The sequence below is a fragment of the Exiguobacterium sp. s26 genome (assembly GCF_018618235.1).
Lineage (GTDB): Bacteria > Bacillota > Bacilli > Exiguobacteriales > Exiguobacteriaceae > Exiguobacterium > Exiguobacterium chiriqhucha.
Window position 1 is genome coordinate 114,633 of record NZ_JACSLS010000003.1, and the last position, 57,055, is coordinate 171,687.

The 57,055-nt window shown below is 54.4% G+C and carries 62 protein-coding genes (2 of these 62 only partly in view); 50 read left to right on the top strand and 12 right to left on the bottom strand.

The window, feature by feature from the left end; translation table 11 throughout:
* Positions 1–422, top strand: the 3' portion of a protein-coding gene (gene hpt / locus KNP82_RS05335) for a hypoxanthine phosphoribosyltransferase (RefSeq protein ID WP_029595267.1). It extends 106 nt beyond the left edge of the window; the window shows 422 of its 528 coding nt (coding positions 107–528); its start codon lies beyond the left edge, outside the window; its stop codon occupies positions 420–422.
* 35 nt (positions 423–457) lie between these two features.
* On the opposite strand, the gene KNP82_RS05340 is transcribed toward hpt, so the two are convergent.
* Together KNP82_RS05340 and KNP82_RS05345 are read right to left on the bottom strand one after the other, a co-directional pair.
* Positions 458–871 carry an SA1362 family protein gene (locus KNP82_RS05340; RefSeq protein WP_021067710.1) on the bottom strand — a complete coding sequence of 138 codons (414 nt, stop codon included), beginning with the start codon at positions 869–871 and terminating at the stop codon, positions 458–460.
* Positions 872–887: 16 nt separating this feature from the next.
* Complete coding sequence (locus KNP82_RS05345; protein WP_029595268.1) at positions 888–1,832, bottom strand: DUF1385 domain-containing protein; 945 nt, start codon at positions 1,830–1,832, stop codon at positions 888–890.
* Between the two features lie 142 nt (positions 1,833–1,974).
* Here KNP82_RS05345 and aroQ point away from each other — a divergent pair, with 142 nt between their 5' ends.
* The 15 genes from aroQ (at position 1,975) to spo0A (ending at position 15,705) form a co-directional block, all read left to right on the top strand.
* Complete coding sequence (gene aroQ / locus KNP82_RS05350) at positions 1,975–2,412, top strand: type II 3-dehydroquinate dehydratase (protein WP_021067708.1); 438 nt, start codon at positions 1,975–1,977, stop codon at positions 2,410–2,412.
* Entirely contained in the window at positions 2,408–3,475 is a 1,068-nt protein-coding gene (locus tag KNP82_RS05355; RefSeq protein WP_031200299.1) for a M24 family metallopeptidase, read from the top strand. The genes aroQ and KNP82_RS05355 overlap by 5 nt, the downstream gene beginning before the upstream one ends.
* Positions 3,476–3,504: 29 nt before the next feature.
* Positions 3,505–4,071: an elongation factor P gene (gene efp / locus KNP82_RS05360; protein ID WP_021067706.1), complete on the top strand. Its 567-nt coding sequence runs from the start codon at positions 3,505–3,507 to the stop codon at positions 4,069–4,071.
* A 112-nt stretch (positions 4,072–4,183) separates the two neighbouring features.
* Complete coding sequence (accB, locus tag KNP82_RS05365) at positions 4,184–4,639, top strand: acetyl-CoA carboxylase biotin carboxyl carrier protein (RefSeq protein WP_214714649.1); 456 nt, start codon at positions 4,184–4,186, stop codon at positions 4,637–4,639.
* Positions 4,640–4,646: 7 nt separating this feature from the next.
* Positions 4,647–5,990 (top strand): acetyl-CoA carboxylase biotin carboxylase subunit, encoded by a 1,344-nt coding sequence (accC, locus tag KNP82_RS05370; RefSeq protein ID WP_021067704.1) that lies wholly within the window; start codon positions 4,647–4,649, stop codon positions 5,988–5,990.
* 112 nt (positions 5,991–6,102) lie between these two features.
* Positions 6,103–6,486, top strand: a complete 384-nt coding sequence (nusB, locus tag KNP82_RS05375; RefSeq protein ID WP_021067703.1) for a transcription antitermination factor NusB — start codon at positions 6,103–6,105, stop codon at positions 6,484–6,486.
* A gap of 88 nt (positions 6,487–6,574) precedes the next feature.
* Positions 6,575–7,411: a bifunctional methylenetetrahydrofolate dehydrogenase/methenyltetrahydrofolate cyclohydrolase FolD gene (gene folD / locus KNP82_RS05380; RefSeq protein ID WP_021067702.1), complete on the top strand. Its 837-nt coding sequence runs from the start codon at positions 6,575–6,577 to the stop codon at positions 7,409–7,411.
* Positions 7,404–8,753 carry an exodeoxyribonuclease VII large subunit gene (gene xseA / locus KNP82_RS05385; protein ID WP_058763891.1) on the top strand — a complete coding sequence of 450 codons (1,350 nt, stop codon included), beginning with the start codon at positions 7,404–7,406 and terminating at the stop codon, positions 8,751–8,753. The genes folD and xseA overlap by 8 nt, the downstream gene beginning before the upstream one ends.
* Positions 8,722–8,952, top strand: a complete 231-nt coding sequence (gene xseB, locus KNP82_RS05390; protein WP_029595272.1) for an exodeoxyribonuclease VII small subunit — start codon at positions 8,722–8,724, stop codon at positions 8,950–8,952. The genes xseA and xseB overlap by 32 nt, the downstream gene beginning before the upstream one ends.
* Complete coding sequence (locus KNP82_RS05395) at positions 8,949–9,827, top strand: polyprenyl synthetase family protein (protein ID WP_214714651.1); 879 nt, start codon at positions 8,949–8,951, stop codon at positions 9,825–9,827. Before xseB ends, KNP82_RS05395 begins: the two co-directional genes overlap by 4 nt.
* A gap of 123 nt (positions 9,828–9,950) precedes the next feature.
* Entirely contained in the window at positions 9,951–11,843 is a 1,893-nt protein-coding gene (gene dxs / locus KNP82_RS05400) for a 1-deoxy-D-xylulose-5-phosphate synthase (RefSeq protein WP_214827268.1), read from the top strand.
* A 6-nt stretch (positions 11,844–11,849) separates the two neighbouring features.
* Positions 11,850–12,671 carry a TlyA family RNA methyltransferase gene (locus tag KNP82_RS05405; protein WP_029595275.1) on the top strand — a complete coding sequence of 274 codons (822 nt, stop codon included), beginning with the start codon at positions 11,850–11,852 and terminating at the stop codon, positions 12,669–12,671.
* Between the two features lie 141 nt (positions 12,672–12,812).
* Positions 12,813–13,262: a transcriptional regulator AhrC/ArgR gene (gene ahrC / locus KNP82_RS05410; protein ID WP_131471252.1), complete on the top strand. Its 450-nt coding sequence runs from the start codon at positions 12,813–12,815 to the stop codon at positions 13,260–13,262.
* 13 nt (positions 13,263–13,275) lie between these two features.
* On the top strand, positions 13,276–14,973 hold the full coding sequence (gene recN / locus KNP82_RS05415) for a DNA repair protein RecN (protein ID WP_214714655.1): 1,698 nt from the start codon (positions 13,276–13,278) through the stop codon (positions 14,971–14,973).
* On the top strand, positions 14,974–15,705 hold the full coding sequence (spo0A, locus tag KNP82_RS05420) for a sporulation transcription factor Spo0A (protein ID WP_214714657.1): 732 nt from the start codon (positions 14,974–14,976) through the stop codon (positions 15,703–15,705). It begins immediately after the preceding gene.
* A 615-nt stretch (positions 15,706–16,320) separates the two neighbouring features.
* Here spo0A and KNP82_RS05425 read toward each other — a convergent pair.
* Positions 16,321–16,569, bottom strand: a complete 249-nt coding sequence (locus KNP82_RS05425; RefSeq protein ID WP_021067693.1) for a DUF2627 family protein — start codon at positions 16,567–16,569, stop codon at positions 16,321–16,323.
* 131 nt (positions 16,570–16,700) lie between these two features.
* Between KNP82_RS05425 and KNP82_RS05430 the strand changes: the two genes are divergently transcribed.
* The 8 genes from KNP82_RS05430 to KNP82_RS05465 all read left to right on the top strand — a co-directional run bounded on the left by KNP82_RS05430 (position 16,701) and on the right by KNP82_RS05465 (position 26,313).
* Positions 16,701–18,338 (top strand): sigma 54-interacting transcriptional regulator, encoded by a 1,638-nt coding sequence (locus tag KNP82_RS05430; protein WP_214827271.1) that lies wholly within the window; start codon positions 16,701–16,703, stop codon positions 18,336–18,338.
* A gap of 122 nt (positions 18,339–18,460) precedes the next feature.
* Positions 18,461–19,357 carry a phosphate butyryltransferase gene (yqiS, locus tag KNP82_RS05435; RefSeq protein WP_029595277.1) on the top strand — a complete coding sequence of 299 codons (897 nt, stop codon included), beginning with the start codon at positions 18,461–18,463 and terminating at the stop codon, positions 19,355–19,357.
* A 20-nt stretch (positions 19,358–19,377) separates the two neighbouring features.
* The gene (locus KNP82_RS05440; RefSeq protein WP_021067690.1) at positions 19,378–20,499 is read left to right on the top strand and encodes a Glu/Leu/Phe/Val family dehydrogenase; all 1,122 of its coding nucleotides are present in this window, start codon (positions 19,378–19,380) and stop codon (positions 20,497–20,499) included.
* A 1-nt stretch (position 20,500) separates the two neighbouring features.
* Positions 20,501–21,592 (top strand): butyrate kinase, encoded by a 1,092-nt coding sequence (gene buk, locus KNP82_RS05445; protein WP_029595278.1) that lies wholly within the window; start codon positions 20,501–20,503, stop codon positions 21,590–21,592.
* Positions 21,576–22,985, top strand: coding sequence for a dihydrolipoyl dehydrogenase (lpdA, locus tag KNP82_RS05450; RefSeq protein ID WP_214714664.1), 1,410 nt, complete (start codon positions 21,576–21,578; stop codon positions 22,983–22,985). Before buk ends, lpdA begins: the two co-directional genes overlap by 17 nt.
* A 21-nt stretch (positions 22,986–23,006) precedes the next feature.
* Positions 23,007–24,005 carry a thiamine pyrophosphate-dependent dehydrogenase E1 component subunit alpha gene (locus KNP82_RS05455; RefSeq protein ID WP_029595280.1) on the top strand — a complete coding sequence of 333 codons (999 nt, stop codon included), beginning with the start codon at positions 23,007–23,009 and terminating at the stop codon, positions 24,003–24,005.
* A complete protein-coding gene (locus KNP82_RS05460) occupies positions 24,005–24,982 on the top strand; it encodes an alpha-ketoacid dehydrogenase subunit beta (protein ID WP_029595281.1) in 978 nt (325 codons plus the stop codon). Before KNP82_RS05455 ends, KNP82_RS05460 begins: the two co-directional genes overlap by 1 nt.
* 11 nt (positions 24,983–24,993) lie before the next feature.
* Positions 24,994–26,313, top strand: a complete 1,320-nt coding sequence (locus KNP82_RS05465; RefSeq protein WP_029595282.1) for a dihydrolipoamide acetyltransferase family protein — start codon at positions 24,994–24,996, stop codon at positions 26,311–26,313.
* An 81-nt stretch (positions 26,314–26,394) separates the two neighbouring features.
* Here the strand turns inward: KNP82_RS05465 and KNP82_RS05470 are convergent, their stop codons facing one another.
* A complete protein-coding gene (locus KNP82_RS05470; protein ID WP_029595283.1) occupies positions 26,395–27,171 on the bottom strand; it encodes a sporulation protein in 777 nt (258 codons plus the stop codon).
* Between the two features lie 99 nt (positions 27,172–27,270).
* Here KNP82_RS05470 and KNP82_RS05475 point away from each other — a divergent pair, with 99 nt between their 5' ends.
* The 8 genes from KNP82_RS05475 (at position 27,271) to KNP82_RS05510 (ending at position 33,023) form a co-directional block, all read left to right on the top strand.
* Positions 27,271–28,455, top strand: a complete 1,185-nt coding sequence (locus KNP82_RS05475; RefSeq protein ID WP_029595284.1) for a class I SAM-dependent methyltransferase — start codon at positions 27,271–27,273, stop codon at positions 28,453–28,455.
* 34 nt (positions 28,456–28,489) lie between these two features.
* Positions 28,490–28,918 carry a BrxA/BrxB family bacilliredoxin gene (locus tag KNP82_RS05480; RefSeq protein ID WP_021067682.1) on the top strand — a complete coding sequence of 143 codons (429 nt, stop codon included), beginning with the start codon at positions 28,490–28,492 and terminating at the stop codon, positions 28,916–28,918.
* A gap of 55 nt (positions 28,919–28,973) precedes the next feature.
* Positions 28,974–29,315 carry a DUF952 domain-containing protein gene (locus KNP82_RS05485; RefSeq protein ID WP_021067681.1) on the top strand — a complete coding sequence of 114 codons (342 nt, stop codon included), beginning with the start codon at positions 28,974–28,976 and terminating at the stop codon, positions 29,313–29,315.
* A 183-nt stretch (positions 29,316–29,498) separates the two neighbouring features.
* Positions 29,499–30,287 carry a transporter substrate-binding domain-containing protein gene (locus KNP82_RS05490; protein ID WP_029595285.1) on the top strand — a complete coding sequence of 263 codons (789 nt, stop codon included), beginning with the start codon at positions 29,499–29,501 and terminating at the stop codon, positions 30,285–30,287.
* 56 nt (positions 30,288–30,343) lie between these two features.
* Positions 30,344–31,003, top strand: a complete 660-nt coding sequence (locus tag KNP82_RS05495) for an amino acid ABC transporter permease (RefSeq protein WP_021067679.1) — start codon at positions 30,344–30,346, stop codon at positions 31,001–31,003.
* On the top strand, positions 31,000–31,722 hold the full coding sequence (locus tag KNP82_RS05500) for an amino acid ABC transporter ATP-binding protein (protein ID WP_029595286.1): 723 nt from the start codon (positions 31,000–31,002) through the stop codon (positions 31,720–31,722). The genes KNP82_RS05495 and KNP82_RS05500 overlap by 4 nt, the downstream gene beginning before the upstream one ends.
* A gap of 39 nt (positions 31,723–31,761) precedes the next feature.
* Positions 31,762–32,436 (top strand): metal-dependent hydrolase, encoded by a 675-nt coding sequence (locus KNP82_RS05505; protein ID WP_021067677.1) that lies wholly within the window; start codon positions 31,762–31,764, stop codon positions 32,434–32,436.
* Positions 32,436–33,023, top strand: coding sequence for an HD domain-containing protein (locus KNP82_RS05510; protein ID WP_251128649.1), 588 nt, complete (start codon positions 32,436–32,438; stop codon positions 33,021–33,023). Before KNP82_RS05505 ends, KNP82_RS05510 begins: the two co-directional genes overlap by 1 nt.
* A gap of 32 nt (positions 33,024–33,055) precedes the next feature.
* Here the strand turns inward: KNP82_RS05510 and fadH are convergent, their stop codons facing one another.
* Both fadH and KNP82_RS05520 read right to left on the bottom strand, forming a co-directional pair.
* Positions 33,056–33,820: a 2,4-dienoyl-CoA reductase gene (gene fadH, locus KNP82_RS05515; protein WP_021067675.1), complete on the bottom strand. Its 765-nt coding sequence runs from the start codon at positions 33,818–33,820 to the stop codon at positions 33,056–33,058.
* Between the two features lie 93 nt (positions 33,821–33,913).
* On the bottom strand, positions 33,914–34,993 hold the full coding sequence (locus KNP82_RS05520) for an N-acetylglucosaminidase (RefSeq protein WP_235045193.1): 1,080 nt from the start codon (positions 34,991–34,993) through the stop codon (positions 33,914–33,916).
* Positions 34,994–35,061: 68 nt separating this feature from the next.
* On the opposite strand from KNP82_RS05520, the gene KNP82_RS05525 reads away from it, so the two are divergent.
* The gene (locus KNP82_RS05525; RefSeq protein ID WP_021067673.1) at positions 35,062–36,051 is read left to right on the top strand and encodes an aromatic acid exporter family protein; all 990 of its coding nucleotides are present in this window, start codon (positions 35,062–35,064) and stop codon (positions 36,049–36,051) included.
* Positions 36,052–36,230: 179 nt separating this feature from the next.
* Entirely contained in the window at positions 36,231–37,361 is a 1,131-nt protein-coding gene (locus tag KNP82_RS05530) for a M20/M25/M40 family metallo-hydrolase (protein WP_029595289.1), read from the top strand.
* Between the two features lie 44 nt (positions 37,362–37,405).
* Here the strand turns inward: KNP82_RS05530 and KNP82_RS05535 are convergent, their stop codons facing one another.
* Positions 37,406–37,579 (bottom strand): hypothetical protein, encoded by a 174-nt coding sequence (locus KNP82_RS05535; protein ID WP_021067671.1) that lies wholly within the window; start codon positions 37,577–37,579, stop codon positions 37,406–37,408.
* Between the two features lie 75 nt (positions 37,580–37,654).
* Here KNP82_RS05535 and rnz point away from each other — a divergent pair, with 75 nt between their 5' ends.
* From rnz to KNP82_RS05570, 7 genes are read left to right on the top strand one after another with little or no spacing between them, the layout of a single operon-like run.
* Positions 37,655–38,560, top strand: a complete 906-nt coding sequence (rnz, locus tag KNP82_RS05540; RefSeq protein ID WP_214827274.1) for a ribonuclease Z — start codon at positions 37,655–37,657, stop codon at positions 38,558–38,560.
* Between the two features lies 1 nt (position 38,561).
* On the top strand, positions 38,562–39,452 hold the full coding sequence (locus tag KNP82_RS05545; protein ID WP_029595291.1) for a hypothetical protein: 891 nt from the start codon (positions 38,562–38,564) through the stop codon (positions 39,450–39,452).
* Complete coding sequence (locus KNP82_RS05550; RefSeq protein ID WP_214827276.1) at positions 39,449–39,859, top strand: DUF4430 domain-containing protein; 411 nt, start codon at positions 39,449–39,451, stop codon at positions 39,857–39,859. Before KNP82_RS05545 ends, KNP82_RS05550 begins: the two co-directional genes overlap by 4 nt.
* Positions 39,837–40,505 carry a hypothetical protein gene (locus tag KNP82_RS05555; protein ID WP_214827280.1) on the top strand — a complete coding sequence of 223 codons (669 nt, stop codon included), beginning with the start codon at positions 39,837–39,839 and terminating at the stop codon, positions 40,503–40,505. Before KNP82_RS05550 ends, KNP82_RS05555 begins: the two co-directional genes overlap by 23 nt.
* Entirely contained in the window at positions 40,474–41,433 is a 960-nt protein-coding gene (locus KNP82_RS05560; RefSeq protein WP_214827282.1) for an ATP-binding cassette domain-containing protein, read from the top strand. Before KNP82_RS05555 ends, KNP82_RS05560 begins: the two co-directional genes overlap by 32 nt.
* A 17-nt stretch (positions 41,434–41,450) precedes the next feature.
* Entirely contained in the window at positions 41,451–41,954 is a 504-nt protein-coding gene (locus tag KNP82_RS05565; protein ID WP_251128650.1) for a hypothetical protein, read from the top strand.
* A gap of 34 nt (positions 41,955–41,988) precedes the next feature.
* On the top strand, positions 41,989–42,309 hold the full coding sequence (locus tag KNP82_RS05570) for a hypothetical protein (RefSeq protein ID WP_214714680.1): 321 nt from the start codon (positions 41,989–41,991) through the stop codon (positions 42,307–42,309).
* Positions 42,310–42,376: 67 nt separating this feature from the next.
* Here the strand turns inward: KNP82_RS05570 and KNP82_RS05575 are convergent, their stop codons facing one another.
* Positions 42,377–43,171, bottom strand: coding sequence for an SDR family NAD(P)-dependent oxidoreductase (locus tag KNP82_RS05575; protein WP_021067663.1), 795 nt, complete (start codon positions 43,169–43,171; stop codon positions 42,377–42,379).
* A gap of 150 nt (positions 43,172–43,321) precedes the next feature.
* Here KNP82_RS05575 and KNP82_RS05580 point away from each other — a divergent pair, with 150 nt between their 5' ends.
* The 3 genes from KNP82_RS05580 to KNP82_RS05590 all read left to right on the top strand — a co-directional run bounded on the left by KNP82_RS05580 (position 43,322) and on the right by KNP82_RS05590 (position 46,951).
* Complete coding sequence (locus KNP82_RS05580) at positions 43,322–44,224, top strand: peptidase U32 family protein (RefSeq protein WP_082665705.1); 903 nt, start codon at positions 43,322–43,324, stop codon at positions 44,222–44,224.
* Positions 44,225–44,233: 9 nt separating this feature from the next.
* Positions 44,234–45,487, top strand: a complete 1,254-nt coding sequence (locus tag KNP82_RS05585) for a peptidase U32 family protein (RefSeq protein ID WP_051627708.1) — start codon at positions 44,234–44,236, stop codon at positions 45,485–45,487.
* Between the two features lie 81 nt (positions 45,488–45,568).
* Positions 45,569–46,951 carry an MATE family efflux transporter gene (locus KNP82_RS05590; protein WP_131471238.1) on the top strand — a complete coding sequence of 461 codons (1,383 nt, stop codon included), beginning with the start codon at positions 45,569–45,571 and terminating at the stop codon, positions 46,949–46,951.
* Here KNP82_RS05590 and KNP82_RS05595 read toward each other — a convergent pair.
* Positions 46,946–47,815, bottom strand: coding sequence for a DMT family transporter (locus KNP82_RS05595; RefSeq protein ID WP_029595301.1), 870 nt, complete (start codon positions 47,813–47,815; stop codon positions 46,946–46,948). The two genes, KNP82_RS05590 and KNP82_RS05595, sit on opposite strands and share 6 nt — an antisense overlap.
* 124 nt (positions 47,816–47,939) lie before the next feature.
* Between KNP82_RS05595 and KNP82_RS05600 the strand changes: the two genes are divergently transcribed.
* On the top strand, positions 47,940–50,066 hold the full coding sequence (locus tag KNP82_RS05600) for a DNA topoisomerase III (RefSeq protein WP_029595302.1): 2,127 nt from the start codon (positions 47,940–47,942) through the stop codon (positions 50,064–50,066).
* Between the two features lie 25 nt (positions 50,067–50,091).
* Here KNP82_RS05600 and ytzI read toward each other — a convergent pair whose 3' ends face one another.
* Positions 50,092–50,259: a YtzI protein gene (ytzI, locus tag KNP82_RS05605; RefSeq protein ID WP_021067657.1), complete on the bottom strand. Its 168-nt coding sequence runs from the start codon at positions 50,257–50,259 to the stop codon at positions 50,092–50,094.
* A gap of 161 nt (positions 50,260–50,420) precedes the next feature.
* Here ytzI and KNP82_RS05610 point away from each other — a divergent pair, with 161 nt between their 5' ends.
* Positions 50,421–51,533, top strand: coding sequence for a PP2C family protein-serine/threonine phosphatase (locus KNP82_RS05610; protein ID WP_214827285.1), 1,113 nt, complete (start codon positions 50,421–50,423; stop codon positions 51,531–51,533).
* A 39-nt stretch (positions 51,534–51,572) separates the two neighbouring features.
* Here the strand turns inward: KNP82_RS05610 and KNP82_RS05615 are convergent, their stop codons facing one another.
* Positions 51,573–52,508 carry a magnesium transporter CorA family protein gene (locus KNP82_RS05615; protein WP_021067655.1) on the bottom strand — a complete coding sequence of 312 codons (936 nt, stop codon included), beginning with the start codon at positions 52,506–52,508 and terminating at the stop codon, positions 51,573–51,575.
* Positions 52,509–52,649: 141 nt separating this feature from the next.
* Between KNP82_RS05615 and KNP82_RS05620 the strand changes: the two genes are divergently transcribed.
* The gene (locus KNP82_RS05620; RefSeq protein WP_058763867.1) at positions 52,650–53,027 is read left to right on the top strand and encodes an Hpt domain-containing protein; all 378 of its coding nucleotides are present in this window, start codon (positions 52,650–52,652) and stop codon (positions 53,025–53,027) included.
* 43 nt (positions 53,028–53,070) lie between these two features.
* Here the strand turns inward: KNP82_RS05620 and KNP82_RS05625 are convergent, their stop codons facing one another.
* Entirely contained in the window at positions 53,071–53,946 is an 876-nt protein-coding gene (locus KNP82_RS05625) for a chemotaxis protein CheV (protein WP_021067653.1), read from the bottom strand.
* A 227-nt stretch (positions 53,947–54,173) separates the two neighbouring features.
* On the opposite strand from KNP82_RS05625, the gene KNP82_RS05630 reads away from it, so the two are divergent.
* The 3 genes from KNP82_RS05630 to KNP82_RS05640 all read left to right on the top strand — a co-directional run.
* Positions 54,174–55,610: an NADP-dependent glyceraldehyde-3-phosphate dehydrogenase gene (locus KNP82_RS05630; RefSeq protein ID WP_029595305.1), complete on the top strand. Its 1,437-nt coding sequence runs from the start codon at positions 54,174–54,176 to the stop codon at positions 55,608–55,610.
* A 101-nt stretch (positions 55,611–55,711) separates the two neighbouring features.
* Positions 55,712–56,689, top strand: coding sequence for an MBL fold metallo-hydrolase (locus KNP82_RS05635; RefSeq protein WP_131471236.1), 978 nt, complete (start codon positions 55,712–55,714; stop codon positions 56,687–56,689).
* Positions 56,686–57,055, top strand: the 5' end (the start) of a protein-coding gene (locus KNP82_RS05640; RefSeq protein ID WP_131471235.1) for an SDR family NAD(P)-dependent oxidoreductase. It continues 377 nt past the right edge of the window; the window shows 370 of its 747 coding nt (coding positions 1–370); it begins with the start codon at positions 56,686–56,688; its stop codon lies off the right edge, out of view. Before KNP82_RS05635 ends, KNP82_RS05640 begins: the two co-directional genes overlap by 4 nt.

A 57,055-nucleotide genomic window follows, 5' to 3' on the forward strand; every position in this document is an offset into this window, starting at 1 on the left:
TCCTCGTGGCCGTCTTGAAAGGGTCGCTCGTCTTCGCAGCCGACTTGATGCGCGAGATGACGGGCAGTGTCCAACTCGACACGGTCGCGACGTCGTCATACGGGAAGAAATCGGTCTCGAGTGGGAACGTCCAACTCCGTAAAGATTTAGATCTCGATGTCGAAGGAAAGTACGTCGTCATCATCGAGGACATCATCGATACGGGACAGACGCTCAAATTTTTATGCCAGCACATGACGTTACATCAACCGGGAGAATTGAAGATTTGTACACTTCTCGATAAACCGGCCCGCCGGCTCGTCACGTTGGATGCGGACTATGTCGGTTTCGAGATTCCAGATGAATTCGTCATCGGGTATGGCATCGATTATGCCGAACAGTACCGCAATCTGCCGTACATCGGCTTCGTCGAGACAGAATGAAAAACGAACCAGGCCGGATATGGCCTGGTTCGTTTTCACATATTGGCTTTCTTTTTCTTCTTGCCTTTCTTGCCTTCGATGACGGTCAAGTGAGGGGCGTCACTGCGATGGGCCGAGCGGGTCGGACGCTTCGACAGTTTCGTCACGTTCGAACTGGGCTTCACTTTCTTCTTGGCCGCAGTGGACGGCTTGACTTTCGGATTCGCACCTGGGCGTTGCATCCGTTTTTTCGAGGCTTGAGCGGTCTTCCGGTAACGCATATCCTCAGCCGAGATTTTCGGCGCCATGAACACTCGATAAATCACATAGAAAATCAACCCGAAAATCCCGATGAAGAGCAACTGTCTGAACAATCGACCAGGGTCGGTCGCGAGCATATGTCCGACACCGATGAAGCCTAAGATGAACACGATCGTGGCTGCGGTCGAGCCGATTCTTTGTCTGATCATGGTGCTTTCCTCCTCTTTATCCCTCTCTTTGCACGGCCGGTTGACCTAGTTCTGAACGTTCCCATGTCTCGAACGCCTCGATGGCGACACGGATTTGTTCGTCATTCGGTTCGCGCGTCGTCAACAATTGTAAAGACAACCCAGGCTTGCCGAGAACGGACAAGAAGCGATGTTCACGGAAGCGGTTTGTGAATTGGAGCACCTCGAACGAGATGCCGATGACCACTGGCAACAAAGCGATGCGGCTGACGAGTCGGACCCAGAGGGGGTCGATCGGGACGATCATGTAAACGCCGATGCCGACGAAAACGGTGAATAGGATGAAACTCGATCCACAGCGATAGTGGAGGCGTGAGCTTGCCCGAACGTTATCGACGGTAATCGGTCGTCCGGACTCATAACAGTTGATCACCTTGTGCTCGGCCCCGTGATATTGGAACACGCGCCGGATGAGTGGCGTCAAGGAAATCAAATAAAGGTAACTGAGCAACAATACTAATTTTATTCCCCCTTCGAGGAGGTTTTGAATCACATGACCGGACAATGCGGGCACGCTTTGGAACATGGCGGCGAGAAGGGCCGGGGTGACGTTGAAAATCAGCTTCCCGAACACGTATGAGATGACGCCGACGATGGCGATCATGACGACCATCAAGATGTTCTGTTTTTTCTCTTCTGGTTTCGTTGCCTCGTCCTCACTCGGGTCGACGTCATAACGATCGCTTGCGAACGTCATATGGGCCGAACCATTTTTGAGTGATTCGTATAGCGCGACCACACCACGCAGGAATGGGATTTTTTTTAACGATTGGACCCACGGGACGAGAATGCGGGGCTGCTGGAACGTCTCGATAGACCCGTCTTTCCGTCGAATCGCCGAAGCGCTTTCGGCGCGTCCTTGAAACATGACGCCTTCCACGAGCGCCTGGCCACCGACGGGAATCATTGGTTTAGTTTTCATGTCATTTCCTCGATTCCTACAGTTATATAGTTGAATTATACCGTGATTCACGTAAAAAACGAAACCTCACGAACGTCGATTGTCGCACGAACCGTTAAATTTGTTACAATAGAGGCGACTTGACGAACAGGGGGGAAGACTTGTGCATATACTCGTCTTAAATGGACCGAATTTGAATCTGCTCGGGAAGCGGGAACCGGACGTATACGGGGACGTCTCGTTGAAGGGATTGACGGCGGAGCTATTGCTCGCCGCCCCGGAGGATGTTCAGTTGACGTTCGTCCAATCCAACCATGAAGGCGAACTGATCGACGCGCTCCATGAAGCGTACGATTATGCGGGGGTCATCTTTAATGCGGGGGCGTACACGCATACGTCGATTGCGCTCCGTGATGCCATCGCCGCCATCAAAGCCCCGGTCGTCGAAGTACATATCTCGAACGTGCATGCACGGGAGTCGTTTCGTCATGAGTCGAAACTTGCCGCCGTTTGTCTCGGTGTCATCAGCGGTTTCGGCCTGACGAGCTATACGCTCGCGTTGCAGGCATTGCTCGTACATTGGAGGAATCGACATGATTGAACGGGTCAACAAACTGCAAGGTCAGCTAGAAGCGAACGGCATCGACGGATTGCTCGTGACGAAACGGGAAAACATCCGCTACTTATCTGGTTTCACCGGGTCGAGCGGTGTCCTCGTAATCACGGCGCAGTCGGCGAGCTTCATCACGGATTTCCGCTACACGGAACAAGCCGCTAGCCAAGTAAAAGGCTTCGACATCATCGAGCATAAGACGTCGCTCATCAAGTCGGTGGCGGAAGTCGTGACAGAGCAAGCGGTGAAGCGCCTCGGCATCGAACAAGATGACATGACGGTCGGCCAGTTCCGGACGTATGAAAAAGAAGTCGCAGCCGAGCTCGTCGAGACGTCAGGTATCGTCGAAAAGCTACGCTTGATTAAGGATGAGTCAGAGATTAAGATAATGAAGGAAGCCGCGGCGATTGCGGACGCGGCGTTTGCGCACATCCAGACGTTCATCCGTCCAGGGCGGACTGAAAAAGAAGTCGCGAATGAACTGGAAATGTTCATGCGGGCCCAAGGTGCGGACTCATCTTCGTTCGATATGATCGTTGCGTCAGGGCATCGTTCGGCATTGCCGCACGGTGTGGCCAGCGACAAGGTCATCGAGGCGGGAGAACTCGTGACGCTCGATTTCGGTGCCTACTATCAAGGATACTGCTCGGATATCACACGTACGCTCGCTATCGGGGACATCTCGGACGAGTTGCGCACGATTTACGATACGGTGCTCCGGGCTCAACTCGCAGGTGTCGAGGGCACGAAAGCTGGCATCACGGGAATCGAGGCGGACGCATTGACGCGTGACGTGATTAAAGACGCGGGCTACGGTGAGTACTTCGGACATTCGACAGGCCACGGTCTCGGCATGGAAGTGCATGAGGCACCAGGCTTGTCATTCCGTTCGGAGACGGTGCTCGAGCCGGGGATGGTCGTCACGATTGAACCGGGTATCTATATCGCCGGGATCGGCGGTTGCCGCATCGAGGATGATGTGGTCGTCACGGAGACGGGCAACATCCGTCTCACGCAGTCGCCAAAAGAGTTAATTACGATTGAGGCTTGAGTCTCAGCTCATTTTAGGAGGAAATCAACATGGTATCAGTAAACGATTTAAAAACAGGCTTAACGGTCAAGACGTCTGACGGTTCGATTTGGCAAGTCATCGAATTCCAACACGTCAAGCCAGGTAAAGGCGCGGCCTTCGTCCGCACGAAAATGCGTAACTTACGCACAGGCGCGATTCAAGAGACGACGTTCCGTGGTGGCGAGCGCATCGAACGTGCGCACATCGAACGGAAACGCATGCAGTACCTCTATCCGATGGGCGATACGTACGTGTTCATGGACACAGAGTCGTATGAACAGCTCGAATTGACGGGCGAGCAAGTGAAAGCGGCGCTCCCGTACATGCTCGAGAACATGGAAGTAAGTATCGCTGACTACGACGGTGAGATTCTCGGAATCGAGCTTCCGACGACGGTCGTCTTAACGATTGTCGAAGCCGATCCAGGCGTCAAAGGCGACACGGCATCGAACGTGAAGAAAAACGCGACGGTCGAAACGGGCCACATCATTCAAGTGCCGCTCTTCATCGAGCCAGGCGAAAAAGTAACGGTCGACACGCGCACAGGCGAGTTCACGGGCCGCTATAACGGGTAAACCAAGGGTGTCCATTCTTCGGAATGGGCCCTTTTTTTGTCGTTGCATTCACTGGTCTGACCAGTTATAGTAGAGTAGAGATTAGTACCAGGTATAAACAGGGGGTTATTTCATGCAAATCGAACACATTAAAGAGCTGATCACATTACTCGATCAGACGTCCGTTCACGAGATGGAACTCGAGACGCCGGAGTTTAAACTTTCATTGAAAAAAGAAGCGGCCCCGCAATTCGCCGCTACTCATACACCGATCGTGCACGCGGCCCCGGTCGCAGCACCTGTGCCAGTCGTCGAGACAGAACAAGAGGCGGCACCAACACCTGCGCCGAGCAACTTGCGCACGATCACGTCACCGATGGTCGGGACGTTCTATTCGCGTCCGGCACCGGACAAAGACGCTTACGTTCAAGTCGGCGACCGCGTCGAAGCCGGACAGGTCGTCTGTATTTTAGAAGCGATGAAATTGTTCAATGATGTCGAGACGGAAATCAGCGGGGAGATCGTCGAGATCCTCGTCGCAGATGGCGATTTAGTCGAATACGGCCAAGCGCTCTTCAGCGTGAAGTGAGGTATGTATGAAACTACTCATTGCTAACCGTGGAGAGATTGCGGTCCGCATCATCCGGGCCGCGAAAGAGTTGAATATCCCGACGGTCGCCGTCTTCTCGGAAGCGGACCGTGAGGCGCTGCACGTCCGTCTTGCCGATGAGGCATACTGCATCGGACCGAACCCGTCGAAAGACTCATATTTGAATATCCCTAACATCTTGTCGGTCGCTTGCGCGGTCGATGCGACGATGATTCATCCAGGTTATGGATTCTTAGCCGAGAACGCCGAGTTCGCCGAAATGAGCGAGGCGTGCGGCATCCAGTTCGTCGGACCGAGTAGCTATGCGATTCGGAAGATGGGCATCAAGGACGAGGCGAAACGAACGATGATCGAATCGGGCGTTCCGGTCGTCCCGGGGTCGAGTGGTGTCGTCACCGACGAGGAAGCAATCGAACTCGCCCGCGAGATTGGATATCCGGTCATCATCAAGGCGACGGCCGGAGGCGGAGGACGTGGAATCCGTGTCGCCTTCGACGAGTCTGAGCTCGTGAAAGGGCTCACCGACACACGTAAAGAAGCGAAGCAGGCGTTCGGCAACGGCGACGTCTATTTGGAGAAATACATTGAGTCGTTCCGCCACGTCGAGGTGCAAGTGCTCGCCGATCAATACGGCAACGTCATCCACCTCGGGGAGCGGGACTGTACGATTCAGCGCCGGATGCAGAAGTTGGTCGAAGAAGCGCCGTCTCCGGCAATCGATGAGACGACCCGTCAAGCGATGGGCGACGCAGCCGTGAAAGCGGCCAAAGCGATTCAGTATTCGGGTGCGGGTACAATCGAGTTCATTTACGTACCGGAAGTGAACGAGTTTTACTTCATGGAGATGAACACGCGAATCCAAGTCGAACACCCGGTCACCGAAATGATCACCGGCTTCGACCTCGTCCAAGCACAACTCGAAGTCGCGCTTGGACATCCGCTTGCCATCAGCCAGGCGGACATCAAATTTAGTGGTCACTCGATCGAATGTCGCATCAATGCGGAAGATCCGTTTGCAGATTTCCGTCCGATGGCCGGGAAAATCGATCAGTATATCGTTCCTGGCGGCATGGGCGTCCGGGTCGACAGCGGTCTCTATGCCGGTGCCGTCATCCCGCCGTTCTATGATTCGATGGTGGCGAAGCTGATCGTCCATGCCCCGACTCGGGAAGAGGCGATCGCGAAGATGCTTCGCGCCCTCGACGAGTTCACCGTATCGGGCATCCACACGACGATCCCGTTCCATCAACAAGTCATGGCCCATGAACGTTTTCGAACAGGGGCGTTCGACACGAAATTTGTCGAAAAAGAAATGACGCTCACGAAATGACCTTGACCAGGAAGCCCGAACATTATTTGGGCTTCCTGGTTTTTTGTACTGAATTTATGGAGGCTTTATGCTAAACTATCACAATGAAAGCATGCAAAAGGAGAGTATCTGAATGAAACGTCATGAAGCACGGGAAAAAGCGATTCAAACGCTTTTTCAAATCGAAGTATCAAAACTTGAGGTAGACGAGGCCATCGAATTTGCCCTCGATGGCATGGAGTCGGATCCATTCTACGAACAACTCGTCGTTGAGACGTTAGAAAAGAAAGATGAGATTGACGAATTGCTCATCGAAAACTTGAAAAACTGGAGACTCGATCGTCTTGGAAATGTCGAGCGGACGATTCTTCGCATGGCGACGTACGAGTTACTCTACGTCGAGACGATTCCGGACAAAGTGACGATCAACGAGGCGGTCGAACTCGCCAAATCATTCGCCGATGAAGAAGCGGCCAAGCTCGTCAACGGCGTGCTCGGTAACATCATCAAAGCGTAAGCGAAGACAAGCATTACGGTCTGTTAAACAAATAGAGAAGACACCACACCAACTACAGAGAAACCTAAGACAACGGGGGATGAGAGAGATGGCAGTAGTGATCGACGGGAAACAAATCGCAGCATCATATCGGGAGACGTTAAAGGAACGGGTCAGTGCGCTGCGCGCACGCGGCATCGTACCGAAACTGAAAGTCATTTTAATCGGGGATGATCCGGCGAGCCACAGCTACGTCAGGGGGAAAGAACGGGCAGCGGCTGACATCGGCATCGATTCGCAAGTGATTCGCTTCGATGACACGATTTCAGAACGTGAAGTGCTCGAACTGATTGATTCGATGAACGCGGACGACGAGTTGCACGGTATTCTCGTGCAGTTGCCGTTGCCGAAGCATATCGATGAGAATCGCGTCATTATGCGCATCTCACCGGACAAAGACGTGGATGGGTTCCATCCGACGAACGTCGGGAAGATGATGCTCGGTCTCGAGACGCTATTGCCATGTACACCGCACGGGATTCTGCACCTCGTCAAGACGCAGACCGACTTGGTCGGCAAGCACGTCGTCGTCGTCGGTCGCAGCCAAATCGTCGGGAAACCGGTCGGGATGCTGTTCTTGAACGAATCCGCGACCGTGACCTACTGCCATTCGAAGACGAATGATCTCGGGGCGATGACACGGCAGGCCGATATTTTGATTGTCGCCGTCGGTCGGGCCGGTCTCGTCACAGCTGACATGGTCAAACCTGGGGCGATCGTCATCGATGTCGGTGTCAACCGCGTCGACAGTCGTCTCGTCGGGGATGTCGACTTTGCAGGTGTCCGTGATGTCGCGAGCGCCATCACCCCTGTTCCGGGTGGTGTCGGCCCGATGACGATTACGATGCTCATGCACAACACGGTCGAGGTCGCCTCTCGTGGCTAATCCGATTCAAGTTTCCGAAGTCGTCCGCTACGTGAAGCGACAGCTCGACGATGACCCGATTCTGCAACAACTTGCCGTCATCGGCGAGATTTCGAACTTCAAACGGTACGCCTCCGGGCACTGTTATTTCACCCTCAAAGACGAATCGTCGCGGATGAAGGCGGTCATGTTCTCTCGTGACGCCCGGACGCTCAACTTCGAACCGAAAGACGGGATGAATGTGATCGTCGTCGCCCGCGTGACGATGTACGAGTCGACAGGCGACATCCAACTGTATGTCGAACTGATGCGACAGGACGGCATCGGGATGTTGTTCGAACGGTATGAGGCACGAAAACGTGAACTCGAGGCGAAGGGATGGTTCGCAGCGGAACGGAAACGTCCGCTGCCGGCCTTCCCGGAGCGAATCGGGATTATCACTTCGCCGAAAGGCGCGGCCCTCCACGATATCGCCACGACACTCAGACGACGTGCGCCGCACGTGGCCATCACGTTCGCGCCCGTCGCCGTCCAAGGCGATCAATCCGCCCCGCAAGTGGCGAGCGCGATTCGGTGGATGAACGAACGCACCGATTGCGACGTGTTAATCGTCGGCCGAGGTGGCGGGTCGATTGAAGAGTTATGGGCGTTCAACGAGGACGTCGTCGTCGAAGCGATTCACGAATCTAGGATTCCTGTCATCTCGGCCGTCGGGCACGAGACCGATTTCACGTTGGCTGACTTTGTCGCCGACGTGCGGGCCGCGACACCAACGGCGGCGGCAGAGCTCGCGACAGCGACGATCGAGGCGCAACGAAAAGACGTCGAACGGTTGACGGCCCAGTTGACCCGGTCCGTCACGAATCAGATGTCCTCGATTCGGGAACGGCTCGGTCGGGCGACGAACAGTTACGGCTTAAAGTCGCCCCGCTTCACGCTCACACAAAAGCGGGAGCGGTTCGAACAAGCCGAGATTCGGCTCGAACAAGGTGTCACGAAACAAGTGACACATGCCAAACATCGCCTTGCCCAGTCCCGACAACAGCTCGATGTCCGAAAGCTGGCGCAGACGCTTCGTCGCAACGAGGAGACACACCGACAATTCGACGGTCGCCTCAAGCGCATCCGCCCACTCGAACGACCGACGGACCGCTTTGCAGCCCAAGTCGGTCGCTTGAACGCGGTCAGTCCTCTCGCCGTGCTCGCTCGAGGATATACGTTGATTGAGCAGGATGGGACGTACGTGAAAGATGTCAAACAACTACATGACGGCCTGGTGACAATCCGGTTTCGGGATGGCCAAGCCGTTGCGGAAGTGAAGGAGAGACATGATGGCGAAACAACAAGCAGAACAGACGTTTGAAGCGGCACTCGCCCGCCTCGAGGAAATCGTGACGCAACTCGAGACAGGAGAAGTCGCCCTTGAAGAAGCGATGACCCTCTATGAGGAAGGTGTCCGCTTGTCGGCACTCTGTCAGGCCAAACTGACGGCCGCGGAACAGAAGATGGACGAGATTCTCGAACTCGACGGGACGCTCCGTGAAAAGGGTGGCACCGTATGAGCGCGCAAGCCTATCTTCAAGAGTGGAAACAGGAAGTCGAGACGGCGACACGCCGTCTCATTGACGCGTCGTCGATGCCGGACCGTTTGTTCCAATCGATGACGTACTCACTCGAGGCAGGGGGGAAACGGATTCGTCCGGCTCTCCTTTATGCCGTCCTCGATACATACGGACGTCCGCGGGCGCTCGGTCATGAAGCGGCCGTCGCTCTCGAGATGGTCCACACGTACTCCCTCATCCACGACGACCTTCCGGCGATGGATGATGACGACGTAAGGCGTGGGCGTCCGACGAATCACCGTCAGTTCGATGAGGCGACCGCGATTCTCGCAGGCGACGCCCTATTGACGGACGCGTTTCGGATTCTGGCCCATGCGGAGCTCGAACCAGTGAAGAGCGTCGCGCTCATCGCCCGCTTCAGTGAAGCGGCCGGTAGCGCCGGCATGGTCGGTGGTCAGCTCGATGACATGCTCGCCGAAAAACGCGCCGGCGTGTCGCTGTCGACCTTGCAATCGATTCATGAGCGAAAGACGGGGGCACTGCTCGTATATGCCCTCGAAGCAGGCGCGATTTTGGCGGACGCCCCATTGGCGGACCGACAGGCGCTCGTTCGCTTCGGGAAACATCTCGGTGTCGCCTTCCAAATCCAAGACGATATTTTAGACGTCGAAGGAGACGAGGCGCTCATCGGGAAGCGGGTCGGTTCGGACGAAGGCAACGATAAAGCGACGTATCCGAAACTGCTCGGGCTCGATGGGGCGAAGCAAGCGCTCGAACGGGAAGTCACGGAAAGTGAGGCCGCATTGGCCGAACTATCGGTCGAGGCCCCCCGTTTACGAGAGCTTCTCGACTTCGTCGTGCAGCGCAATCATTAATCTCGGTGACACGATGAGCACATCGTGTCACCTTTGTTTTTGTGAATGTATAGCATCTATGGACACATTCTTGTAAAATGTAAGGTACGAATCAGTAATAAGACAGGAGAAAGGATGGTCATCATGGACTTGACATCCATTCAAGACCCGTCATTCTTAAAAAAGATGTCGGTACCCGAGTTAGAAGCACTCGGCGCGGACATCAGACGGTTTTTGATTGAAAAATTGGCTGAAACGGGAGGGCACTTGGGACCAAACCTAGGGGTTGTCGAATTGACGCTTGCCTTGCACCGTGTATTTGACAGTCCGAAAGACCAACTCGTATGGGATGTGGGGCATCAAGCCTACGTCCACAAAATCTTGACAGGACGAACGAGTCAGTTCGACACGCTCCGTCAATACAACGGCTTATGCGGATTCCCGAAGCGTTGTGAGAGTGATCATGACGTCTGGGAGACGGGGCACAGCTCGACGTCCTTATCGGCCGCGATGGGAATCGCCATCGCGAACGAATTAAAAGGGCGCTCGAACGACCGGGCCATCGCCATCATTGGGGACGGGGCGCTCACAGGGGGAATGGCGCTCGAAGCACTCAACCATATCGGTGCCGAGAAACAAAACGTCATCGTCATCTTGAACGACAATGAGATGTCAATCGCCCCGAACGTCGGTGCCTTGCACAACATGCTCGGCCGGATGCGCTCGTCTCGTAAACTGAAACACGCCCGCGAGGAAGTCGAGACGCTCATCAAACATATCCCGATCGTCGGCAACTCGCTCGAACGGAGCGGGGAACGTGTGAAGGATATGTTAAAATCAGCGCTCATCCCGGGGACGTTCTTCGAAGAGCTCGGATTCACGTACTTCGGACCGACAGACGGTCACGATTTACGCGACCTGCTTGAGACGCTCGAATATGCCAAGAAAATCGATGGACCGGTCATCGTCCACGTCATCACGAAAAAAGGCAAGGGCTATCGCCCGGCCGAACTCGATGGTGTCGGCACGTGGCACGGCCTCGGACCGTATAAAATCGAGTCGGGAGAAGTCATCAAAGGCAAGGTCAAAGGACCGAGCTATTCGAAGGTCGTCGCTGAGACGATTACGAAAGTCGCCGAGACGGACGAGCGCGTGACACTCATCACACCCGCGATGAGCGTCGGCTCGAAACTCGATTGCTTCAACAAGCAATTCCCGGAGCGGATGTTTGACGTCGGCATCGCCGAACAGCATGCGGTCACATTGGCCGGAGGACAGGCGACACAAGGCTTGAAGCCGGTCGTCTCGATTTATTCGACGTTCTTCCAACGCGCCTATGATCAGCTCGTGCACGACATTTGCCGTCAAAACTTGAACGTCGTCTTCACAATCGATCGTTCTGGTCTCGTCGGAGCGGACGGGGAGACGCACCAAGGGGTATTCGATATCGCCTTTATGCGTCATGTCCCGAACATTCGCATCTTGATGGCGAAAGACGAGGAAGAGTTGCAACATCTCGTCTATTCGGCGCTCAAGTACGACGATGGTCCGATTGCCGTCCGCTTCCCGCGTGGTGAAGGAATCGGCACACCGATGAGCGAGACGCTCCGCGAATTGCCGCTCGACGTCTGGGAGACGGTTGCAGACGGGACGGACGTCGCCATCTTGACGTTCGGTCCACAAGTGCAAGACGCGCTCGAAGTACGCGCACTGCTTGAAGGACAAGTGAGCGTCCGCGTCATCAACGCTCGGACGATTAAACCGCTCGACGATGTTATGCTCTCTGCTTTATATGCGGAAGGCATCCCGATCGTCACGTTAGAGGAAGCGGCGCTCGCCGGTGGCTTCGGTAGCAGCGTGCTCGAACATGCGAGCGATGCTGGGCAGTTCCCGCGTGTGCTCCGACTCGGCATTCCGGACCGCTATATCGAACACGGCGGCGTCAATCAGCTACTCGAAGAAATCGGGCTCCGTCCGACGCAAATCGCTGACTCGGTTCAGCAGTTCGTTCAAGTGACAAATCGACAGAATGTGTGAGGAACTATGGAAAAACGAAAGAAAACTAGATTAGATGTGCTCCTCGTCGACCGCGGCTTAGCGGAGACGAGAGAGAAGGCGAAGCGGTCTGTCATGGCCGGGCTCGTCTATAGCGGGACCGAACGCCTCGACAAGGCGGGCGACAAAGTGTTCGACGACATTCCGCTCGAAGTGAAAGGCCAAGTGTTGCCATACGTCGGGCGGGGCGGACTGAAGCTTGAAAAAGCGCTCCAAGTCTTCCCGTTCGATGTGGCTGGTAACATCGGCATCGATATCGGCTCATCGACAGGCGGTTTCACCGATTGTGCGCTCCAAAACGGGGCCACGCAAATGTATGCCGTCGACGTCGGCTATAACCAGTTGGCGTGGAAACTTCGGAGCGATGACCGTGTCGTCGTCATGGAGCGGATGAACTTCCGCCATGCGACCGCTGACCAGTTCCCGGTGACGCCGGATTTCGCGACGATCGATGTCTCGTTCATCTCACTTCGGCTCATGATTCCGCCGTTGAAGACGATTTTGAAGCCTAACGGCATCGTCATGGCGCTCGTCAAACCGCAATTTGAGGCAGGGAAGGCCGATGTCGGCAAAAAAGGCATCGTCCGGGACCGCGCCATCCATGAACGGGTCGTCGACGACATGGTCCGTTACTTCGCCTCGGAAGGATTCGAAGTGGCTGGACTCGACTTTTCCCCGATCACCGGTGGGGATGGGAATATCGAATTCTTATTGTTCGCCCGTTTTACAGGTGTCGGTAGTGTCGACCCAGCCATCGATGTGGACGCGGTCATCGACGCCGCCCACGCGCAATTGAAGAAGAACGCTTGAGCTGCAGACGAACCGTCTGCAGCTTTTTCATGTGGGAATGCGACCGACTGGGGAAATCATCCTGCGAATGCTAGACCTTTTTTCGACAATACTTTAGAATGATACTGAGTATGCGAAACAACAAATGAGGTGTCAGCGAGGATGAATAAAGGACAGCGTTTGATTAAAATTCGAGAAATCGTGACAAATCGTGAAATCGAGACGCAAGACGAGCTCGTCGACGAGTTGCATCGCTCTGGATATCCAGTGACACAGGCGACCGTGTCGCGGGACATCAAAGAGCTCCATCTCGTGAAAGTACCGCTCAACGACGGCCGCTATAAGTATAGTCTGCCGGCCGACCAGCGCTTTAACCCGTATGGGAAAATGAAACGGATTCTTGGCGACAGTTTCGTCTCGGTCGACTCGGCCCAAAACTTGGTCGTCATGAAAGTGTTGCCTGGCAACGCGGATGCGATCGGCGTGTTAATCGACCATTTGTCATGGGACGAATTGATTGGGACCGTATGTGGCGATGACACGATCTTGATGATCGCCCGGGACGAAGAGCAAGCGAAGCGAATCATCGAACGACTACTCGGAATGTTATGAGGTGAATTATCGTATGTTAGCAGAACTATCGATCAAACAATTTGCGATCATCGATGAACTGAATATCACGTTCAAGCGTGGGATGACCGTATTGACGGGTGAGACCGGGGCGGGGAAATCGATTCTGCTCGATGCGATCGGCCTGCTCGTCGGGGGCCGCGGCTCGAGCGAGTTCGTCCGCTATGGTCAAGACAAGGCGGAGATCGAAGGGCTGTTCAACGTCGAACCGGATCATCCGATCATCGAGGCGGCGACCCAATACGGCATCGAGATTGAAGAAGGGACCGTCATTTTACGCCGCGACCTACATAGTAGCGGAAAGAGCGTCTGCCGTGTCAACGGCAAGATGATGCCGCTGTCGACGCTTCGTGAGCTCGGACGATTGCTCGTCGATATTCACGGCCAGCATGAGCACCAACACTTGATGGATGCCGAATACCATCTCGGCATTTTAGATAGTTTTGCCGAAGCCGAGCTCGCGCCGCTCCTCGAGCGTTACCGTGAGGCTTACGTCGATTGGAAGAACGTCGCCGACGAGTTGAAACGGTTGAGTCAAAGCGAACAAGAGCTGGCGCAGCGCATGGACCTGCTCGCGTTCCAGACGAATGAGATTGAGGCGGCCGAACTGAAGGTCGGGGAGGAGCAGGCGCTCACCGAGGAACGGAACGAGCTCGCCAATTTCGAGCGGATTCATCAGCACGTGCGGTTATCGTATGAGGCCGTCGCGGACGAGTCGAAAGGGCTCGACCAAATCGGGATTGCGATGCGCGAGATGGAGGAAGCCTCCTCCTTGTCGACATCGCTCGCGCCGATGGCCGAGACGATCTCGAACGCTTACTTCTTGCTCGAGGACGCCAAATTCCAGTTGCGTGATCAGCTCGATTCACTCGAATTCGACCCGATTCGGCTCGATGAGATTGAGACGAGGCTCGCCTTGTTCCAACAGTTGAAACGAAAATACGGAGCCACGATCGACGAGGTCATCACGTACGGGGAGAAAATCGCCGATGAGTTAAAATCGATGACGAATCGGGAAGAACACTTGCAAGAACTATCGGACCGGCTCGAGCGTCTCGAACAAAAAGTGCGCACGACCGGACTGGCGTTATCGGCAGCCCGTAAGCAAGCGGCGACCGAGCTCGAGAAGGCGATTCAGCGTGAATTGAAGGAATTGTATATGGAGAAGACCCAGTTCGAAGTCCGGTTCAAAGAAGGGCCGTTCAAAGCGGACGGGCTCGACCAAGTCGAGTTCTATATGATGACGAACGTCGGCGAACCGTTCAAGCCGCTCGCCAAAGTCGCCTCGGGCGGCGAACTGTCGCGTGTCATGCTCGCCTTGAAATCGATTTTCTCAAGGACGGTCGGTGTCGCGTCCATCATCTTCGACGAGGTCGATACTGGCGTGTCGGGACGGGTCGCCCAAGCGATGGGCGAGAAAATTTTCCGGTTGTCGGTCGGATCGCAAGTGCTCTGCATCACCCATTTGGCCCAAGTGGCCGCTATGGCGGACCAGCATTTGTATATCACGAAGACGGAAACGGATGAGCGCACGAAGACGAACGTGTCGACGCTCGGGCATGCCGAACGGGTCGATGAGCTCGGACGGATGATTGCCGGGGCGCAAATGACGGAATTGACGAAACAACATGTGGAGGAACTGCTCACCATGTCTCTCCAATTAAAACGGAAGTTTATCGAAGGAGTGTCTTAATTGATTACATTATGCATCGCGGACGACAATCGAGAAATCGTCGATTTGTTGACCCGCCAACTCGAGTCCGAAGACGATTTGAAAGTCGTCGGGACAGCCTACGACGGCGAGGCATGCTTAGACGTCGTCAAGACACACCAGCCGGACGTGCTCCTGCTCGACATCATCATGCCGCATCTAGACGGGATCGGCGTCCTCGAACGGTTACAGACGGAACTGGCGAACGCCAAACCGGAAGTGATCATGCTCAGCGCGTTCGGGAAAGATGAAGTCACGAAGCAGGCCGTTCAACTCGGCGCTTCTTACTTTTTAGTCAAGCCGTTCAACATTCAACAACTGATCACGAAAATCCGCGAACTCGCCGCCGGCTCGAGCCGAGACTTCGAGGCGATGTCACCGGAAGAACTCGATATCTCGCTCTTACTGCAACAACTCGGCATCTCGCCGCGGATCAAAGGGTTCAAATATATCCGCCAAGCCGTCGTCTACGTGCGGGAACGTCAGGAATTGCTCGGCTTGATTACGAAGGAGCTCTATCCGATGATTGCCAAGGAACATGAGACGACGTCGTCCCGTGTCGAGCGGGCGATGCGCCACGCCATCAAGACGGCGTGGGAGAACGGGATGCGCGATCATGAGATGTTCGACGGGCGCCCGGAACGCGAACGCAGTCCGAAAAACTCAGAATTTATCTCGTATTTCGTCACGTATCAGTCGTTCAAGCAGCAGTGATCGATCAGGAGGATTTCCTCCTGATTTTTCTTTTACTTTGTGAAAGAAAGCGCTTGCAAATTGGGCGAAACTTGTTATAATAAAGGTGTACCAAGTTACTTGGACGAGCGTCAGATGAACGCTTTCTAACGTGTTCCGGAACGGGTTAGAGCAAGAAATCATCTCGGACCGCTATCCGTCAATAGCTCAGAGGTGGGAACGACATCTCAAATCGTCATCGTCCCGACGAGAGGTCGCGACGTACGCTCATTCGCGAGGCGATTCCGGCATCGAGTTCGAAGCTAGGGACCGTGCCCGGGGAAAACGAATCGTTCAGTTGACCAAAAGGAGTGTTGTCAACCGTTGAACAGTTTATGGCAAGCGTTCGACTTCACGATGGATGGTTCGACATGACCCGATGATTAATCGTTAGTAACTCGAATGGGTACGTTTCCGTTCACGCAAGACGGCAGTTACTAATTTCTTTCAAACTTCTTCATTAAGAAGACCATTGGACCTCATGTCACAAGATTGTAGCAAGTAGGAGAGGAGATCATCCGTAGTGATCACAATTCAATACGAATAAAAAGGTTCCGCACTTGAAATGAAGTCAAGTTAGGGAACCTTTTTTTGTGTTCAAGAATCTATTCGTGGGACTTTGCCTGTTTTCTTATCACGATTGAAGATATAACCTGCCACGAAACCGATCCCGCCCATCGCAATCAACAGTCCGAACGTTCCTTGTAACATCGAGGCGGCTGCCACCGACTCGATCCAAGAGAACGGGACGCTCGTCTTGAGGAAGAAACTGTCGCGAAGTAACTTGATGCCATAGACACCGAAGAGGCCAGGGATGATTAAGATCAACAGTGCGATGATGCGCATAGGATCTCCTCCTTAACACTCATTATTTTAACAGAAAATACATAGGCCGACACGGCATTTTTTGTGAGGTTGCGAAATCAGTTCAGGTTCAGTAGCATGAATGCAGAACGGTAAAATTGGGGGATTTCAGAATGAATAAACGATTGATGATTGTCGGTGCGGGAAAAGGCGGGACCGAGGTGCTGAAAATGCTGCTCGACTCGCCGCTTGCCACCGTCGTCGCCGTCATCGACCCAGAGTCGACGGCCGAAGGGATGCAGCTCGCACGAAACCAGGGGATTATGACGGCGGAAGATTGGCGGGCCTGTGCCGACAAGCGTCTCGATTTTGTCATCGAGACGACGGGCCGCTCCGAGACGTTCGATGAGTTGAAAGGACACTTTGCGGATGCGGTCGTCTTGCCCGGCGAGTTCATCCGCATCGTCGTCGAACGGCTGAAGCAAAATCAACAGATGCTCGAGGCGATTATCGACTGTACGAGCGAGGCCATCTCGGTCGCCGACCACAACGGGAACACGATTTTAATCAACCCGTCCTATACGCGACTGACGGGATTCAAGAAAGAAGACGTCGTCGACAAGCCGGCGACGGCCGACATCGGCATGCAGGAGAGTGTCCACTTGAAAGTGCTGTCGACCGGGCAAGGAGTCCGCGATATCCGGATGCAAATCGGGGCGACGCGGCGCGACATTCTCGTCAATGCCGAACCGATTATCGTCGAAGGGAAGTTGCGCGGGTCGGTCGGTGTCATCCGGGACGTGTCTCAAATCCGAGCGCTCCGTGACGAGCTGCAAGAAGCGAAGACACGCATCCGCAACCTCGAGGCGAAATACCAGTTCGCCGACATCATCGCGTCGAGCGACGCGATGCGCTTCGTCATCGAACAGGCCCGCCTCGCCGCGGTCACGCCGGTCACCGTCCTTATTCGCGGGGAGTCGGGGACGGGCAAGGAACTGTTCGCCCACGCCATTCATGGGGAGTCACCGCGCAAATATAAAAAGTTCGTCCGCGTCAATTGTGCGGCCATCTCCCCGACGCTGCTCGAGAGTGAATTGTTCGGCTACGAGGACGGCGCCTTCAGCGGGGCGAAACGCGGGGGGAAGGTCGGTTATTTCGAAGAGGCCGATGGCGGCTCTCTCTTCCTAGACGAGATCGGCGAACTCCCGGTCGATGTCCAAGTCAAACTCCTCCGTGTCCTGCAAGAGCATGAGATCGTCCGGGTCGGGGGCACGAATGCGATCCCGGTCGACGTCCGCATCATCGCGGCGACGAACGCCGACCTTGAACAAAAAGTGGCGGACGGCACGTTCCGTGAAGACTTATATTACCGGATCAACCGGATGCCGATCCACATCCCGCCGCTCCGGGACCGGCTCGAAGAAATCGAGCCACTCTGCGAACGCATCGTCCGCAAGCTGAACCAAGAGTACGGCCGCAGCGTGCGTGGGGTGAACCGCGAGGCGACCGAGCTGTTGAAGAATCAGTATTGGAAAGGCAACGTCCGAGAGCTCGAGAATGTCCTCGGGCGGGCGATCATCTATATGGCGAGTTCCGAGCAGTGGATCGCGCCGCACCACCTACAGCTGTCACCGCGTGTCGCATCGGCCCGACCGACCGACGCGCTGTCGTTACAGGATGCCGTGTCGCGCTATGAGCGTGATTTGATTGAACGGGCCATCGAGGAGGCGGACGGCAACAAGTCAGAGGCCGCCCGGCGATTACACATTTCGATTCGGACGCTGTATAATAAACTTGAACGTATGCAATAAATTACCTGCATTTTTTTTCATACCACGCAAAAAAGTGCAGAGTATACGACCTATTAAAGCGCTTTCAAAAGTGGAAACAAAATTGCTTGTTAGTGGATGAAGACAGGCAAGGGGGGACATGCATGAATTTTGAACGGATGCTCGAAAAGGCGAAGCGGTTGGACGGGCGCACCGTCTCGATTGCCGGGGCCGCCGATGTGGAGGTCATTCGCGCCGTCAAACTCGCGACCGATCACGGTCTATCTCGATTTAAATTGATTGGAGATGCCCGGGAGATTAAACGATTATGCGACGAGCACGGCATCGAAGATCACGCGGTCGATATCATCCACATCAAAGGCGATAAAGAGATTGCCAAACGAGCGACGCTCGCGGTCAAGACAGGAGAAGCGGATGTGCTCATGAAAGGAATGGTCGCGACGTCGACGTTCATGAAAGCTGTGCTCAGCCGCGAGGCAGGACTCCGGACGAACCGGACGCTCAGCCATATCGCCTTATTTCAAATCCCGAACCGGGAACGATTAATCGGTGTGACCGACGCGGCCATCCATATCGCGCCGACGCTCGAAGAGAAAGTGGACATCATCGCCAATGCGGTCGATGCGATGACAGACATCGGGTACGAGCTACCGCGTGTCGCTGCCATCGCCGCCGTCGAAGTGGTCAATCCACAGATGGCCGCCACGACAGACGCGGCGCTGCTCGCCCAAATGAACCGTCGCGGCCAAATCAAAGGATGTGTCGTCGACGGACCGCTTGCGCTCGATAACGCCGTCGACATGGTCGCGGCCAAACAAAAAGGCATCGAGAGTGAGGTCGCCGGACAAGCCGACCTATTGCTCGTCCCATACATAGAGGTCGGCAACGTCCTTTATAAGTCGATGATGTACTTTGCCGGAGCGAGCGTGGCGGCGATCGTCGTCGGCGCAGCCGCACCGGTCGTTTTGACGAGCCGGGCCGATACGGCCGAGGCCAAACTGTACTCACTCGCATTCGCGCTCTTGCACGCTAAAAAATAAATTTTATGGAGGAATCATCAATGATGGAAACAAACATGGAACCACGCTTTCGAATTTTCGACGTCTTGCAGGCCGAGGACTATGAGCAAATCGTCTTTTGCCAAGACCAGGCGTCAGGACTGAAGGCGATTATCGCCATTCATGACACGACACTCGGGCCGGCTCTCGGGGGGCTGCGGATGTGGAACTATGCGTCGGAAGAAGAAGCGCTCACGGACGTCCTTCGTCTCGCAAAAGGGATGACGTACAAAAACGCGGCGGCGGGACTCAACCTTGGTGGCGGGAAGGCCGTCATCATCGGCAATGCGAAGACGGACAAATCAGAGGCGTTGTTCCGTGCATTCGGTCGTTACGTGCAATCGCTCAGCGGACGCTATATCACGGCCGAGGACGTCAATACGTCGGTCGCCGATATGGACTTCATCCACATGGAAACGGATTACGTGACCGGCGTCAGCCCGGCGTTCGGATCGAGCGGCAACCCATCGCCGGTGACGGCGTATGGCGTGTATCGCGGCATGAAGGCGGCAGCGAAATGGAAGTTCGGTTCGGATTCGCTCGCCGGCAAGACGGTCGCTGTCCAAGGGGTCGGCAACGTCGCCTACAACTTGTGCCGTCACTTACATGAAGAAGGGGCCCACTTGGTCGTCACCGACATTAACGAAGAGGCGCTCAAACGCGCGGAGACGGACTTCGGCGCGACGGTCGTCAAACCGGACGAGATTTATGCGGTCGATTGTGACATCTTCGCCCCGTGTGCGCTCGGTGCGATCATCAATGACAAGACGATCCCGCTACTCAAGGCTCAAATCGTCGCCGGTGCGGCCAATAACCAGCTCGCTGAGGATCGTCACGGGGACGTGCTCGAGGAGCGCGGCATTCTGTATGCGCCGGACTTCGTCATCAACGCGGGCGGTGTCATCAACGTGGCCGACGAGCTCGAAGGCTATAACCGTGAGCGGGCGATGAAGAAAGTCGAACTCATCTATGACAACATGCAGCGCGTCTTCGAGATTGCCGAGCGCGACGGGGTACCGACGCATGTCGCCGCCGAGAAGATGGCAGAGGAGCGGATTCAGATGATGTCGCGTTCGCGCAGCCAGTTCTTGAAAGTCGAAAAGAGCTTACTCGGTGGGCGCTGAGATGACACGACAGCTCATTCTCGCCATCAACCCGGGTTCGACTTCGACGAAGGTCGGCTTGTTTGACGGAGCGGACGAGATTTTATCTCGTACCGTCCGTCACGAGGCCGACGTCACAGGATTGTCACTTCCGGAGCAACTCCCGCATCGAGAACGTGAGGTGCGGGACTTATTGGCCGAAACGGGCATTGCGGGCGAGGACTTGTCCGCAATCGTCGGTCGCGGGGGATTGCTGGCCCCGATGACATCGGGGACGTACGCTGTCAACCCGCTCATGCGTGAAGATTTGGCGAGCGGTCGTTTCGGGATGCATGCCTCGAACTTGGGCGGACTACTCGCTTATAAACTCGGTGAATTATTTCAGGTACCGAATTTCATCGTCGATCCAGTCGTCGTCGATGAGCTCGGCCCGCTCGCGCGTGCGACGGGAATGCCGGAGATCAATCGTCGCAGCATCTTCCACGCCTTGAATCAAAAGGCGGTCGCAAAACGTTTCGCGGCCGAAAATGGAAGCGATTACAAACAGCTTAACTTGATTATCGCCCACCTCGGAGGAGGTATCACAGTCGGTGCCCACGCCAAAGGGGCAGTCATCGATGTGAACAACGGACTCGACGGCGACGGGCCGCTCGCACCGGAACGGGCAGGCTCGATTCCTGTTGGACAGGTAGTAGAACTATGTTATAGTACCAGGTATAAAGAGTCGGAAATGAAACAGAAAATCGTCGGACGAGGCGGGCTTTTTGCCCACCTCGGAACGTTCGACGCGATCGAGATCGAACAGCGCATGGCAGATGGCGATGAACAGGCCGCTCTTCTTTACGAGACGATGGCATACCGCGTCGCCCAGGAAATCGCCAAACATGGCGCCACGCTTCGCGGCGACGTCGACGCGATTCTGTTGACGGGTGGCATCGCCTATTCGACTTGGCTGACCGAGCAAATCAGTGCGCGCGTCGGCTATTTGGCGCCGGTTCACATCTATCCGGGCGAAGATGAGCTGAAGGCACTCGCCGAAGGCGCACTCCGGGCCATCCGACATGAAGAAGCAGTTCGAGAATATGAGGGGGATACACATGGCACGAGAATATGAGATCGTCGTCATCGGCGGCGGTCCTGGCGGATATGTCGCAGCCATCAAGGCGGCCCAAGCCGGGAAAACTGTCGCAATCGTGGAGGCCGAGAAACTCGGCGGGACATGTCTACATAAAGGCTGCATCCCGACGAAGGCGTTGTTGAAAGCGGCCCACGTCTATCAGACGGCAAAACACGGGAGCACGTACGGTGTTGAGACGGGATCCGTTTCGTTCAACATGGAGCGGGCCCAGTCGTTCAAACGCGACTTGGTCGCGGGACTAGAAAAAGGTATTGAGCACTTGATGAAGCAAGGTAAAATCGAGGTGTTTCGCGGAAAGGCATCGATTTTGGGACCGAGCATCTTCTCGCCGCAGCCGGGAACGGTCGCGGTTGAAGACGAATCCGGGGAGTCCGAGCTCATCTTGCCGAACCAGCTCATCATCGCGACAGGGTCGATTCCGCGCGAACTGCCAGGGCTGCCGTTTGACCATACACGCATCTTGAACTCGGATGACCTGCTCCAGTTCGAACGGTTGCCAGAATCCATCGCCATCGTCGGCGGTGGGGTCATCGGTGTCGAATGGGCCTCGATGCTTATCGACCTTGATGTCGCGGTCACGCTGATTGAAGTCGGGGAGCGTCTGTTGCCGCTCGAAGACAAGGCGGTGTCACGGGAAGTCGAGCGACTCCTGAAAAAGCGGGGCGTCCGTGTGTTGAAGAACGTCACCGTCGACCCGGAGCGTACAGAAGTAGCAACCGATGCCGTCTCGCTCGCGGTCGGCGAAGAAACGATCTCGGTCGAGTGTGTACTCGTCTCGGTCGGACGGGTCGCCAATACGGAGCATCTCGGGTTACAGAACACATCGATTGTCGTCGAGAACGGTGTCATCCAAGTCGATGAACAGTATCGGACGAAAGAACGTCACATCTTCGCCATCGGTGACTGCATCGGCAAACTTCAACTCGCCCATGTCGCCTCGGCGGAAGGTGTGAAGGCGGTCGAGACGATTCTCGGTCACGAGCCGACTCCGCTCGACTACGCCTTGATCCCGCGTTGTGTCTATGGGGTCCCGGAAGTCGCATCGGTCGGCATGACCGAAGAAGGTGCCAAAGCAGCCGGGCATGAAGTCAAAACGGGCACGTATCGTTTCAACGGCCTCGGCAAGGCCCGTATCGAAGGGCAAGCGGATGGATTCGTCAAACTCGTGTCGGACAAGACGACGGACGACCTGCTCGGTGTACACATCGTCGGGCCGAAAGCGACGGAATTAATCACAGAAGGCGGACTCGCTCTCGTCTTGAACGCCACGGCATGGGAAATGGGCCAACTCGTCCATCCTCACCCGGCGCTGAGCGAAGCGTTCCAAGAAGCGGCACTGGCCGTTGACGGATTACCGATTCACGCCTAAGGAGGAAACAGAATGGAACAGATGACTGTGAATTCATATGAGGAATTAGGATTGACGAAACAAGACCTCGGTGCGATGTACGAGACGATGGTCCGTGCCCGTAAAATCGATGAGCGCATGTGGAAATTGAACCGTGCCGGAAAAATCCCGTTCGTCGTCTCGTGTCAAGGACAAGAGGCGGCCCAAGTCGGGGCGGCGTTCGCGCTCGAAAAAGGGACGGACTATATTCTTCCGTATTACCGCGATGTCGCCGTTGTCCTCCACTTCGGACAGACGGCTCGCGATTTAATGTTGTCGGCGTTCGCCAAGGCGGAAGACCCAAACTCAGGCGGCCGTCAAATGCCGGGCCATTTCGGTTCGAAACAGCATCGCATCGTGACGGGCTCGTCTCCGGTGACGACACAAGTGCCGCATGCGGTCGGTGTGGCGCTCGCCGCCAAACTGAAAAAAGAAGAGCTCGTCACGTTCGTCTCGTTCGGAGAAGGCTCGTCGAACCAAGGTGACTTCCACGAAGGTGCGAACTTCGCGGGCGTGCATAAGTTGCCTGTGATTTTGTTCTGTGAGAACAACAAATACGCCATCTCGGTACCGCTCTCGAAGCAACTCGCTTGCGAGCGCGTATCGGACCGCGCCAAAGGTTACGGGATGCCAGGCGTCACGGTCGATGGGACAGATCCGATTGCCGTTTATGTCGCCGTGAAAGAAGCCCGCGCCCGCGCCCTTCGCGGCGAAGGCCCGACGCTCATCGAAGCCGAAGTCGAACGTCTCGTACCGCACTCGTCGGATGACGATGACAAAGCGTATCGCTCGGTCGAAGAGTTGGCCGACCTTAAGAATCGTGACGGGAATCAATTGTTCCGGAAGCGTTTGATTGAAGATGGCGTCATGACCGAGGAAGAACTCGCAGAGATCGAGGCGAACGTCGATCGTGAAGTCAATGAGGCGACTGCTTACGCCGATAAGGCACCATATGCGTCTCCTGAATCGACGATGGACCATGTGTACGAGGGGGAAATGTGATGAAAACGTTTATTGAAGCGATCAATGAAGCGATCCATGAAGAAATGGAACGCGATGAGAACGTCTTCGTGCTCGGGGAAGATGTCGGCGTCCGAGGCGGTGTATTCCGCGCGACGCAAGGCTTGATTGAGAAGTACGGCGAGGACCGCGTCATCGATGCGCCGCTCGCCGAGAGCGCGATCGCAGGTGTCGGGATTGGGGCGGCCATGTATGGCATGCGTCCGATCGCCGAAATGCAATTCGCCGACTTCATCATGCCAGCGGTCAACCAAATCGTCTCCGAAGCGGCAAAAATCCGCTACCGTTCAAATAACGATTGGACGTGCCCGATGGTCATCCGTGCACCGTTCGGCGGCGGGATTCATGGCGCACTCTATCACTCCCAATCGGTCGAGGCGATGTTCAACTCGACGCCTGGACTCAAAGTCGTCATCCCATCTGACCCGGTCGATGCGAAAGGGTTGCTCAAGGCAGCCATCCGCTCGAACGACCCGGTCCTCTTCTTCGAACATAAACGGGCGTACCGCCTCTTGAAAGCCGACCTTCCGACCGACGACTATACGGTCGAAATCGGCAAGGCCGCCGTCAAGCGGGAAGGGGACGACATCACAATCATCACGTACGGTCTGTGCGTCCACATGGCCCAGGAAGCGGCGAAAACGCTCGAAGCCGAAGGCATCAGCACGCACATCCTCGATTTGCGCACGATCTATCCGCTCGACCAAGAAGGGATCGTCGAAGCCGTCAAGAAGACCGGGAAAGTGCTCCTCGTCACCGAGGACAATAAGGAAGGCAGCATCATCGGGGAAGTCGCGGCCATCATCGCGGAGAAAGCGCTGTTCGAACTCGATGCGCCGATCGAGCGTCTGGCGGGACCGGACGTTCCGTCGATGCCGTATGCACCACCGATGGAGAAGTTCTTCATCGTATCCCCTGAAAAAATCGCGGAGCGGGCACGTCAGCTCGCCGCCTTTTAAGGAGGGGTCATATGGAACAGACAATTAAAATGCCACAGCTCGGGGAAAGTGTCACTGAGGGGACGATCACAACGTTTCTCGTCAAACCAGGTGACCGCGTCGAGGAGTATGAGCCGCTCGCCGAGGTCATGACCGATAAAGTAACCGCTGAGATTCCGGCGACGAGTGCCGGTGTCGTGAAACAGATTTTAATCAGTGAAGGCGACACGGTCGCCGTCGGCACACCGGTCCTCGTCATGGAAGTCGAAGGTGCCGATTCGGCGCCAGCGAAAGCAGAAGTGGTAGCAGAACCGGCACAAGTCGAAGCGGCCCCGGTCGAGACGAAGCAAGCGGTCACTGTAGCGTCGGCCGCGCCACGAAAACAGAATAACGGTCGTTTCTCGCCGGCCGTCATCCGACTCGCCAATGAGAACGCGATCGACTTGAACGAACTCGACGGCAGTGGCCTCGGTGGTCGCATCACGCGCAAAGATGTCCTCCGCTACTTATCGGAAGGCCGTCCGGTCAAGCCGGAAGCGGCGACGCAAGTGCCGCTTCAAGAGACGATGACAAAAACGAAGCTCGACGTACCTGAGTCGGCCGCGGCACCTTCCGTGTCACCATCTGTGCCGGCAACCGACGGGTCGTCGGACCGAGTCGAATTCATTCCGACGGCAGGTGTCCGTCAAGCGATTGCCAACAACATGGTCCGCTCGAAACATGAGGCCCCGCATGCGTGGCTCATGATCGAGGTCGATGTGACAAACCTCGTCACGGCTCGGGCCAAGTTGAAAGACGAGTTCTTCAAACGGGAAGGTGTCAAACTGACGTTTATGCCGTTCTTTATGAAAGCGGCGATCGAGGCGCTCAAAAAACATCCGATGATGAACTCGGAATGGGCGGGCGATCACATCAAAGTCCATCAAGACATCCATCTATCGGTCGCCGTCGCGGCGAACGACGCCCTCTACGTCCCGGTCATCAAGCACGCGGACGAGAAGAACATCAAAGGTCTTGCCGTCGCACTTCAAGACGTCGCGGCCCGTGCCCGCGGCAACCGCTTGAAAGCGGACGAGATGCGCGGCGGCACGTTCACGATCAACAATACGGGTGCGTTCGGTTCGATTCAGTCGGCACCGATTCTGAATTACCCGCAAGCGGCGATCTTGTCGGTCGAGTCGATCGTGAAGCGCCCAGTTTGGGTGAACGGGATGTTCGCGGCGCGTGACATGGTCAACTTGTGCATGTCGGTCGACCACCGTGTCCTCGACGGTCTCGTCGCCGGTCAGTTCTTGCAGGCGATCAAACAGTCGCTCGAGTCCATCGACCCGGACACGTATACGCTCTATTGATTCACGTCCTGCCTTCGACCGAGGGCAGGATTTTTCATATGGAAAATAAAAAAGCCACGGAATTGTCCGTGGCAACATGGTTCAGATGGAACGTTCAATCAACGCTTCGATATCGCGGCGAATTCGTTCGGGCGAAGTGAGCTCGGCGTTCGTGTAGCTGAGGCGGTGTGTCGATTCGTCGGTCCCGGTCAAGTCGGCGAACAGGCTGCCGAGATTGTGGACGCTCTTGTCGACTTGAATCAATAAATCTAACGACGATTCTGTTTGGAGCATGACGACTTCGAGCTCATCGAGTTTACGTCCGTAGCTCGTCCCGTTCGGCGAGTATTCGAGCTCTTGGGCAATCGGGAGACGGCCGGAACGATGGCGGGCCGGAAGCATCTCCGTATCGGCCTTCTTCAAGCGGAAGCCGATGTCGTCGAGCACGTCGAGGACGACCTGCTGGGCCTGGTTCGGTTTGACGAGAATCGAGTCCTCGTCTTTCGGGTCGACGGCCTGGGCGATATCGAGACCGGTCTCGATCCACGATTTCGATTGGCTGACCGAAATCGGCGTGTTGAACGGCACGTCAATCGTGAACGGGATTTCCTTCACTTCTTCGGGATCGATCATGAACGGCGCTTCGTTCAACAAAATCTTCTCGATCGTGAACGTCGAATACGTCGTCTTGTCGTTCACCTCATGCTTATAGAGCGTGTTGAAGAAGATGTAAATCCGGTCGACCGATTGCTCGGTGCTGCCGCCCTTGATATGGACGACACCATTCAGTGTCCCGCCTGGCACACAGGCACTCTCTTCGAGTCGCGTATCCACCGTCGCGGCGCCGATTCCAATCGATGATAATAACTTTTTGAACATACAATGATCCTCCTTTGACGTTTGCACGTGTTCGTGTAATAGTATGTACGAATACACGTGAACAAAAGTTTCGAAACTATTGAAAAAAGGATGAACGCAGTGGAATATACAGCATTAACCGAACGGCTGGCTGATGTGATTCGCCAGAACGAGCTCGTCACAGCGACAATCAGTCAACCGCGTCAAAAGTCGAACGATTTACGCCGGGTCAAATTGAAGCCGGTCCTGTTGAAAGGCGAGTACCATATACAATTCGAATACCAATTTGAACGGGTAATGAAACATAAAAATCTCACACCGGACGAGGCGGTCATCGAACTCGATGAATTGCTCGAGACGTTCCGCCAAGGACAGTTCCAGTTGAAGGCGTCCGAGTTCCACTTTCAACTGTCTAAAAAGTTCAAAGTGACGTTCAAGGAGCGCGAGACGGCCGTCAAACAAGTGAAGCTGAGTCATAACCGCGAGAAGCAGTACCTGTTGCCGCTCGATGAGCCGGTACCGTTCCTCATCCGACTCGGCGTCCAGTCCGAGGATGGGAAAGTGAAACGCCAAAAGTATGACAAGTTCAAGCAAATCAACCGCTTCCTCGAATTTATCGAAGACTCGATCAAACATTTACCGACCGACCGGACCATCCGGATTCTCGATTTCGGCTCCGGGAAGTCGTATTTGACGTTCGCCCTCTATCACTTCTTGCATGAGATGAAAGGCTATGACGTCCATATCACCGGGCTCGATTTGAAGAAAGAAGTCATCGAGGAATGTGCCGGGATTGCGCGCGACCTTGGGTATGAACGTCTCGAGTTCCTCGTCGGTGACATCAATGAGTTCGAAGGGGAGACGGCGGTCGATATGGTCGTCACACTTCATGCGTGCGACGTCGCAACGGATATGGCGCTCGCTCGGGCCGTGCGTTGGGGGGCGAAAGTCATCTTGAGCGTGCCGTGTTGTCAAAAAGAATTGAACCGTCAACTTGAGGCACCGAGCCTTGACGTCATGTTGCAGCATGGACTCATCAAAGAACGGTTCGCGGCGCTCGCCACCGATTCGATTCGGGCCGAATTACTTGGACTCGTCGGCTATGAGGCGCAACTCCTCGAGTTCATCGATATGGAGCACACGCCGAAGAACATCCTCATCCGGGCCTATTTGACGAACCGGGAAGCGACCGCTGAAGCGCGGGCCCGCTATGTGGCCTTCAAGACGCTGTTGAACGCGACACCGTTCCTCGAAGGACAATTGAGCGATAGACTTGTCCTAACCGATCCACTAGACGTAAAATAAGAAAGAACAGACGCAAGTCGAAAGGGGAAACAATATGGATTTTCAATTATACTTTCAAGATGTAGTCGAACAAGCTCGCAATGAGGTACGCTCTGCAGGTTACACAGAACTCACCACACCGGAAGAAGTCGACGCGGCGTTAACGAAAGAAGGCAAAACGCTCGTGCTCGTCAACTCGGTATGTGGCTGTGCCGGTGGCATCGCTCGTCCGGCAGCAGCGTACGTGAATAAGATGGAAGGCGTCAAACCGGACCAGTTCGTGACTGTGTTCGCGGGTCAAGACCGTGAAGCGACTGACCGCGCCCGTGAATACTTCGAAGGTTACGCCCCGTCGTCACCATCGATCGCGCTGTTAGAAGACGGCAATATCGTCACGATGGTCGAACGGAGCACAATCGAGTCATCAACGGCCGAAGAGCTCGTCGAGCAGTTACAGACGTTGTTCGATATTTACTACGCCTAAGAAGTGAGCGCAGAGGCATTGCCTTTGCGCTTTTCCTTAAGAAGGGATCGATGAGATGGAACCAGTCGTCAAAATCATGAGCGAGGCCGAATATACGATTGCTTTGTCGCGCGGCGAGATCAACGAGCCGACCCTCCAAACGGAAGGGTACATTCGTTGTTGCACCCCGCAACAGATCGGGAAATTCGTGCGTCGACATTATCATGGGGAGCGAGTCGTGCTCGTCTCGTTCCATGTCGGACGTCTCGGCAGCCTGCTCCACTATGAGTTTGACGAGGACGGGGAACGCTATCCCCACGTGTATAGCGCCATTCCCATCGCTTCGGTCAAACGAGTGCAGCCCTACGGCTCTCGGGACAATGGTACGGTCACTTATTTTGCTTACGAGCGAATGTGACCGTATTTTTTTTAGATTTTATGCATGAATATACTTTACAAGTAATAATTATGTGTATATAGTGGTTGAAGAACAAGTCGGACATATGATGAGTCAGAGAACAGTTGAGCAACATTCACATATATGTCATAATTTTGTTAAAGTTCTGATAATTTCATCCTATTGAAGAAAGGGACGATGAACATGAAAAAAGGTTTTCTAGCATTATGTATCGCAAGCCTAGCCGCTTTTACTGTAGCCTGTGGGGCAGACGTGAACGAAGGAGGTTCGACATCGACCGATGAAGATGACAAAGTCATCGTCATGGGGACGAGTGCGGACTACTTCCCATATGAATTCGTCGATACGGCGAACGGGGATGAGATTGTCGGATTCGATATCGATATCGCCAAGCAAGTGGCCGAGAACATGGGCTACGAATTGAAAATTGAAGACATGGACTTCGGGAGCCTGCTCGGGGCGCTCAACGCCGGTCGTGTCGATTTCGTCATGGCGGGTATGACACCGACAGAAGAACGGAAAGAGAACGCCGATTTCTCAGACATCTACTTCACGGCGAAGAACTTGATTTTGTCAAAAGGGGATGCCATCCAGTCGCTTGAGGACTTGGACGGGAAACAAGTCGGGGTCCAACTCGGATCGATTCAAGAAGGGATTGCCAAAGAGCAAATCCCGGGTGCTGAAATCGTCGCCTTGAACAAGATTCCAGAGATTATTCAAGAAATCAAGACCGGCCGCATCGATGCGATGGTCATCGAGGACACGGTCGCGAAGAAATATCTCGATCAAGACAGCGAACTCACGACGTTTGAAATCGTCGACGAGGAAGAGGCCGGTTCAGCCGCTGCCTTCCGTAAGGACGACGAGCTCCGTGATCAGTTCAATGAAGAGTTGAACAAGATGATCGATTCAGGAGAAATCGAGAAGTTGGCTCAAAAATGGTTCGAACAAGAAGCTGCACCAGCTGAATAAAGATTGTAGAAGGCTGACTGAAAGCATCAGTCAGCCTTTTTTAGGAGGAACTCACAATGGATTTTAGTCGGATTTATGATTCTATCCCGTATATTCTCGAAGGGATTCCCGTCATGTTCCAAGTCGTGCTCGTCTCGGCCTTGTTCGGGATTACGCTTGGCGTCGTCGTCGCCACATTCAAAATCGTCCCAAACCGTCTCGTCAACTTCATCGGGCACGCCTATACGGCCGTGTTCCGCGGAACCCCGCTCATCTTGCAACTCGCGATCATCCACTTCGGATTGCCGCAGTTGACCGGATATATCACGACGCCATACCAATCGGCCGTCATCGCCTTCTCACTGAACTCGGCGGCGTATATCTCGGAAATCATTCGGGCCGGGATTCAAGCGGTCGATAAAGGCCAGTGGGAAGCGTCGGATGCCCTTGGCGTCCCGTACGTCAAACAACTGCGATCAATCATCTTGCCGCAGGCGTTCAAAAACATCTTGCCGGCCCTCGTCAACGAGATGATCACGCTCACGAAAGAATCGGCGCTCGTCTCGACGGTCGGTGTGCTCGACATCATGCGCCGGGCGCAAATCGTCGGTGGGCAAAAGGCGATCTACTTTGAACCGCTCCTGTTTGCCGGTGTGATATACTTTACAATAGTGATGGTGTTGACGTATCTTGGTCAACGTCTAGAAAAACGGCTTAGAAAGAGTGATGGCAGATGATACAAGTAAACGATTTATACAAACAATTTGGTGACCTCGAGGTCCTCAAAGGCATTACGACATCGATTGAGAAAGGGGAGGTCGTCGCCGTCATCGGTCCGTCCGGTTCGGGGAAATCGACGTTCCTCCGTTGCTTGAACATGCTCGAGGTGCCGACGTCTGGAACGGTCAGCGTCGCCGGCTATGAGCTCACGAAAAAAGGGGCGAACGTCTCGAAAGCACGCCAAAATATCGGGATGGTGTTTCAACAGTTCAACTTGTTCCCGCATATGAGCGTGCTCGACAATTTGATATACGCGCCGATCAACGTCTTGAAAGTGAGCAAGGCCGAGGCGATTGAACGGGCGAAAAAGCTCCTCGAACGGGTCGGATTGTCCGAGAAAATCGACGCCTATCCGAGTCAACTGTCGGGTGGACAAAAACAACGTGTCGCGATCGCCCGGGCGCTCGCCATGGAGCCGAACGTCATGTTGTTCGATGAGCCGACGTCAGCGCTCGACCCAGAGATGGTCAACGAAGTGCTCGATGTCATGAAAGGGCTCGCCGAGTCTGGGATGACGATGGTCGTCGTCACGCACGAGATGGGCTTTGCCCGTGAAGTGGCGGACCGTGTCCTCTTCCTCGACGAAGGCATCTTGATGGAGGAAGGCAAACCGGCCGACTTGCTTCTCAACCCGCAAACCGACCGCGCAAAACGCTTCTTAGAAAAAGTCTTATAACTGAAACGATCCATCTGACACCAGAAAGGGAGGATTTCAATGAAGATCACATACTATGGCCACGCGACCGTGCAACTCGATATCGACGGGACTTCCGTCTTAATCGACCCGTTCCTGACGAGCAATCCGCATACGGACGTCGACCCGGCAAGTGTCAAAGCAGACTATATCTTGCTCACCCACGCCCATTTTGACCATATCGAAGACGTCGAATTGATTGCGAAACAGACGGGCGCAACGATCGTCGCGACACACGAGCTGGCGACATATTATGAGAAGAAGGGTTTTTCGGTCCACGGCATGAACATCGGGGGCGGCCATTCGTTCGCGTTCGGCCGCGTCACGATGACGCAGGCGTTCCATAGCTCGAGTCTCGACATGGGCGACATCCCGGTTTATATGGGAATGCCGGGCGGGTTCATCATCGAGACGAACGCACTCACGGTGTACCACGCCGGGGACACGGCGCTATTTTCGGATATGAAACTGTACGGCGAACGCTTCGAGATTGACGTCGCCTTCCTCCCGATCGGGGATAACTTCACGATGGGACCGGTCGACGCACTCGATGCGGCGCACTGGCTCCAAGCGAAACGAGTCGTCCCAATCCATTTTGATACGTTCCCGCCCATCAAACAAGACGCACGGGCGTTCTGCGATCAATTGCACCAACGTGGTCTCTTGATTGAGCCGAACACGACGATTGAGATTTGATGATGCATCCAGCGGTGCTCGAGACCGAACGGTACGTGGCGAAGCTGCATGCCGGAGACCATACCGGCCATGATATGGCCCATCTCGACCGCGTGCGCCGTTTGACGACGCATCTCGCGGAAGGCGAAGCGGTCGACGCTCTCGCTTTGACGCTCGCGGCGCTCTTGCATGATGTCGAGGATGAGAAGCTTGGACGTGATAAAGGTCTCGTCGCACGTCACCTTGACACGTTACCGATCGACCCCGAACAACGGGCTCACGTCCTGACGATGATTGAAGAGTCGTCCTTTTCAAAAGGACGGTCCCCGTCGTCACGTGAGAGCGCGATGCTGCAAGACGCCGACCGGCTCGACGCGATTGGGGCAATCGGCATCGCCCGGACGTTCCAATTTGCCGGCGCACGTGGCAATAGCCTCCACGGCGAGGGTGACTCGAAAAGCGCGATCGCTCATTTCGAGGAGAAGTTGCTCCGGCTCGCGAATCAAATGCATACGGAACGGGCGAGACGAATCGCCCGGGACCGCCACGCGTTCATGGTTACTTTTTTGGACCGGTTCGAAGCGGAATGGACAGGGCAAGACATATGAAACGGCCGAGGAATCCCTCGGCCGTTTTTTGGTTAGAACGGATGTTTATTTAGCCAATGGCCACCGTCGAGGGAAATGCATTCCCCGTTCAAATAGCGCATCTCGTCCGACGCCATCCAAAAGGCGAGGTCGGCAATCTCTTCCGGTGTCCCGAACCGTCCGAGCGGCACATTGCGGCGGATGCGCTCGACTTCTTTGACGTGGACGGCTAGTTTGTCGGCTCCACCTGTCCGCTCGATTGGCCCCGGGCTAATCGCGTTCACACGCGCCCCGAACTGATATCCCCATTCGACGGCGAGCGTTCGCGTCAAATTGAGCACACCGGCCTTGGCGGCCGCGCTCGGTGCGACACCGGCGCCCGCTTGCCAGGCATACGACGCGACCATGTTGATGATGGAGCCGTCACGCAGTTGCTCCCGTTCCCAATGCTTGCCGAGCACGTGGGTGCAGTTGAACGTCCCGTTCAAGACGATGTCGATGACGCTCGTCCATCCGTTCGGCGTCAAGTCGAGCGTCGGGCAGACGAAATTACCGGCCGCGTTGTTAACGAGCGCGTGCACTGGACCGAACCGTTCAATGATTTGATCGAGCGCAACGGCACACCCCTCATAGTCACGCACATCGTGTTGCACGGCTATCGCCGCTCCGGCCCCGATGGTCTCCAGTTCGCCCATCGCTTCTTGTAGCCGCTCCTCGTTGCGGCCGCTGATGGCGACGTTCCAGCCCTCGGTCTTGAATTTTAGCGCCATCGCCTTGCCCATCCCTGATGAGCCACCTGTGATCCAAATCGTTTTCATACAAATCCCCCTTTGAAATGAATGGTCGTTCAGTTTATGTATTCGCTCAGCGAAGGGGGGATTCCTGCAAAAAAAGTGACGGCCGTTGGGCCATCACTTCAACTGCTCTAAATAGGTCAATCCGAGTTCACGGTCGATGCGATACATCGTCCCGGCGACTTTCTCACCCCAATACGGGTCCGAGGCGTAATTGACGTTGACGCCTTCTTGTTTATTGCCAGGGAACGGTCCTCGGTCATAGGCGCCCGTCACGTACTTTTCGGCGAATAAACGAGCCGCCGCATCGATGCTCGCCTCGACAGACGGATAGGAGGCCGCATTTCCGCTCGGGTCGTTGTCGGTCGCCTGGAAGCCGAACAAGTTATTCTTTTCCCGGGCGATGGCTGACGTACCGAATCCGGACTCGTGTCCGGCGACGGCCATGAGGAACAAGGCGTTGATGCCGAACTCTGCCTCGGCATCTTTGAAGGCGTCGCCTTTACCAGCGAGCGGGCTGTCGTCGAGTGAGCCGAGGAAGGCGTCGAGCTCGCGAGCCGAATACGGTGCCTTCGACGCGATCGAGGCGAACTGGTATGGCGAATCGAACACGTCGCGCACGTCCTCCGTATAATAGCGGTCGGACGACTGTTGCGGCGCCGGTCCGACGAGGAACGTCCCGGCCAAGTTGCCGTTCGCCTCGACGGTATGGAACACTTGTCCGTCCCGCATCTGATAGAAGCCGCGACGCTCGACGACGGCGTCCGGATAAAGCGTCATGTCGGCCGGCTTCACGTAGACGTCGGCGCCGGAAATGTTCACCAACAAATGCTTGTCGGCCGTCTGCACGAGACGGAGGCGGGTCCCGCCGGCGACATACGACTGCCGTTTCTTAAACTCGGCGTCTTGATACAAGTTCGTGATTCGGTCGGTCGGGGTGACGGCGATACCGGTACCTATGAAGTCGATGACGTCGCCTGACGCATCGAGCAGGGCCCGGTTGCCCCCACGTTCCATATAGTCCCGCGCCTCGTCGAGTGACTCAAATGATCGGGTCGAGACGTCCCCGCTGTCATAGGTCTGAACGGTATACGAGCCGCTCGGACGGTCTTGGAGCCAAAGGAAACCTAAAACGGCGAGGGCGAGCGTGAGCAGCGTGGGAATCACGCCACGTTTTTTTCTTTTCAATACGATCACTTCCAAACATATGGATTGCCAAACGGAACAAACTAGTGAACAATTTTGTGAGAGAGGAGGAGATATTTATGAAAATCGGATCACGCACGCTCAAGACTGCGGCGGCAGCCGGGATCGCCATGCTCATCTCCGAGACGATTCATCTCGATTACTACGTCTTCGCAGCCATCATCGCCATCCTCAGTATTCAGGAGACACGGAAAAAGTCGTTTCGGGCTTCCTATGAGCGGGTCATGGCCAGCCTGATTGCAATCGGCATGGGGGCATTGATGTTCACCTTGCTCGGTTATTCACCGGCGACGCTCACACTTTATTTTGTCATGTTCATCCCGCTCGTTCAACAGCTCAAACTGCAGGACGGCATGATCACGAGTGTCGTCATCTTGACCCATCTATATACGGAAGGGCAGTTCTCGCTCGATTTGTTCGTGAACGAGCTGTTATTGATCGCCATCGGCGTCGGGGTCGGACTCGTCGTCAACATGTATATGCCGACACTTGATAAAGAGATCGAGCGCATCAAAGACAATATCGACCGGGCCCTCGCCGTTCACTTTTATGATGTGGCCGCCTGTGTCGAGACGGGCGTCTATAACGACCATTCGATGATGCTCTTGAAGACGCGGGATTATTTGAAACAAGGGAAAGACCTCGCGCTCCGTCGCATGGGGAACTCGATTGGGAAGCGGAACGAGGACATGGATTACCTGTACTTCCGAATGCGGGAGCGGCAATATGACATCTTGAAGCGCATCGCCGAGAACTCACGGGAGATCACGATGGTCGTCAATGAGGCCAAACCGGTCGCGACGTTCCTTCGGCGCGTCGGCGACAACGTCAACCAACGGGCCGACGCTTCGACGTTCCTACGGGAGCTCGAAGAGACGATTGAGCATTATCGAAAAAACGTACCCCTCCCCACGTCGCGTGAGGAATTTGAGGTACGTTCATCGTTATTAAATATTTTGTCGGACGTGAAGAGCTACTTGATTTTAAAAGAGCGGTATATCCTGCTGTTACAGGAACATGGCCACCCCGGACAAAAACGTGCTCAATAAAAAGATGGATACGATGACGACGACACCGATTTGAATGATGCGTTGACGCTTTTTCTGTTTCTTACTCATGACGTTCCTCCAAATGTGTTTGTCCTCATTGTACAGAATGGAAAAGGTTCGTGCAAACGGCACGAGTTTGTTATAATAACCTAGAAATGTTTGGATGGAGGGATGTTTTCATGGTAAACGAGAAACGAGTGCTTGACACATTTTTACAACTGGTCGGGATCGACTCAGAGACGAAAGAAGAAGCAGTCATCTGTGAGCATTTAAAGGCGGTCTTCACAGAGCTCGGATGCGACGTCTATGAAGACGATGCGTCGACGAAAACGGCTCATTCAGGTAACAACTTGATTATTACGCTACCGGCGACGAAACAAGGCGTCGACCCGATCTATTTCACGGCGCATATGGATACGGTCACACCTGGTAAAGGGATCAAGACGAGTATTCAAGACGGTTACGTCGTGACGGATGGGACGACCATCCTCGGGGCGGATGATAAAACCGGATTGACGGCGATGATCGAACTCGTTCGCGTGTTGACGGAACAAGCGATTCCACACGGTCAAATCCAGTTCGTGATCACAGTCGGAGAAGAATCTGGGCTCGTCGGGGCAAAAGTGCTCGATCTTTCGAAAATTGATGCGAAGTTTGGATTCGCGCTCGATTCGGATGGCCCGGTCGGCGACATTATCGTCGCAGCACCGACTCAGGCGAAAGTGAACGCCAAAATCTATGGCAAGACGGCTCATGCCGGTGTAGCCCCGGAAAAAGGTGTATCGGCGATTCAAATCGCGGCGAAAGCAATCGCGAAGATGAAGTTAGGTCGCATCGATGATGAGACGACGGCAAACATCGGACGCTTCGAAGGCGGCCGTGCCACGAACATCGTCTGCGACTACGTCGAAGTCCTCGCCGAGGCGCGTTCATTGATTCATGAAAAGATGGAAGCACAAGCCGAAGCGATGAAACAAGCGTATCTTGACGCAGCTGAAGAACATGGCGGACGTGCGGAAGTCGACATCGACATCATGTACCCAGGCTTTAAGTTCGAAGAAGGGGACGAAGTCGTCGAAGTGGCGAAAGCAGCCGCGACAGCGATTGGCCGTCCAATTCGAATCTTGCATTCGGGCGGCGGTTCTGACGCCAACGTGATTGCCGGCGGTGGGATTCCGACCGTCAACCTTGCTGTCGGATATGAAGAAATTCATACGACGAACGAGCGTATGCCACTCGTCGAACTGTACAAGTTGGTTGAATATGTCGTTCAAATTGTCGAGCTCGTCGCGACACCTAAAACGAAATGAAAAAGAGCCGACGTGATGTCGGCTCTTCCTATGTGTTCGAGCTATTATGCGGCGAACTCCAACGATTCTAAAACGAGTTCGTCTGAACAGTGAAGTTCCATCGCTATGTCGTGAATGAGGATTGAGGTGCCTAATTCTTGTTGGTGTTTGCGATTCATTGAAGTCGCCCGTTCCCGGATCTGTTGATAGATCGAGTCGGAATGTTCAACTTTCTTCATCACGGATCACATCCTTTTTCAACGATTGCCTACAGTATAGCATGGAATGGACGACAAGAAAGGACAATATTATTTATGAAGTTACAATTTTTAGGAACTGGCTCCGGTATGCCGTCGAAACAACGGAACGTCTCGGGGTTGGCACTTACGCTTGCGAAACAGACGTGGCTTATCGATTGTGGCGAGGCGACCCAGCACCAAATGTTGCATACGAAAGTCAAGCCGCGCAAAGTCTCAGCCGTCTGGGTGACACACCTTCACGGGGATCACGTCTTCGGTCTGCCCGGGTTTCTGTCGACGCGCTCGGCGCTCGACGGATCGAGCCCGCTCACCTTGTATGGACCGAAAGGCATCAAGAAATGGCTCGAGTTGACGATGAAAGTAACCGGTTCTTATCTCGGCTATGATTTGACGATTGTCGAGTACGAGGACGGCGATACGTTCGAACAGGACGGGCACATCGTCACGGTCAGACGGCTTGAACATCGCTTTCCGTCTTATGGATTCCGCATCGAAGCGCCGGAACGACCGGGCGCATTGCTCGTCGAAAAAGTGAAGGCGCTTGGCATCCCGAGCGGACCGATTTATCGGACGATCAAGCAGTCTGACACGTTCGAGTTTGAAGGGGAAACGTACGCCTCTAAAGAATACGTCACTGACGCGGTTCCCGGACCGGTCGTGGCGATTCTAGGCGATACGGTCCCTTGTCCGAACGCTGCCATCCTCGCTACTGGCGTCGACGTGCTCGTTCATGAAGCGACGTTCATGCAAGCAGAGGCGAAGCTCGCCCGACAATACGGCCACTCGACGACAGTTGAGGCGGCAACGCTCGCAAAAACGGCGCAAGTCGGCCGTTTGATTGTCACGCATATTTCGGCCCGCTATCAAGGTCGAGACGAGGCGTTTGTGGATGAAGTACGCACCGTGTTTCCAGACAGCCATGTAGCGACTGACTTCTTCGAGTTTACAGTGGGGGATTAACGTGACAGTACAACTATACGTGTGGCTAGGCTTTTTCGTCATCAGTACGTTGCTAGGTTTACGCTTAAATCAACTGAAAGAACCGGAACCAAACTTTCTTATCAAATTTTTATTTTTTTCATTACTCGGGATCGTTTCATTCCCGATTGGTGGCTTTCATATTCCAATTGGATTCCTGATGTCGTTCTTATTCTTCCCGAAACGCAATAGCCGCTATAAATGGTACGGGGCGCTCGTCGGGTTCTTTTTCTTCATCGTCCTGTTGTTCGTCCCGCTGTTTGATCAATCCGAATTCCGGGCCGAGTCACAACAGATTGGAACGGTGTCGATTCAAGACGAGACGTTTGACGAGATGACAGACAACATTCTGCGCCGGATTAACAGTGAGTCCATTAAACTCGACCGAAGCAAAATGATTTTTAGCGAGGACGGTGAACTCCGTTCGCTCGAATATTTGCTCATGGTCGAACGCGCAAATTCGTATCAACAGATTCGAATCAACTACGACGAATCGGGCGAGCTGACGTATCGTCAAGTCGATGAATTGAATAAGGACTCGGGAAGTGCGTTCTTCGAGAAACTCGTCGACTTTGAACATATGCTCGACGCGATCCGGAAACCGGCCTGGTCTGAATTCACGACACAAGTCGATGCCCCGTTCCTCCAGTTCTCATTCGATGGGCTGTACGACATGTACACGTTCGAGAATGAGTCGATGCTCATGATCAATCGGGATAATCGCCTCGTCAAGTTCTGGTTGCAACGCGAGCCGGTGCTCGCCAACAGCATTCAATTGTCGGGATTGAGCCAGCAAGGGCGGACGACGGGTGAGAAGTACACGATTCTATACAACTACTCTATCCATCAACGAGAGGATTTGACTGATTTATGAAAAAATTGCTTCTGATGAGTTTACTTGTCCCGCTTTTGACCGCATGCGGAGGAGATACGACATCGACCGAGGAAACGGCTTGTGATGTCGAGCCGACGATTTCTGTTTACAATGCGGCGACCGAAGAGACGCTGTTCAATGAGAAGAGTGTCTGCTTAGAAGAAGGGGCGACGGTACTCGATGCCCTTGAAGCGACCGAGCTTGACATTGAATCGGTCGGCGACGGAGACATGACTTATGTCACGGCCGTTGACGGGATTGAAGAGAAGTCGGCCGGACAATCCTCAGGCTGGGTTTACGCCTTCAATGGTAGCCCGGGCGATGAAGGCGCCGGAGCCAAAGAAGTCGAATCGACCGACATCATTCAATGGCGGTTCGAAGAAGATGCGATTTCTTTCTTCGAATGAGGCAGATTGGGAGCGCAGACATCCGGTCACGCTCCTTTTCTTCTTACTCGTCCATTTGTACGTGTTGACATACTTGAATGACTCGATTTGGCTCCTCTTCGGTCTGTTCGGTTTGTTACTGATGGAACGACGGTTTCCACTGGCGATGCTCGGTGTTATCCTCGCGTTCTTATTGATTTCACTTGCCCCGTTCGTTCTCGGTTGGAGGATTTCGGTCGGTGGTGTCACAAATCAATTGATTCCACTCGCGACTTTTTTGTTCGGTATGATTTGGGTCAATCGATTCATGCGCCTCGAGCGTTTATTGCCGTTCTTGAACAAATGGCCTCGTTCGACAAGGTTGCTGTACGGCGGTTGGGCGCTCGTCCCGACGATGGAACGGGCGGTCCGTTTATCGTTGGCCAGTCATCCGCGACGTGACTGGCAAGAGGCCGTCGTCGTCGGTATCGACAGCCAACGCCTCGAGCCGGTATATGTGACGAATCGGATGAGACGCTTCGAACGACATGACTGGGGCCAATGCCTCGTCCTCGCTAGTTTCGGGGCGACTGCGGCTATGGTCACACCGGTTGTTTGGCTTCTGTATCCATATTTGACGAAGGGAGGGGTGCGCGATGCGTTGGTTATCCTTGGCAGACGGACATGATGAATTCGAGGAGTGGGTGAGGGAAGAACAAGCGCGAGTCGTTCGCCTCGACACTCCGCTTGCTGGGAAAGTCGCAACACTCATTTCTGGGAGTGACGCCCTGCGAGGAGCCGAACTGGCTGCCATTCTTCAAATCGATCATCTATTTCATAAGCGATTCGACGAGTGCTCAAGTGGGGAACGGCAACTCGTCCGAATCGCTCACGCCCTGGCCGATTCATCCGAGGCGATCGTCTTGATCGAGCCGTTTCGACATTTGGATCGGTTTCGGGTCGAGCATTTGACGATGTTGCTCAGCAGGTTGACCGGGCTCGGCGTTCGGATTGCATACACGGACAGGGCGCGCGAACATACCCCATCCGACCCGTTTCACGTCAATCCGACCATGAATCAGCCCCAACTTGTCGTGACGGACGTGTCCTATCGCCATCCGTTGCAGGCTTCCTATGCGGTCGAGCATGTGTCATACGAGGCGAAGCAGGCAGGACTGACCATCTGTATCGGAACGAACGGGAGCGGGAAATCGACGTTGCTCGAATTGATTGCCAAAAGCGTGCGTCCCTTGTATGGGAAGGTCAAATGGGCAGAGCGGCCGGTTTATTTACCGGCCGAGCAAGAGTACGGCCCGTTCCCGCATGCGGCGAATCGTCGCGTCGCTCAACTGCAGGCCGTCTTCGATTCCGAAGCTTCGCTGTTCTTGTTGGATGAGCCAAGCGTGGGCTTAACCGAGCAAGAGCGCTCTGAGTTTGAACGAGCGTTAACCGAGAAAGCCATGACAGCACATGTTTTGTGTGCGACGCATGATGAGCAACTGATTCAGGCGGCGGACCGTATCCTTTGCCTGTCGAACGGTACGATTGTCTTCGATGGCGATTTAGACGAGTATAGGAAACGGAGTGCGCTATGGTCACATACGTCCTCATCCTAATCATTGCGGCGGGAATCATGTCAAGATTTGAGCGGACGGACATCCCGATTGCCGTTCTGACACAGATTCTCGCGCTTGCCGTCATCGGGCGCTGGTTATTCGTGGCCATCCCGAACGTGCAACCGTCGACGGCGTTGCTCATGTTGACGGCCTTGTATTTCGGGTTCACGAGCGCCGCGATGCTGGCGTTGTTCGTCCCGATTTTATCGGGACTGTTGCTCGGACTCGGTCCGTTCGTCTTGTTTCAATTTTTAGGATGGCTTCTCGTCGTACTCGTCGTCATTTTACTTAAACCACTGCTTCGTCACTCGCGGTGGCTCCTAGCTTTAGTAGGTCTGGGGGCCGGTTTTCTCTTCGGCTGGACGGCCAATCTTTCGTTCGCGGAGGTCATCGGGGCCGACTTCGTCAAACTGCTCGTGCTCAGTCTACCGTTCGATGTGGCCCACGGCATCGGGAACGCCGTCTTCCTCATCTTGTTGCATGACTTGTTCGTTCGCATATTTGTGCGGGAAGACGGGTAACAAGTAGGTATCACACGAGTGAGGTGACACGTGCATGAGCGGATACGTCAATCTGGTTGAAATCGGTTGGTTTCTTTTCATCGGACTGCTGTTTATGGGGCTCAATCTGTTTTTGATGTCACGTCGGCTGCTACGGACGCGCTACGGGATGCTCAGTATCCTCGGGGCCAGCGTTTGGCCGGCACTCATGATCGTCTTGTCCGTTCAAGGTGGAAGCGTCCTCGGCGGGCTGACGGAACGGGCGCTCACCCTCGAAAGCACCTTGGCTTGGTCGGTCGTCGTGGCGACGACACTGATGGTGTGTATTCCAGGCATAACACTCATCCGGCGCATGATTCAGTTGGCGCGGTCATAATCAAATCACATAAAGCAGGAGGAAGTCCCCCGGGGGACCTCCTCCTTTTTTAACGTGCATACATGGGTTAAATCGTCGAGACGTCTTCCGATCCAGCATCTGATGGTTTTTGGAAGCGGCGCAAAATCTCAAGGCTGACTGCGCGTGGCATGAGCTTGGCCGCGGCGACAAGCAGTTGGTTCGACACACCCGGCACGATGACGCGTTTGTTGGTCATGACGCCTTTATAGCCGAAGAAAGCGACGAGATGAGACGGCATTTTTGACACCATCATCTCGCTGCCGGCCCGATTGAAGAATCCGGTATCGGTTGGACCTGGACAGAGGACACTCACGTGCACGCCTGTTCCTTTCACTTCGGCATGGAGCGCCTCGGTGAGCGATAACACGTAGGCCTTCGTCGCGTAGTAGACCGCCATATACGGACCAGGTTGGAAGGCGGCGACCGATGCGACGTTCAACACATAGCCATGATTCCGTTCCACCATGCCCGGCAAATAAGCTTTCGTCAATTCGGTCAAGGCGTTGACGTTCAAACGGACCTCTTCGGCCTCGGTCTCGGCATCGAGCTCGATAAACTCGCCGGCCGTTCCGAAACCGGCATTGTTGATTAAAAAGTCGACCGTCAGTCCGGCATCGGCGATTGCACTCGTCAATCGTTTTACGGCTTGGTGTTCAGACAAATCGAGGGCGAAGACGTGTACGCTGACACGGTAACGTTTCTCCAGTACTTTTTTTAATTCGTGCAACCGAGGCTCGTTGCGAGACACGAGGATACAATCAAATCCATCCCGGGCCGCTAACACGGCAAGATCGAGTCCGATTCCTGTCGAGGCTCCAGTAATTAAGGCTGTTTTTGTCAAAATCGTCCACTCCTTCGATATAAAAAGTCATACATTGTTACTGATTTCTTCACGAGTTGTTAAATTCCTGCTCGGCCGCGACGTCAAAACGTATGCTAGAGTATAGCAAGAATATGTGATTAGACTCACAAAGTGAGGAGAAGAAACCAAATGATGATACAGCTAGTGACTACAGCACAGGGCGTCGAGCAAGCAGAAGCGCTGATTATGGCGGGCTCTGACCGCATCTATATCGGAGAAGCAACATACGGGTTACGCCATAAGGGAGACTGGTCGTTGGAGGCTGTGCGAGAAGTCACAGCGATTGCCCACCGTTATGGCAAAGAAGTGACCGTCGCCGTCAATAATTTGATGCACAATCATCAGATTGAGACGCTGCCTGACTATTTATCGGCTTTAAAAACAATCGGGGTTGACAGTGTGACGGCCGGTGACCCGGGCGCCATCCGCTTAATCCGTAATGCAAATATCCCCTATTGGTATGATGCTCAAACGCTCGTCACGTCGGCCCGACACATTCAATTTTGGGGCAAACGCGATGCAATCGGGGCAATCGCGGCCCGTGAAGTGACGTTGACTGAACTCGGGCTGATTCAACAGCAAATCGGATTGCCGGTCGAAGTCCAAGTGTACGGACCGACGTGTATCCATCATTCGAAACGTCCGCTCTTGACGAACTACTTCAATGAGATTGGCCGATCGAACACGTTGGCAAAAGCACGCGAATACTATGTGAGCGAACCATCGGATGCGGACAGCCGCTATCCGGTGTATGAAGACGAAAACGGGACGCATGTGTTCTCTGAGGATTTGACGCTTATGGGACAACTGCCCACTTTAATAACAGGCGGCCTACACACGTGGAAGCTCGAGGGTTGGCACGCGGGTGATGCATTCGTTGATATCGTCCGCTTGTTCGATAAGGCCCGCTCAGATTTATTGAACGGTCGATTCGACCGTCTCGTCATGGAACGGCGTCTCGCCGAACTGCAGCCGGAACAATTCCGGCTCGGGACGGGACTATTGTTACGAAATCCAGAAGAGATCAAGTGAGGGATTGAGATGAAAAAACGTCCAGAATTATTAGCACCGGCCGGCAACTTAGAAAAATTGAAGATGGCGATTTTGTATGGGGCCGATGCGGTCTTTATCGGGGGACAACAGTTCGGACTCCGCTCTCGGGCCGGCAATTTTGGGTATGACGAGATGGCCGAAGGCGTCGCGTTCGCCCATGCGCGCGGGGCAAAAGTGTATGTCGCCGCGAATATGGTGACCCATGAAGGCGATATCGATGGCGCGGGCGAGTTCTTTTGCAAGCTTCGCGATATCGGCATTGATGCTGTCATCGTGTCCGACCCGGCCATGATTGAGGTATGCCTCACGGATGCGCCGGGACTTCCGGTCCATTTGTCGACGCAGGCGTCAGCGACGAACTATGAGACGCTCCGCTTTTGGCAAGAGGAAGGATTGGAGCGAATCGTTCTCGCCCGCGAAGTATCGATGGAAGAAATCAAAGAGATGAAACGGCAAGTCGATGTCGAAATCGAGACGTTCGTCCATGGGGCGATGTGCATCTCGTACTCGGGCCGTTGCACCTTATCAAACCATATGGCGCTCCGCGATGCGAACCGGGGTGGCTGTGCCCAATCGTGCCGTTGGAAGTACGGATTCTTTGAGGCGGACGAACTGTTGACTGACGAGATGGCAGCACGTGACGAGGAACCGTTCTCGATGAGCTCGGTCGACTTGGCGATGGTACGTCACATTCCGGACTTGGTCGACGCTGGCGTCGACAGCTTGAAAATTGAGGGACGGATGAAATCGATTCACTATGTGGCGACCGTTTGTAACGTCTATCGTCAAGTCATCGACGCGTACTGTGACGACCCTGAGGGCTTCGAGTTTAATCCGGCGTGGGAAGAAGAAATCTGGAAAGCGGCACAACGAGAACTCGCGACCGGATTCTATTACGGCGTCCCGACCGAGAACGAGCAACTGTTCGGTAAGCCGCGCGCCATCCCGCAATATGCATTCGCGGCACGCGTCATCGCGTATGAACCGACGACAAAAATAGCGACACTCGAGCAACGGAACCATTTTCGACGCGGGGAAGAAGTCGAGTTCTTCGGTCCCGGCTTCGTCCGTTTCTCGCAGCGTATCGATGAGCTGTACGATGAGTCGGGAGAAAGCCTCGAGACGGCGAACCAGGCGATGATGACGGTACGTGTCAAGGTCGAGCAACCGGTCGCGACCGATTTCATCATGCGCAAGCGAAAAGCCGGCGTCGTGAACACACCTGTGCCGAGCCCGGTCTGACACATCCGGCAAGACAACATAGTCGACCGTTCCATCCAATCTTGCTAACCTGTTAACATAGACGACAAAGGGGATGGAAGCATGAATCAGAATACGGAGCAGCTCCGGACCGATCCAATCGGACGCCTGCTGTTCAAACTGTCGCTACCGGCAATGATCGGGATGCTGGTGACGGCACTGTACAACATCATTGATACAATCTTCGTCGCCCGTGGCATTGGGTCGACTGCCGTGGCTGCCATCGGGATCGCCTTTCCGATTCAAATGATTCTTATGGCCGTCTCGAGCGCTGTCGGGTTGGGCGGGGCATCCATCAGTTCAAGGAAACTCGGCAAAGGCGACGATGCCGGTGCCGCCGTCACGTTTTTGAACGTGCTCGTCCTCGTCGGTGTGTTCGCCGCTTTTGCGGTCAGTTCCGCCTTTTTCATGTTGGATGACATCTTGAAAGTGTTCGGAGCGACGTCGGCCATCATGGAACTGAGCCGACAATACTTATCGGTCGTGCTCATCAGCTCTCCGTTCTTCATGTTCACACTCGCGGCGAGCGCGATGGTACGGGCTGAAGGACAGGCGCCTTATCAGATGAAAGTGATGCTCACGACTGTCGTCGTCAACTTGGTGACGACGCCGCTATTCATCTTCACGTTCGGCTGGGGCATTTACGGGGCGGCTTGGTCGACGGCGCTCGCTCAAGTCGTCGGGTCTGTGCTCATGCTCCGTTTCTTCTTCTCAAAAAATCGCCGCACCGATCTCGATTTCCAATGGCGGAAGTTTCGATTACGGTTCGGCGAATTGAAGGAGATTATGGCGATCGGCTCATCTTCGTTCATCATGATGGTGTCCCAGTCGATTTTATTCGTCGGGGTCAACGTCATGCTCGGAACGTACGGTGGGACCGAGGAACTTGCCATCTTTGCGATTATCAATAAATTCATGGCGCTCGTCGGGATGCCGATTATGGGCATTGTCCAAGGCATGCAGCCGATTGTCGGTTACAATTTCGGCGCCAAACAATTCGACCGGATGAGGGAAACGATTTGGACGGCAATGCGGGCTGGAATTGCCATCGCCGTCATCATCTGGTTGACGCTCCAGTTGATTCCGGAACAACTGATGCGCATGTTCACAACCGACGCCAACTTGATTGCCGGCGGCGTGACGGCGATTCATGTGTTGTTCGCCGTCTCGTTCCTCCCGAGCGTCCAAATGCTCGTCAACGGCATCTATCAATCGCTCGGGAAGGCTCGGGTCGCGATGTTCTTGTCGCTGTCGCGGCAGACGCTCTATACGATTCCACTCGTCTTCATCCTGCCGAACTTCTTCGGCGTGTTCGGTGTCTGGCTCGCGTTCCCAATCGCTGATGCGATGACCTTCCTGACAGCGGTCGGGATGGCTGTTTGGGATCGCAAGCTCTTATTCCGCCCGTCAGAAGACGAAATCGAAGCGAAAGCAACCAATTTATGAAGCGACGTCCGTTCTTGTGGAACGGGCGTCTTCTTTTAGGAACAAGTAAATTCCGCCGAGCAGGACGGCCGCACCGACCCATTGCATCACGCCGAGACGCTCGTCGAAGAAGACGAACCCGAACAGCATGCCCCATAATGCCTCGCCAAGGATGGTGATGCTGACAACGGTCGCACTGACACGGGCGAGCGCATAGTTGAACAAGTTATGTCCTAAAATCGTCGGGAAGAAGGCGAGGGCGAGGAAATACCACCAGTTGACCGATTCGAACGCGGTGAACGTCGTCCCCCGGACGAGAAGCATGAAACAGAGGACGACCGCTGCTACGAGATAGACGCTGAACGAGTATGTATTCGTGTTCATTTCGGTCCGGACGTGTTGGCCGACGAGCCAATAGCCCGCGATGAGCAGAGCGGCGATTAAAGCGAGCAAGTCCCCGAACAGCGCTTCACGTCCGAGTTGAATGTCGCCTGCCGCGACAAGCATACCTCCGAAGACGGCGATGAGCGCGAAGGCTAACCCTTTCCGGGTCGGATTCTTTTTAAAAATCAAGGCGTTCCCGATCAAGACAAAAATCGGGCTCGAAGTGACGAACAGCGTCGAGCTGGCGACGGTTGTATAATCGAGCGATAAAAACCAGAGCCAAAAATGGAACGCGAGCAACGTCCCGCTGAGGAGCAAGGCATATCGCGTCATGAGTCGTGTCCCGAGGAGCGACTTGAAATCGACGAAGGGCAACAACATCAGGCACGTGATCAGCATACGGTAAAACGCGGCCGTCTCGGCCGGTGCGGACGTCCATTTGACGAACAAGACGCTCGTCGATAAGAAGAAGACGGCGGCGAATAAGATAAGATAAGACAAGAGACATCCCCCTTTATGTTGTACATACTCTTCTAATGATATTATAGAATAGATAAGAAAATACATTCTTTCTCGAAAGTGTCGTTCCGACGAGATTTCGGATGACTGTGAAAGTAGGGATCCTATGAGATTAATTATTGCGGAGAAACCGTCGCAGGCCCAAAAACTGGCTGCGCCGTATCCATCAAAAAAGAAAAAAGACGAGATTGAGATCGCTTCATGTGCCCGGTTCCCAGAAGGCGCCATCGTCGTCTGGGCGGTCGGTCACTTATGCGAGCTGCAAGAACCGTCCCATTATAAGCCGGAATGGAAGTCTTGGAAATATGAGTCGCTCCCAATCGTGCCGGACCGATTCGACTATCGCATCTCGAAAGGCAAGTCGAAACCGTTCCAGACGATTAAGAAATGGTTGCACGACCGGTCCATCACCGACGTCATCATCGCATCCGATGCCGAGCGGGAAGGAGAAGCCATCGTCCGTCTCATTTTACGGCTCGCCGGCAATCAAAAACCTTTGTCGCGCCTATGGATCTCGAGTTTGACCGAGCAGGCGGTCGACCGTGGTTTCGCCGCACTGCTACCAGGCGACCAGACGGTCCCGTACTATCACGAAGCAATGAGTCGCGCCTGTGCCGACTGGCTCGTCGGCATGAACGCATCAAGAGCGTATACAACGCTGTTGAAGACGATCGGCATCGAGGACGTGTTTTCGCTAGGCCGTGTCCAGACTCCGACGCTCGCTTTGATTGTCAATCGCGAACGTGAGATTAAACAGTTCGTCCCAGAGCCGTATTTTGAGGTCGAGGCGACGCTTCAAAAAGGACGCGGCACGTTCAAAGCGAAATACACGCTCGGTAAGACGACGAAACTAAAGACTCGCGAACAAGCCGACGCGGTCGTCAACCGGGCGACCGGGACGGCGATTGTCCGTTCGATTGACAAAGAGGACAAGACGGAATACCCGCCGTTTTGGTTCAGTTTATCGGGTTTGCAGGCCGAAGCCGGCAAGCGGTTCGGCTTCGGGGCGAAGAAGACGCTCGACATCGCTCAAAAGCTATATACGAAAGGATGGATCAGTTATCCTCGGACTGACTCAAGTTTCGTCACACCTGACGAGGCGACGTTGTTCCCACAGACGAAAGCAAGGCTATTGAAGTCGGCGGCCTATGCCGAGTTGAAAGACGTGTTGACCGAGAACCCGTCCCGGAACAGCCGCTACGTCAACGCGAAAAAGGTCAGTGATCACTATGCGATCATCCCGACCGAGGCGTGTGGCGATGTGGCCCGACTTAGCGGGGATGAGGCAAAACTATACGATTTGATTAACCGTCGCTTTCTTGCGGCGTTCGCCCCTCCGGCCAAGCTTGAGAAAACGACGGTCGACCTCATGGACGGCGACGACCTGTACCGTGCAAAAGGGACGGTCGTCGTCAGTGCCGGCTATCGTCAAGTCGTCGAGATGAAGTCCAAAGACGTCGAACTCCCGGCGCTCACACTCGGGGAGCCGTTGACGGAAAAGAAAGTCGAAGTATTATCGAAACAAACGGAGCCACCGAAACGGTATACAGAAGGCGCGCTCATCATGGCGATGAAGGTGGCCGGTAAGCAGCTCGATGATGAAGAACTGATTCATATCATGAAAGAAGTCGAAGGGCTTGGAACCGAGGCGACACGAGCCAATATTATCGACGGATTGAAGAAGCGGGGCTATGTCGACCTACAAAAGAAAGAACTCGTCCCGACCGATAAAGGGCGCTTGTTGATTGACGTGCTCGGTGACAGTATCCTTGCTTCACCGGCCATGACGGCCAAATGGGAGAAACGTCTCAACGAAATCGGGCAGGCATCGGCTTCGGCCGCCGAATTTATCGACCAGGCGAAAAAGATGTCGATTCATCTCGTCGAAGAGGCGAAAGCGCGAGTCGAGACGGCGAACCCGGAAGGCTATACGATTGAAGCCCGACGTTTCGGGAAGAAGTCGGCGGCGCGGCCGAAAGCATCGTTCGGCGTCTGCCCGAGCTGTGGCAAGGGACTCGTCGAGCATGCGAAATTCATCGGTTGTAGCGGCTTTCGCGAAGGTTGCAAGTTTACGATGTCGAAACAAGTACTCGGCGTCGGAATTGCCAAAGATGAACTGAAACAGATGATTAACGGCGGGCAATCGAACGTGCACACGTTCAAAAAAGGGGACAAGACGTTCGATGCCGCGCTCTACCTTGAAAAAGGGGCACTTCGATTCGAATTTAAATAAAAAATAGAGCCATCCGCCGATGGCTCTATTTTTTCTGCTGTTCTTCTTCAGTGATGCGGCGATTGATTTCATCGTAATCGAGCACGATGTCGTCCTTGTTGTCTTTATAGGCATATCCTTTTTGAATGACAACGATTGACGCGATTAAGACGAGCAAAATAATCAAACCGCTCACAGCGAATATCCATCCCATGCGGCATTCCTCGCTTTCGTACTTCCAGTATGCCAAAAACGAACGAGATTCTCCATCTTTGAACCACTTCGAACTGTCACAGCATTGAAATACCTAATGAAGCGATTAGATATGATACAATAATATGCAGAAGAACACTGACAGAGAAAGTAGGGATGACTATGGCGATTTTGATTGTGGACGACGAACCGGTCAATACGATGGTTCTCGAACAATTATTGCATCAACATGATTATGAGACGATTTCAGTCTCGAGTGGTGAAGATGCGCTCGCGCTCCTGATGGACCCGCAAGCCCCGTCGCTATACGACCTTGTCCTGCTTGATGTCGAGATGCCAGGAATCTCTGGAATCGAGACGTGCAAACGGATTCGACAGATGAGCGGCTATGAGGAACTTCCCGTGATTATGGTCTCGGGTCGCACCGAGGAAAAGCAAATCGCAGAAGGTCTCGACGCTGAAGCGTCCGACTATACGACGAAACCGATTAAAATCACGGAACTGCTCGCGCGCATCCGCTCCGCACTCCGTTACAAAGCGGCCGTCGATGAACGCAAAAAATATGAGGCGCGGCTCCAGTATGACCTCGATCTCGCACAAAAGATTCAACAGAGCGCGTTGACCCCGCCCATCAGCAACGATGAGATTGACGTCCGGGCCCTCTACTTGCCGTCTAAAAAACTAGCCGGGGATATGTATGCCTGGTTCCAGGTCGCACCGGATCGCTATGGGGTCATCATCTTCGACGTGATGGGGCATGGTGTCTCGTCGGCGTTGATTACGATGGGGATTCGGTCGATTTTGCCCGGTCTCGTCAGCAACGTCCAATACCCGGTCGATGTGATGAGTGAGTTGAACCGTCAGATGACGTTCTTGTTCTCGGGAGAGGACATGCAGAGCTATTTCACGGCCGTCTATTGTTATATCGACACGACGAAGCGTCAAATCGAGTACGTCAACGCCGGTCATCCGCCGGTCATCGTGACGTCGGACTCGGGTGTGACCCGTCTCGAGACGACCGGTGTCCCGGTCGGCATGTTCGAGGAGCCGAATTTTGAGTCGAAGGTCATCGACATCGAACCGGGGATGACGATGCATATGTATACAGATGGATTGATGGAATGTTACAGCAAAGACATCGACGACGGCATCCGCTGGCTCGAGAAGGACGTCGCGTCATACGGGCTTGACTACGCGCGTCACGTCGCCGAACAACTCGTCCCTAAAATCGAGATTGAAGATGACTTGTGTCTCGTCACGGTCAAATTGATGTAAAAAGATGGTGTCGCCGCAACGGGCAACACCATCTTTTTTTTAGAAATATCGCTTGCGCCACAAAATGTAAAAGGCGAGGCTTGAGAAACCGATCATCATCGTAATGGCGAACACGAAGCCGATCGGTTGTCCTTCCCACGGCACTTGGACGTTCATCCCGAATATTCCAGAGATCATCGTCGGAATACTTAGTACGATCGTGATCGAGGCCAAGAACTTCATGACGAAGTTGACGTTGTTCGAGATGATCGAACCGAAGGCGTCCATCTTGATGCTGATGATATCGTTATAAATCGACGCCATCTCCATCGCCTGACGGTGCTCGACGAACACGTCTTCGAGCAACTCCTCGTCTTCCTCGTGCTTCTCGAGACTCGGTGTCTTGACGATGCGGTCGAGGACGCTGTCGTTCGCTTTGAGCGACGTCATGAAGTAGACGAGCGACTTCTGTAAGTTCATCAATTGAAAGATTTCCTGATTTCGCATCGAACGTTGCAACTCTTGCTCGAGCTCGTCCATGCGCCGATCGATTTGGCGAAGGAAGCGCAAGTACGTCATGCTGACTCGGTGCAAAATCTGAAAGACGAACCGGCTCCGGTAGTTCGTCCGGAACAAACGGGCTTTTCCGTTGGCGAACAAATTGAGCACGTCGAGGTCACGCGAACAGACGGTGATGAAGTGTCGTCCCGTGACGATAATCCCAAGTGGAATCGTATTATAGGCGCGTCCTGTGTCGTCTTCTTCCACATATGGGACGTCAATGATCATGAGGAGGCCCTCATCATCTTTTTCAAATCGTGGTTTTTCTTCAATATCAAGCGGGTCGTAGACGAAATCTTCAGGAATGCCGGAGGCGGCGATGACTTGATCGGCCTCATCTTTCGTCGGATTGACGAGTTGAATCCAGCTCCCTTTGTCAAAGTCTTCGATTTCGTCGACACGCCCAGATGCGTCGGTACGGTAAATCGTTAGCATAATGTTCCTCCTACCTTAGCTCAACCTAATTATAGGTAGGCGAATGGGAGAGTGCAATCGGAAAAGGAGGAGTTTTTTTGTTTTTTCTCGAAAACATGCTACAGTGGGTAGGAATGTTAGTAGGATTGAAGCAAAGGAGGGATGGAGTTGTCACAAACGCCCCATAATGCTCTGTTTAACGAAGAAAAGTTGGCGGAGCTCCATCAAATCGCTAGCGGAAATAAAGATTTCTTAAAAAAGATTGCCGAGACATATATCCGCCAATTCGAGGCGAAATTCCCGGAATTGAGACGCATGGTGCTGGAACGAAACCATGAACAAATCGAACAGCTCGCCCACTTGTTGAAAGGGGCCTCCTATTCTGTCGGCCTCGACGAGACGGCCGCCCGGTTCCAACAGCTCGAAGTGGCTGGAGAGACGAACGAGACCGAAAACCTTGAACCGATTCTCGACGACATCGAAGCCGATATGCGTCGCTTCGACCAAGAATGGGAAGCGCGCTTGAATGCATTATCATAAATAAAACGGGATTTCGCCGCAAGGCGAAGTCCCGTTTTTCGGATTAGGCTAAAAATTCGTCGAGTGTGGCAATCAACATGCCAATCTCTGGCTTCGTGATTTGGGCGTTCGCCCCGACCGCGTCGCCTTTATGTTTCAAGTCGTCCGAGATGAGCGAAGAGAAGATGATGATCGGCAGGTCGGCGAAACGATCCATCTCACGGAGTCGTTTCGTCAAATGCAAGCCGTCCATTTGCGGCATCTCGATATCGGTGATCAGCAAGTCACAATGGACGTCGCTCTGTTCGAACGCATCGAGCGCTTCCTTCCCGTTATTGAAAATCGTCGTGTTGAAATAGCCGGCGTCATCGAGCGTATCGATGATGAGCGTCCGCAACATCTCCGAGTCTTCCGCGATCCAGACGTGTTTGTTCGAGCGCTCCCGGGCACCGAGTCGTTTGACCGATTCACGGGCCATGATGTCTTTACGGGACAGTTCGAGGGCGATGCGCTCGTAGTCAAGAAGGATGATCATCTGGTCGCCTGTCTTGACGACCCCGTTCGTGATTCCTTGCATGCCGCGTGCGAGATCAGACGGCGTGTCGATCTGTTCCCAAGAGATACGCTTAATCTCTGTCACTTGATCGACGCGGAGCACCGATTTCTCTCCGTTAAACTCACAGACGATCAAGCGATCGTTGTCTCCGACGTCACGCGGATGTCCGATGACCATCGGTAAATCGATGACCGTCATGACCTCACCGCGGAGCTCAATCAACCCCATGATTGCTTCCGGAGTGCCCGGGAGCGGAGTGAGGGGAAGCATCGTGATGATCTCACGTACCTTCATGACGTTAATCCCGAAAATGAACGGGCCTGACTGGAAAATGACGATCTCTAATTCGTTCGTGCCTGCCTCAAGTAAAATATTATGATCCATGCTCACTGGTGGTCCCTCCTAGTTCACGTACTCTCATCTCTTCTATCGGTCGATTTGATGAACATCTTCAGTTGAAAGTGGCAAAGTCGAGGCGGAATTGACAAAAAATTGACGAGTAACCGTTTACATTACATAAACTGAATCTTTATAGTTGTTCAACCGATTTGATTTTGCATACAATGGGGGTGGCAACGAGATATCAAAGCTTACTCAGGAGGCAGATAGAGATTATGAGTATGAACACGTATCCATATTTAATTAATGGACAATGGCAGGAATCGACAACGAACGAAACAATCGAACTCGTTTCACCTTATACAGATGAAGTCGTCGGGCACGTCCAGGCGATGTCTCGCGACGAAGTCGACGAGGCGATTCACGGCGCGAAAAGCGCACAACAGGAATGGGCGGCGCTTCCGGTCAACAAGCGTGCCGAACTGTTGTACGCTTGGGCGGACAAACTCGAAGAACGCGTTGATGAGATCGGTCAAATCATCATGCGCGAAGTCGGCAAGAACTTGAGCGACGCGAAGAAAGAAGTCGTCCGGACGGCGGAAATCATCCGCTATACGGCCGAAGAAGGTCTTCGCTTCACGGGCGGGTTCATGCAAGGGGACTCATTCCCTGGCGGTTCGAAGAACAAGATGGCAATCATCAAGAAAGAAGCTCTCGGTGTCGTCCTCGCGATTTCACCATTCAACTACCCGGTCAACTTGGCAGCAGCCAAAATCGCACCGGCGCTCATCACAGGTAACGCGGTCGTCTTCAAACCGGCGACACAAGGTGCCATCAGTGGTGTGAAGATGATCGAGGCACTCCAAGATGCAGGTCTTCCAAGCGGTCTCTTGAACCTCGTCACAGGGCGCGGGTCGGTCATCGGTGACTACTTGACGTCACACCCTGGCATCGACATGATCACGTTCACGGGCGGTACCGGGACAGGTCAACACTTGTCGCAACAAGCATCGATGGTACCTGTCGTGCTCGAACTTGGCGGGAAAGATCCGGCGCTCGTCCTCGAAGACGCAGACCTCACGCTCGCGGCTGATCAAATCGTCAGCGGGGCGTTCTCGTATTCAGGACAACGCTGTACGGCGATTAAGCGCGTATTCGTGCTCGAGCACCAAGCAGACGAACTCGTCGGCATGTTGAAAGAGCGTGTCGAGAAGCTCACGGTCGGGTCACCGGTCGATAACAGCTTCATCGTCCCACTCATCGACAAGAAGTCGGCGGATTACGTCCAAGGCTTGATTGACGATGCCGTCAACAAGCAAGCGACGGTCGTCCACGGAAACGAGCGCGACGGCAACCTCTTGCACCCGACGCTCCTCGACCACGTCACACGTGAAATGCGTGTCGCTTGGGAAGAGCCGTTCGGACCAGTCTTGCCGATCATCCGCGTCAACTCGCTTGACGAGATGATTGAACTCACGAACGAGTCTGAGTTCGGTCTTCAAGCGAGTGTGTTCACGCAAAACGTGAACAGCGCCTTCACGGTCGCCGACAAGCTCGACGTCGGTACGGTCCAAGTGAACGGCCGCACGGAACGTGGCCCAGACCACTTCCCGTTCATCGGCGTGAAACAGTCAGGCCTCGGTGTTCAAGGGATTGGACGCAGCCTCGAGACGATGACACGAGATAAAGTCACGGTCATCAACCTATAAGACATCGGAGAGGAGAAATCCTCTCCTTTTTTTGTGTGATTGAAATCCATTCTTTCGGACAGGTATAATGAGTGAAGATAGGTGGAAGGGGTTGTGGGGACGTGGCGAACTGGATTTCAAGCCAACTGGCAAGACTCGATATACCGACGCCGTTCGAGGTCGGCAACGTAAACGTTTATGTCGTCGAACACATGAACCGTTTCTTTATGGTCGATTGCGGACCGGATACGGAAGAGGCGTGGACCTCATTGACGACACAACTGGCCGAGCTCGAGTTGACGCTCGCGGATATTGATTTTTTATTTTTGACGCACCATCATGCCGACCATGCGGGTCAGGCGTGGCGTCTGCGTGACGCCTCGATTCCCGTCTACGGACATGAGAAGCTCGTTCGCTATTTAGAACAGACACCGAACTTCATCAAACGGGGCAACCAGTTTTTGCACGATCTGGCGCACTGGTTCGGGACCCCGGAGACGATTGTGAACAAATTGCCCGATTATCGGGAGGCGCTGCGCTGGATCGGTCCGACGACTGTGACGATGACATTCGAGGATGGACAGGACGTGACGAGCGACGGGGCGTGGAAGACGATCCATCTGCCTGGGCATGCGAGTGACCAGCTCGGACTGCTCGGTCCGGGTGGCGTGTTAATCGCGGGCGACCATTTAATCGATGCGGTCGAACCGAACCCGCTCATCGAGCAGCCGTACGAAGAGGAAGGGTTCGCTTCGCCGGTCGTCCTGTATCTCGATTCACTGCGGAAATTGCAGTCGGTCGACTTGAAGCTCGTCGTGAGCGGGCATGGGGAACCGATTCACAAACCGCGTCCATTGATTGAGGCCCGCATCGCTCAGCGCTATGAGCGAAGTGAACTGCTCCTGAACGACTGGGTGGACGGCTTGAGCGTGTTCGATTGGTCGATGCGCCTGTATGGACGCAAGATGCGGCGGGCGATGCCGCTCGTCTTCAGTGAGGTGTTCGCCCGGTTGACGTTGCTCGAGGAACGTGGGCGCGTCGTTAAACAGTTGACGGATGGAAAATGGATTTATGTGAGAGTGGAGGACATCGTAGAATGAGACATATTGTCATCACGGGTGCGTCGAGCGGCTTTGGGGCCGCGCTGGCGCATTCTTTTTATGAGTCGGGTGCCCGATTGACGTTGATTGCACGGAACGAGGAGCGGTTGCGCGAACTCGGACAGAAGTTATCGGCCGATTGGATGGTAGCCGACGTCTGTACCGACTATGACACGCTCGTGGCCCAAGTCGAACGTACATATGGAGCAATCGACGTCTGGGTGAACAATGCCGGAATCGGCGAGTTCGACCGGGTCGTCGATCAAACGACCGACGTCATCGAGGAGACGATGCGCTTGAACGCGATCGCACCGATGTTGCTCGCGCGTGATTGTGCGCGAACGATGCGCCGTGGCAGTACGATCA

Coding starts and splice junctions, on each gene's coding strand:
- KNP82_RS05340 (WP_021067710.1), bottom strand. CDS start 871: ATGATCAGACAAAGAATCGGCTCGACCGCAGCCACGATCGTGTTCATC.
- KNP82_RS05345 (WP_029595268.1), bottom strand. CDS start 1,832: ATGAAAACTAAACCAATGATTCCCGTCGGTGGCCAGGCGCTCGTGGAA.
- efp (WP_021067706.1), top strand. CDS start 3,505: ATGGTATCAGTAAACGATTTAAAAACAGGCTTAACGGTCAAGACGTCT.
- accB (WP_214714649.1), top strand. CDS start 4,184: ATGCAAATCGAACACATTAAAGAGCTGATCACATTACTCGATCAGACG.
- accC (WP_021067704.1), top strand. CDS start 4,647: ATGAAACTACTCATTGCTAACCGTGGAGAGATTGCGGTCCGCATCATC.
- nusB (WP_021067703.1), top strand. CDS start 6,103: ATGAAACGTCATGAAGCACGGGAAAAAGCGATTCAAACGCTTTTTCAA.
- folD (WP_021067702.1), top strand. CDS start 6,575: ATGGCAGTAGTGATCGACGGGAAACAAATCGCAGCATCATATCGGGAG.
- xseB (WP_029595272.1), top strand. CDS start 8,722: ATGGCGAAACAACAAGCAGAACAGACGTTTGAAGCGGCACTCGCCCGC.
- KNP82_RS05395 (WP_214714651.1), top strand. CDS start 8,949: ATGAGCGCGCAAGCCTATCTTCAAGAGTGGAAACAGGAAGTCGAGACG.
- dxs (WP_214827268.1), top strand. CDS start 9,951: ATGGACTTGACATCCATTCAAGACCCGTCATTCTTAAAAAAGATGTCG.
- KNP82_RS05405 (WP_029595275.1), top strand. CDS start 11,850: ATGGAAAAACGAAAGAAAACTAGATTAGATGTGCTCCTCGTCGACCGC.
- ahrC (WP_131471252.1), top strand. CDS start 12,813: ATGAATAAAGGACAGCGTTTGATTAAAATTCGAGAAATCGTGACAAAT.
- recN (WP_214714655.1), top strand. CDS start 13,276: ATGTTAGCAGAACTATCGATCAAACAATTTGCGATCATCGATGAACTG.
- KNP82_RS05425 (WP_021067693.1), bottom strand. CDS start 16,569: ATGCGCATCATCGCACTGTTGATCTTAATCATCCCTGGCCTCTTCGGT.
- KNP82_RS05430 (WP_214827271.1), top strand. CDS start 16,701: ATGAATAAACGATTGATGATTGTCGGTGCGGGAAAAGGCGGGACCGAG.
- yqiS (WP_029595277.1), top strand. CDS start 18,461: ATGAATTTTGAACGGATGCTCGAAAAGGCGAAGCGGTTGGACGGGCGC.
- KNP82_RS05440 (WP_021067690.1), top strand. CDS start 19,378: ATGATGGAAACAAACATGGAACCACGCTTTCGAATTTTCGACGTCTTG.
- buk (WP_029595278.1), top strand. CDS start 20,501: ATGACACGACAGCTCATTCTCGCCATCAACCCGGGTTCGACTTCGACG.
- lpdA (WP_214714664.1), top strand. CDS start 21,576: ATGGCACGAGAATATGAGATCGTCGTCATCGGCGGCGGTCCTGGCGGA.
- KNP82_RS05455 (WP_029595280.1), top strand. CDS start 23,007: ATGACTGTGAATTCATATGAGGAATTAGGATTGACGAAACAAGACCTC.
- KNP82_RS05460 (WP_029595281.1), top strand. CDS start 24,005: ATGAAAACGTTTATTGAAGCGATCAATGAAGCGATCCATGAAGAAATG.
- KNP82_RS05465 (WP_029595282.1), top strand. CDS start 24,994: ATGGAACAGACAATTAAAATGCCACAGCTCGGGGAAAGTGTCACTGAG.
- KNP82_RS05470 (WP_029595283.1), bottom strand. CDS start 27,171: ATGTTCAAAAAGTTATTATCATCGATTGGAATCGGCGCCGCGACGGTG.
- KNP82_RS05480 (WP_021067682.1), top strand. CDS start 28,490: ATGGATTTTCAATTATACTTTCAAGATGTAGTCGAACAAGCTCGCAAT.
- KNP82_RS05485 (WP_021067681.1), top strand. CDS start 28,974: ATGGAACCAGTCGTCAAAATCATGAGCGAGGCCGAATATACGATTGCT.
- KNP82_RS05490 (WP_029595285.1), top strand. CDS start 29,499: ATGAAAAAAGGTTTTCTAGCATTATGTATCGCAAGCCTAGCCGCTTTT.
- KNP82_RS05495 (WP_021067679.1), top strand. CDS start 30,344: ATGGATTTTAGTCGGATTTATGATTCTATCCCGTATATTCTCGAAGGG.
- KNP82_RS05500 (WP_029595286.1), top strand. CDS start 31,000: ATGATACAAGTAAACGATTTATACAAACAATTTGGTGACCTCGAGGTC.
- KNP82_RS05505 (WP_021067677.1), top strand. CDS start 31,762: ATGAAGATCACATACTATGGCCACGCGACCGTGCAACTCGATATCGAC.
- KNP82_RS05510 (WP_251128649.1), top strand. CDS start 32,436: ATGATGCATCCAGCGGTGCTCGAGACCGAACGGTACGTGGCGAAGCTG.
- fadH (WP_021067675.1), bottom strand. CDS start 33,820: ATGAAAACGATTTGGATCACAGGTGGCTCATCAGGGATGGGCAAGGCG.
- KNP82_RS05525 (WP_021067673.1), top strand. CDS start 35,062: ATGAAAATCGGATCACGCACGCTCAAGACTGCGGCGGCAGCCGGGATC.
- KNP82_RS05530 (WP_029595289.1), top strand. CDS start 36,231: ATGGTAAACGAGAAACGAGTGCTTGACACATTTTTACAACTGGTCGGG.
- KNP82_RS05535 (WP_021067671.1), bottom strand. CDS start 37,579: ATGAAGAAAGTTGAACATTCCGACTCGATCTATCAACAGATCCGGGAA.
- rnz (WP_214827274.1), top strand. CDS start 37,655: ATGAAGTTACAATTTTTAGGAACTGGCTCCGGTATGCCGTCGAAACAA.
- KNP82_RS05550 (WP_214827276.1), top strand. CDS start 39,449: ATGAAAAAATTGCTTCTGATGAGTTTACTTGTCCCGCTTTTGACCGCA.
- KNP82_RS05555 (WP_214827280.1), top strand. CDS start 39,837: ATGCGATTTCTTTCTTCGAATGAGGCAGATTGGGAGCGCAGACATCCG.
- KNP82_RS05560 (WP_214827282.1), top strand. CDS start 40,474: ATGCGTTGGTTATCCTTGGCAGACGGACATGATGAATTCGAGGAGTGG.
- KNP82_RS05565 (WP_251128650.1), top strand. CDS start 41,451: ATGTCAAGATTTGAGCGGACGGACATCCCGATTGCCGTTCTGACACAG.
- KNP82_RS05570 (WP_214714680.1), top strand. CDS start 41,989: ATGAGCGGATACGTCAATCTGGTTGAAATCGGTTGGTTTCTTTTCATC.
- KNP82_RS05580 (WP_082665705.1), top strand. CDS start 43,322: ATGATGATACAGCTAGTGACTACAGCACAGGGCGTCGAGCAAGCAGAA.
- KNP82_RS05585 (WP_051627708.1), top strand. CDS start 44,234: ATGAAAAAACGTCCAGAATTATTAGCACCGGCCGGCAACTTAGAAAAA.
- KNP82_RS05590 (WP_131471238.1), top strand. CDS start 45,569: ATGAATCAGAATACGGAGCAGCTCCGGACCGATCCAATCGGACGCCTG.
- KNP82_RS05600 (WP_029595302.1), top strand. CDS start 47,940: ATGAGATTAATTATTGCGGAGAAACCGTCGCAGGCCCAAAAACTGGCT.
- ytzI (WP_021067657.1), bottom strand. CDS start 50,259: ATGGGATGGATATTCGCTGTGAGCGGTTTGATTATTTTGCTCGTCTTA.
- KNP82_RS05610 (WP_214827285.1), top strand. CDS start 50,421: ATGGCGATTTTGATTGTGGACGACGAACCGGTCAATACGATGGTTCTC.
- KNP82_RS05615 (WP_021067655.1), bottom strand. CDS start 52,508: ATGCTAACGATTTACCGTACCGACGCATCTGGGCGTGTCGACGAAATC.
- KNP82_RS05620 (WP_058763867.1), top strand. CDS start 52,650: ATGGAGTTGTCACAAACGCCCCATAATGCTCTGTTTAACGAAGAAAAG.
- KNP82_RS05625 (WP_021067653.1), bottom strand. CDS start 53,946: ATGGATCATAATATTTTACTTGAGGCAGGCACGAACGAATTAGAGATC.